This is a genomic window from Streptomyces sp. NPDC048637 (genome assembly GCF_040650675.1).
Taxonomy (GTDB): Bacteria; Actinomycetota; Actinomycetes; order Streptomycetales; family Streptomycetaceae; genus Streptomyces.
In genome coordinates this window covers 1-55094 of sequence record NZ_JBEZHQ010000042.1, presented here as the reverse complement: position 1 = coordinate 55094, position 55094 = coordinate 1, and the positions used below count along the sequence as shown (strand labels likewise).

Genomic DNA, 55094 nt, shown 5'->3' with positions numbered 1-55094 from the left:
CACCCACGGGCCCGGGGATGTCCGCACGTACGGGCCCCTCGATGCCGTCCGGCACGTCGGCCGTCCGCGGTGCGGCTGCCGCACCCGGCCCGGTCACCGGTGCCGCCGCCACGGCCGGCAGCTCGATCCCCGCGGCGGCGAGCCCGGCCGGCGCGGTCTTCGCCAGCGGTACGCCGTAGCGCGCCAGCCGCAGCGGCATCATCGCGTCGACGGGCGCCCGGCGGCGCCAGGCCCGCCCGTAGCGGGCCCGCAGCCGGGCCTGGTAGACGAGGCGGTCCTGTTCCAGCTGGATGACCTGGTCGTACGAGCGCAGTTCCCACAGCTTCATCCTTATCTCTATGTTCCCGGTATTACTCCTGTTCAGTACGATGTGCCGTTCCTGGTAGGTGAGTTAAGGCGGTTGGCGAGCTGATTGCAGCTGCTCGCCGGTGGCATGTATTCGGGGGAGTGGCGTGACGACAGGGATGGACGGCGGGACCTCGGGGGTGCCGGAGAGCGAGGAGCGCGAGCTTCAGCGCCAGTACCGGGAGAAGGCCGAAACCCACGATGGAGCCGCCTCCGACCTCAGGGCGGTGAAGACGTGGCAGAGGCTTTACATACTGGGAGAACTGGGTGCCCTGGCCCTCGCCGGGCTCTTCGGGTACACGGTGGTCGTGGGGCTGTGGCGGGACCAGCCGGTCATCACGCGGTACGTCGGGCTTGTGATCCTTCTGGGTCTGGCCACCTTGATGGGGCGCTTGTGGCTGAAGGGCCGAAAGGACCTCGTCACGAAGAACGCTGCTCTACGGACTGCTTTGTCTGCGCGGCAGACGGCAGCGGCGAAGTTGCCTCTCGATTCCCCGTCCGGGTTGAGGATCTACCGGGAGGCATCGCTCGATCTGATTGAGCAGTACCGGCAGGGAGCCGCCAGGAACCGGCGGGTGCACAACTTCTTCCAGGTCATCATCATCACGGGGTCGATCGTCACGTCGACTCTGACGGCGATGAACGAGGGCTCTAATTTTGCTCTGAGGATCACCACGTCCGCGCTCAGCGCCTTGGTGGGTATGGCGGCCGGTATCACGGGCTACTTCAAATTCCGGGAGCGCGGCTACAACCTGCAGTCGACGGCTGATGACATCGAAAAGCACTACAACGCTTCGCAGTTCATGCTCGACGACTATGCCGGGCCGGATGCGGCCCACCCGCTGTCTGAGGCGGAGAGGCTGAGGAAGTTCGCACGGTTCGTCGAGCGGCTCAAGGAGGAGCAGCGCAAGCGTGAGCTGCAGCTGGAGCAGCAGAGTTCCTCACGGGAGGAGCGATCGGCCTGACGAAGGCCTTGCGTGAAGCGTGGCGGAAGGCTTTAGCGAGCTTTCGGTCCGCCTCATCAGACGGCGATGACGCCGCCACCGTTGTCGTGTACGACCGCCTGCCACTCCAGGACCGGGCACTCGGCAATCAATAGTGTGTCGAGTCCGTCCGCCCCACCGGCTGCCGCGACCCGGGCGAACGCCTCCTCCTGGACGGGAAAGTTGCCTTGGAGTGCGTCGCAGTACTGGCACCCGTTGGTCAGCTGCTGCTCGCGCATGGTCCTGCTGTACCGGGACTTCACCGGCGCCGCCAGGTCCGCCCGGCCATTTTGCTCCAGGAGCTGCACGCCGAGCGCCATCGCCCGGGCGTTCTCCGTGGTGAACAGCCCGCAGTAGCCGCGTGCTGGACGGGCCGGATACAAGCCGGCGACGCAGGTGGTGTCGCTCCCGCATTTCCAGCAGGCCCGATGCAGTCCGAGAACGCGAAGGGGCAGGGTGGGAGCAGCACCGGGCGCTGGCAGGGCGGGCAGGACGATCGCGTCGGGGCCGAAGGCGTCTGCCTCGGCGAGCTCATCGATGTGGCGGCACGTCGCACAGCGCACTTCCCAGGTACCGCTCTCATTCCTCTGCACGAACCCGCCGTGCGCCGCTACCCATACAGAACACAATGCGCACCCTCCTGCGAACCGGTTCTCCACGGCCTCCCCTTCTGAGATTCGGCAGGCCGAGACGCAACGTGACTCCGACCTGCGGTTCCTAACTGTTCGCCAGGTCCGCCTAACCCTGCTTTGTTCCGCTGCCACTCACGGATCTCTGGGCGGCCCACATCTCAGTGAGGAGGCCCGGGCTTCCTGGTAGGTGAGGCCGGGGTTGTCCAGCGTCCACAGGTACAGGCGCCGTGCCATGCGCGGGGCCAGGAGGAAGTGGATCAAGGGGACTGGGCTCTTCCTCGGGGGCATGTTTTCCACTGTCAGGGGGCGGAAGTGTTCAGCACCGGCATGGTACGGGCTGGCTGTCGATCTGGGCCTTGATGTTGGTCAGTACGAAGTCGGCGGCCCCGATGGCGTCTGTGGTCTCGCGGTCGGACTTCAGGCCGCGTACGTGATCCTCGATGGCGGGTAGGTACGACGGACCGGGGCGGTAGAAGGAGCAGCCCGAGCACTGGAAACGGATGGGACAGGACCCGCCTCCGGCCTTGACATTGGAGGGCTCGGTGCAGTTGCCGAACGGGACAGCGACCGAGGCGACCTCGTACGTGCTTTGGGGGGAGAGGAGCCGAGCGGCCGGTGCGGTCCACGGCCAGGGGTGCAGTGCGCCGATGGCCTCTCGCTTCCGCTTCAGCGTCACCTGTAATGGTGGAGTCGGGTATTGGAACTGCCCGAATGCCCGCGGTGCGGGGCTCATATGTCGCTCCGGAACTGGCATCAGCCGCGTGGGAACCTCCGAGGGATCAGTCAGACCTGTTCGAAGTGGAACGCCTTGATGAAGCAGTCACGAGGCTGAGCGACAGCGAACAGGATGCACTCCACAAGCGACTGGGCAGTGAGGGCGTCGTTGGCCCCTCGCGGTGTGTTCTCCCACTCCTCAGAGAGCGGGTCGGTGTTGTCGAAGTCGGGCGGGTAGAGCGAGATCACCCGAACTCCTTGGGGCCGCAGACGCTTGGAGAGGATCTCGGCGAACCCTGCCTGGGCACTCTTGGCCGCATAGAAGGCGTCGTGCGCGTCCGAGCGCTGATGGCCGGCCGTCCCGCAGGCTGAGACCATGGTCACCACATCCGGCTTGTTCGAGTTAAGTAGAAGAGGGAGGAAGTTCTTCACTGTCAGGACGGTGCCGGTGGCGCCGGACGCGATGGTGTCGATGACATCGGAGTCGGAGGCTGACAGGAGGTCTGCCCCTTCGAGGTAGCGCGAGCCGTTGTTGACCAGCAAGTCGATGTGATCGGTATGCAAAGCGACCCTGGTGGCGAAGTCGCGGATCGAGGCGGAGTCCGTCAAGTCGCAGGCGAAGGCGTGGACCTGCTGATGCCCTCGGTCCCGAATCTCGTCGCGGACACACTCTGCGGCAGCGATGCTGCGTGCGGAGAGAAAGATCTCCGCGCCGAGGTCTGCGAGCTGGAGTGCCAGGGTTCGCCCGAAGTCGCGGCCGGCGGCGGTGATGACGACACGGTGGTTGTCGAATCTCATGTCGATGCTCCTGGTTCGTGGATGTGGACTGGATGCGGTAAAGCGCAACCACGCCTGGCGTACGACACGGAAGTCGATGCCGCCCTTCACCGCGTCATAGCGACGATGGGTCGCAGCCCACAGCCCCACGGCGGCCGCGTCCCGTGTGTCACCCTGCATCGGATCGGCACCCTCATACTGCCGCCGAGCGCGCTCGACCATGCGCGCCACTTTCCGTGGTGTGACGTGCACAGCCGGAGTTGCTGCTGCTCGCGGTTGCATCCGCCCACGAGGCATTCTCCTTGGTGGGGCAAGGGGTGGGGTGTGGCTGAGCGCTGCCAGGCCGAAACCTGCAGTCGGGGAGTCTGTTTCCTGCGCTCGTTGAAGGCGGAGGAGTGGGTCGGGCAGAGCCCGTGACTCACTGCCTCCCGTGCGCATCGCCCCGTGGGCCTGGTGGACGGTGATGTCCGCCTCGGGGTAACAGCGGCCAGGAGGCGGCGCAGCGCGGCACCTCGCCGCGCGGCGAGGTGGTCTTCGCGCTGTGGGAGCCGCCGCTGACCGAACTCCACGGCGAGCAGGGCGCCCCGGTCCGCCGCACCGCCACCGCCGAGACCGCCGATCTGCTCACCGACCTGGCGCCGCAGGATCGCCAGGGACTCGTCGGACAGGGCGGGGGTCGTCTTGCAGATCTGGCGGCCGTGGGCGTGGGCGGTGGCTGGCTCGGCGGCGGCCCCGGCGAGGAGCGGGTAAGTCGTCTCGCCAGCCGGCACCAGCACTTCGAGTGCCTCGACCACGCCCTGGCAAGTCACCCGGTTGACTGGGCGACCTGGACCCGCGAGCGCTAGCGCGAGCTGTACGCGGAATACTCACGCACCCCGTAGCTGCCAGTGCTGCACTTCGTCGGCGACGACCAGCGGCGGGGCGTCAACCGGCGCCGCGAAGGCTCGACAACCGCGTGAGCGCGCTGGGACCGGTGTACGGCCCGGGGCCCCTTCACCCCTCGACGCGGTTGCCCCACAGCGCCTTGTCGTTGACGTTCTGCTTGGTCACGATCGGAGCGGGGAGCCGGTCCTCCAGGAGCCCGCTGGGCAGCCTGACGACGGTGCTGCCGTGGTCTGTCGGACCAGGTTTGAAGCTCTGGCCCGCCATTGCCTTCTTGATGTAGAAGATGGCGTATTTCGCGTAGAGGTCGACAGGCTGGGAGACGGTGGCGTCGATCTCTCCTTTCCGGATCGCGTCCAGCTCCTGCGGGACGCCGTCGTTGGAGACAATGGTGATGTGCTTGGAGCTGCCGAGCGGGAACAGCGCGTCGCGGCGTCTGAGCATCGACAGCGTCGGCGTCAGATAGACACCGCCTGCCTGCAGGTAGATGCCCTTGATATCCGGATTGGTGCTGAGCAGGGCCTCCAGGTCGGCCGCGGCCTTGCCGGACTGCCACAACGCGGGGAGGTCGAGAACTTCGACGCCGGGGTAGTTCTTAGCCATGCAGCTGCTGAAGCCTTCCGACCGGTCCCGGGCGCTGGCCGAAGCCAGGGCACCCTGAATCTGCACCACTTTGCCGGTCTTCACCGAATCGCCGAGGTACCGGCACGCCTTCTGGCCGTATGCACGGTTGTCCGCGCGGACCACCATCTTGACCTCGCCGCTGTCCGGTACGTCGTTCACCGCGACCACCGGCACCCGCTCGCGCCTGGCCGCATGCAGCCCGGGCCTGATCGCCGCCGAGTCAACCGGTGCGATGACCAGACCTTTGGCGCCCTGGACGATCAGGCTGTGGATGTCGGAGATCTGCTTCTCGGTGTCGGAGAGGGAATTCATCGTGGGGAGGACTTCGACCCTCTGCGCCTTGGCCTGCTGATGGATGGCGGCGTTGTACGCCCGCCAGAACGGGGAATTCAGAAGGGGGACGACCACCCCGACCGGCCCCACGGCGGCAGGACCGCTGCCAGCCGTCCTGCCGCCATCGCAGCCCGTGACCGCAAGGCCGCAGACGAGAGCGAGAGCGGTCGCAGCCGTGGCCATGTGCCTCAACGGCAGCCGGAGCGCGCCCCCGCCTCCGAGTTCGGTCACCGGTTCGATCGTCATACCCGTCCCGCCCTCCCGGTGCTGCCGCAGTAAATGCGTACACCTCGCCTGCGGCGGCCGGAGAACCCGCCGCAGGTTGCGGTGATCAGGGTAAGGGCTCTGCCGCAGTAAATCCGGCATTTACTGCGCGGCAACCCTGACGAGCCGACAGGCGACCAAGCGCCGTGACTACTGAAGCAGTATGAAGACCACTTAGCGGCTGTCGTCGGACTGCCTGCCTGTGCGCTTCTCTCATTCCTCCTTGTGGTCTTACTCGAAGCCCGTTACGACAGGGTGGAGATGGAGTTTTTCGGCATTGTGCGCTTCCAAGGTGCCGCGGGGTCAATCATTCTCTGGGCATTCTGTTTCTTCATAATGGTGTGCGGGGTAAGGATGCTTTGGTGACTGCCGGTTAAGGGATGGCGAGTGGTTCTGCGACTGCCCGGTGCTGTTCGACTTCGACAGCAAACAGGTCGAGATCAGCCATCAAAAATTCGGTGATCTCTCCCTCAGGTGGAACACGGTCGACCCACCCGTCCGGTCCGCTGGCCCGGTTTTGACCTGCAGTGGCGTTCCGAGCCTCTTCCTGGACTCTGGACTCTGCGGGGGCTGTCGCTCAGGCGTCATCTCATTTGGCCCGACGCGGCATTGAGTCCTCCACCCGTCTGGGCCGTCACCGCTGGGTCGTAGAGCAGTCCGTGGCGTGGCTCGCCGGCTGCCGCCGACTCCACCGCCGCTATGAACGCATAGCCGACCACTTCCTTGCCTTCACCGCCATCGCCTGCACCCTCATCTGCTACCGCCGACTCGCCAAATGAGATGGCTTCTTACGGGATGATCTGATCCCAGAATCAGGCACGAGACCTCTCTGCATGCCAACTGCCGATTGACCGGGAGGTGCCCCCGGCCGGGGGCACGGGGGCGTCGGCCGGGGCGGGGGGCAGGGGGCGTCGATACCGTCAGTTGGCCTTGGTGGCGGCGGTGACCGCTTCCTTGGCGGCCGCCTGGACCTTCTTGAGCAGGTCGGCGCCCTTGGGGGCGTCCGCGCCCGCCAGGCCGGCGCCGTTGTAGTTGATCGTGACGACGATGTTGGAGGTGCGGGCGATGACCGTCGTGTTCTTGAAGTCGTTGCCCTCCTTCTTCACGTCGTAGGTGATCGCGGTCGCCTCGTCGCCGGTGCCGGAGGTCTGCACGGCCGACAGCTTCTTGGCGCCCTTGGTGTCCTTCGCCTCGATGACCTGCTTGGTGTAGAAGTCCGTGGCGCGCTTCTCGCCGGAGCCGACGCCCGGGTCGGAGTCGTAGCGCTGGTAGCCGATGTCGAGCCAGCGGAACTGGGTGCCGTCGACGCCGTTCTCGTCGGAGCTGCTCCAGGAGCAGGTGCCGTGCACGGAGTTGTCCGTGGAGGTGCCCCGCTCCCCGGAGGCGTCCTTCGCCTTGGGCAGCATCTTCTTCACGGTGTCCTTGGAGAACGCCGTGCACGGGTTCGGCAGCTTCTTGAACTTCGCCGGCGCGACGGTCGGCGAGGGCTTGGCGGAGCTGCCGGAGGCGGTGGAGGCGGAGGCGTCACCGGAGCTGTCGCTGTCCGAGCCGGAGCAGCCGGCGACGAGCAGCACCGGAACTGCTGCGCAGGTGAGAAGGCTGGCGAGGCGCTTGGCTGAACGGTGCATGGTTCCTTCGCTGTTCGTCGTCGTCGGGTCGGCGTGGTGCACGACCGTGGCGGTGGTCCGCCTTTTCTCCCGTACGGGCAGGGCTAGGGGCACGGTACGCGGCGCAGCGAGGTGGGTGACCGATTCCTGTCGATCAGCACAACGGCCAAACCGGGCGCATTCCCTCACACTTACCGATTCGGTCAATGTGCCCGATCCGGACTATTCGCTGAGGCTCTCGGACAGCTCGCCGGCCAGCGAACGTGCCTTGTCCTGCAGTTCCTGGCTGTCCGGCAACATCGTCTTGTCCGTGGACCACTGGTCGTAGGTGAGCGTCACGATGACGTTCGACGTGCGAAAGACCACAGTGACATCGCGGTGCACCCCCGAGTCCGCTGTGACCAATTTGTCATTGAGGAAGGCCGCGTCCCCGAGGTCGTCCAGGACGCGCGGGGCGGTGGAGTCGCTCAGGTCGGCGCTGGGGTCCGTAGTGGGGGCCGCGCTGGGGTCCGCACTGGGGTCCGCACTGGGGTCCGTACCGGGGGCGGACGTCCCCGAGGGGCTCCCGGAGGCCGCCTGCCCCTTCTTGCCCGTCGAGCTGTTCGTGGTGGCCCCTTCGCCCTTGCCCTCCCCCTTGGTGGCGGACGGGCTCGGGGTGGCGGGCGAGGGGGAGCCGGTGCCGCCGGGCGGGATCTGGGCGGCCAGCTCCTTGCTGTCGTAGATCCCCTGCGCCTTGTCGTCATCGCTGACGGCGGCGTCGTAGGACACCACACGCTGGATGTCGAGGCTCAGATGGCGGGTGCCTGCGGTGGTCTCGCGGGTCCAGCGGCAGCCGACGCGGCGGTCGGTGTCGTACGTGATGTCGGCCTGGCCGGCGTAGATCTTCTTGGCCTCGGCGCGCGAGAGCTGCTGGCCGCCGCCGGGCAGCATGCCGCGCAGGGTGCCGCGCGCGGGCAGCCCGCAGGCCTCGGGGAGGGTCTGGTAGCGGCCCGGTTCGGCGGCCGGGCTCGATGAGGCGGTGCCGCCGCTCTTGGCGTCTCCGGTCTCGTCGTCGGCGCTGGAGCCGCCGGTGCAGGCGGTGAGGCCGGCGGCCAGTGCCGCGGCCACCACGAGTGCGGCGCCGGGTACGAACGGCTTGCGTGGCATCGCTCGCGGCTCCTTCCCCTACGAAAATGCGGTTGCCGCCGGTCAGCGGCCGATGGACACAATGTCTACCGCACGTCTTGCCGCGCATGCCGGTCCGCCGTCCAAGATCGGATAACTTGTCCGGCTTTTGCGTTTTTCATAAATTCGGGGGAATGAGGGAGTTATGTCGTACGTCGAGGTGCCGGGTGCCCAGGTACCGATCCGGATGTGGACGGACCCGGCCACGGTCGAGGACGTCGCGATGCAGCAGCTGCGCAATGTCGCCACCCTGCCGTGGATCAAGGGCCTGGCCGTGATGCCGGATGTCCACTACGGCAAGGGCGCCACGGTCGGCTCGGTGATCGCCATGCGCGGCGCGGTCTGCCCGGCGGCGGTCGGCGTCGACATCGGCTGCGGGATGAGCGCAGTGCGGACCTCGCTCACCGCCAATGACCTCCCCGGTGATCTTTCCCGGCTGCGCTCGAAGATCGAGCAGGCGATTCCGGTGGGCCGGGGGATGCACGACGATCCGGTGGACCCGGGGCGGATCCACGGGTTCCCGACGGCCCGGTGGGACGACTTCTGGGCGCGGTTCGACGGGGTTGCCGAAGCGGTCAAGTTCCGTCAGGAGCGGGCCACGAAGCAGATGGGGTCGCTCGGTTCGGGCAATCACTTCATTGAGTTCTGCCTCGATGACGACGGTGTGGTGTGGCTGATGCTGCACTCCGGCTCCCGGAACATCGGCAAGGAGCTGGCCGAGTTCCACATGGGGCAGGCGCAGAAGCTGCCGCACAACCAGGGCCTGGTCGACCGTGACCTCGCCGTCTTCATCGCCGACACCCCGCAGATGGCGGCGTACCGCAACGACCTGTTCTGGGCGCAGGAGTACGCCAAGCACAACCGGGCCGTGATGATGGGGCTCTTCCAGGACGTCGTCCGCAAGGAGTTCAAGAAGGCGAAGGTCACCTTCGAGGACGTGATCTCCTGCCACCACAACTATGTGGCGGAGGAGCGGTACGACGGCATGGACCTGCTGGTGACCCGTAAGGGCGCGATCCGGGCGGGCAGCGGCGAGTACGGGATCATCCCGGGCTCGATGGGCACCGGCTCGTACATCGTCAAGGGCCTGGGCAACGCCGCGTCCTTCAACTCCGCCTCCCACGGCGCCGGCCGCAAGATGAGCCGGAACGCCGCGAAGAAGCGGTTCTCCACCCGGGATCTGGAGGAGCAGACGCGGGGTGTGGAGTGCCGTAAGGACTCCGGTGTCGTGGACGAGATCCCGGGCGCCTACAAGCCGATCGAGAAGGTCATCGATCAGCAGCGGGACCTGGTCGAGGTCGTGGCGAAGCTCAAGCAGGTCATCTGCGTCAAGGGCTGAGCGCGGCACTCCACATGAGCGACTGAGCGCGGCACTCCACGTGAGCGGCAGGCCCCGGACCGGACGCGGACACTGTTGGCGGACGGGCGCGGGCCTTCCGGACGACGGCCTGTACGACTCCGTTGGGATGGTGCAGGCCGTCGTCCCGGGTCAGCGGCCCGGCGACAGCGGAGTCAGTGGACGGGTGAGCGGGACGGGCAGCCCTTCGGGGGCCTTCGGCGCGGCCGGGTGCGCGAACCGCCGCGGCTCGGCGGGCACATCGATGTCGCACATCGCCTTCGCCTGGAAGGCCCCGGTAGCGGCGTCGATCGGGCCCGGCTTGATGTGACCCGTCGCGTCGAGCTGCTGGTACTTGGACCGGTTGAACCCGAGCGACATCTGGCGCTTGCCGTCGGGCGTCGAGTACGTCACCGTCTCGGCGCCCCACACCGCGCCGGTGTGTCCCCAGAAGCGCCCGCACGCCGTGTCGATCGCGCCGATGCCGAGGCCGTAGTGCATCAGCAGATTGCCCTCTTCGTCCTTGGCCTCGACGGTGGTCTGCATCTGGCGGAGTTCGGCGGGGGCGAGCAGTTCGCCGGTCAGCAGCGCCCGGTAGAAGGTGTTCACATCCTCCATCGTCGCGACCAGCGCCCCGGCGGTACCGCCCCAGGACATGTCGTAGGTGCTGTAGTCACGGGCCGGGCTGATCAGTCCGTAGAAGGATTCGTACATCTTGGAATGCGGCCCGGATATCCGTGCGGAGGCCGGGAAGTAGGTGTGCTTCAGCCCGGCCTTGCGGATGACCTTGCGGGTGATGTACTCCTGCGGATCCTCGCTGGTGACCTTCTGCAGCAGCATTCCCGCGATGACGTAATTGGTGTTGGCGTAGGACCACTTCTCGCCGGGCTTGCCCGTCGGTTCCGCCTGCAGGCCCAAGCGTGCGAGCTCCTCAGGGGCGAAGTGGCGGTGACGGTTGGTGTCGAGGCTCTCGGTACTTCCCTTGAGGAGGGAGGGGAAGGCGCCGAGGATGTAGTCGGCGATGCCGCTGGTGTGGTTGAGGAGCATACGGACGGTGATCTTCCGGCCGCGTTCACCGGGGACGAGGTCGGGGAGGTAACGGGCGATGGGGGCGTCCAGATCGATCCGTCCCGCGTCGACCTGCTGCAGCACGGCGACGGCGGTGAACGCCTTGGTGAGGCTGCCTAAGCGATGCTGCATCTGCGGCTCGACCGGGCGGTTGGTGGCGAGGTCGGCGACACCGGCCGCGCCCCGCCATTCGTCCCGGCCCTCCCGGACGGCCGCGTAGGTGCCGTACATGCCCGCTCTGCGCAGTGCCGCCAGCTTCTCGTCCAGTGCCTTGTGGTCGAGATGGCCCGGGCGGGCCGTCGTTCCTGTGGTGGCGTGAGCGCCGGGCGCGGGGGCCGTTGCGGCCTGGGCCGGTACCACGGCTGCCACCAGTGAGAGCATCACGGCCGTGGTGGTGCCGGCGATCCGTGCGCGATGGCGGCGGGCCGGGCGGGCCGGGCGGGGCAGAGTCATGTCTTCTCCCGTTACAACTTCCTGCTACTGCGGTCGATCACGCATGTGATCTTGGTCATCTCGATTCTCTCGGCCGACCGCCGTCCCCACGTCCTCCCGTAGAACGACCTGTCTCACCAACACTGATGACATTCGTCAGGCGTCTACGAGCCCGAAGTGTGCATGCCTGAAGCGCAATTGCCGGAACTGTGACCGCCGGAACTGTGACTGTCCGAGCTGCGACTGCCGGACGGTGGGTTCAGAAACTGCGTGTCCGGAGTGTGCGTGGTGCCGGGCCGTGCTCGGTCCGCGTGAGGTGGCGGCACCGCAACCATGTGGCGGAGGAGCGGTACGACGGCATGGACCTGCTGATGAGCCGGAACGCCGCAAAGAAGCGGTACGACCGTATGGACCTGCTGCTGAGCCGGAGCGCCGCGAAAAGCGGTTCTCCACCCGGGATCTGGAGGAGCAGGCGTGGGGTGGAGTGCCGTAAGGAAGGCGTGGGGTGTGGAGTGCCGTAAGGACTCCGGTGTCGTGGACGGGATCCCGGGCGCCTGCGAGCCGATCGAGAAGGTCATCGATCAGCAGCGGGACCTGGCGGGACCCGGCGGGACCCGGCAGGACCTGGCGGGACCTGGTCGAGGTCGTGGCGAAGCTCGTGGCGAAGCTCAAGCAGGTCATCTGCGTCAAGGGCTGACCCGGCTGCGGGGCGGCCGCCGGCTCAGGAGACGCGGCCGGCCATCGCTCCGCCGCCGGTGGCGACGCCGCCGCTCGGCCTGGGCGCGGTGAAGGGGGGCGTGTCCTGCCGGCACGCCGCTCCGGCCGGCGGGAGGGTGCCGTCGATGAAGTAGCGGCTCTCGTACGCGTTGACGCAGCTGCTGGGGTTGAGCAGCGCGGTGTGCCCGTACCCGTGGTGGGTGAGCAGGCGGGCGTGGGCCAGTTCTTCGGCCATGGCCTGTGCGCCCGAGTAGGGAGTGGCGGGGTCGTAGCGGGTGCCGATCACCAGGACGGGGTGCGCCGTCGGCCTGTTCCACGGGCCGCGGTAACCGGTGGCGGCGACGCCCGGCCAGGTGGCACACGGCTCCCCGGCCCAGGTCCAGAAGCGTCCGGGGTCGCCTGCGCGCAGGGCGCTGGCCTCCTCCAGGGCGTGATAGGCCCCGGGGGCACGTGGATTGGGGCTGTCGCTGCAGAAGACCGCAGCGGCCTGTTCGTCGCCCAGGTACGGATCCGGATGCGGGACCGGTGGCGCGGGCGGGGCCGGGGACGGGGCCGGTGCGCGCCCCTGCCACAGGGTCTGCAGCCGGCCGGCGAGAGTCGTCCATCCGGGGTGGACGATGTAGAGGCCGTTCACCACGTCACCCACCGTGCGGCTGTAGGTCCACGCGCCCACGGGGTGCTCCCGGAGCCGCCGCATCAGCCGGTCGAACTTGTCCCGGGTCGCCTTCGGGCTGCCGGCGGAGAAGGCGCAGCGGGCGGTGGTGGCGGCGCCGCACCGGGCGAGGAACTGGTCCAGGATGGCGGCCGCGCCGCGGTCCGCGCCCATGCGCAGGAAGGTCGGGAGCCGGGGGTCTTCCGTCGAGGCGTGGTTCGTCCAGGCCTGCGGGTCGATGGTGCTGTCGAGGGCCATGGCGCGGACCTTGCTGGGGAAGAGGTTGGCGTAGGTGGCGCCCAGGAACGTGCCGTAGGAGATCCCGAGGTAGGTGAGCTGCGGGTCGCCCGCCGCCTGCCGGAGCCGGTCGAGGTCGCGAGCCGTGTCGGCGGTCGACACATGACGCAGGAGCTCGGGGTCACGCTGCTGACAGCGCCGGCCCAGCTCCTTGTACGCGGCGATCCAGGCCGCCCGCTGTCGTGCGCCCACCGGGAAGCCGGCCGGTTTGCCCGACAGCCACGCGTGGGCCTCCTCGGGACCCGCGAAGCAGTTCACCGCGGTGCTGCTGCCGACCCCGCGGGGATCCCAGCTGACGATGTCGAACCGCTCCCGCACCTCGCGCGGGAAGAAGCGGTAATTCTGTGGCATCTGGACCGTTCCCGGCCCGCCGGGTCCGCCGGGGTTGAAGAACAGGGTGCCGATGCGCCGCCCGGGGCCGGTCGCCTTCCGCTTGATGACGGCCAGTTCGATGGTGCGGCGGCCGGGGTTGCGGTAGTCCAGCGGCACCTTCGCGGTCGCGCAGTCGAACGCACTGCCCTGGACGCAGGGGCTCCACTCCAGCTGTGGGGCGGACGCCGAAGGTGACGGCGGACCGCCGGCCGAAGGTGACGGCGGACCGGCGGCCGTGGCGAGGTCCGGCCCGGCGAGCACCGTCGAGCAGGTCACCACCGCGGTGACGACCGCGGCACCACGCCTACGGCCCGCTATGGGCCCGGATATGAGCATGCCTCGTCCTTCCACGGCTGAGCGCCCGATGCCTCCCATGCGCTGGACGTCGGCACGCATCCGTGTCCACCACACCGCGGCGCGGCACTGCACGCGAGCCGGCCACCGCCGAATGGCCGAGCGCCTGGCGCCGGCGATGTCGTGCGCGGCGGACAGCGCGTCGCCGGTGTAGGAGACGGGGTCGGTGAGCTGGGCGGCCACGAGGTGCTCGATCAGTGGCTGGATCAGGCGTGAGGTGAGGGCGACGAGGGTGAGGGCGTAATTGCGGATCATCCACACCCTGTGGTCGGCGTAGCGGCGGTGCCGGGCGGCGCGGTAGCCGGCGAAGCCGGTGAGCAGCCAGAGGGTGTCGAGGACCGCCAGGGACGCCTGGTTGCTGAGGCCCAGGGGTGAAGTAGATGACGGGGATGCCGACCAGGGCCGAGGGGAAGACCCCGGCGAAGAAGTAGGCGCGGCCCGTCCAGCGGTGTGCGGCCGGATGGCGGTGGCGCAGCCAGGGCCAGGACTGGGCGAGGCCGGTGAGCACGGCGACGGCGGCGGTGAAGAGGTGCGCCACCAGCAGGGCGAAGTGGAGTGCACTGCGTGGTGGGACACGGCTGGTGTGCAGGTCGGGCGGGACTCAGGCGGACAGGGCCTGGGCGGTGACGAGGACGGTCACCACGGTGAGCGGCAGCAGCCAGGCGACGGTGCGCAGGCGGCTGCGGCGCCGTACGGCGACGGGGGTGGTCGTGGTGCCTGTGGTGTCCGTGGTGGCTGGGGGTGTGCCGGTGCCTGTGATGGCCGGGCGTGTGCCGGTGCCCGTGGTGGTTGGGTGTGTGCCGGTGCCGGTGCCGGTGCCGGTGCCGGTGCCCGTGATGGTGGGCCGCTCCCCGTTGGCGGCGGCCCCGTCGGTGGTGGCCACGTCCGCGGCGGCCCCGTCAGTGGTGGCCCCGTCCGCGGTGGCCCCGGCGGGGGGTGCTCCGTGACTGGTGGAGGTCATGGGGCCACTGTCGCGAGCGGAGCGCGCCGGGACACGGGGCCCGGACACCCGGCGGGGGGTGTACCCAGGCCCCGTATATGAGGGGTGGCGTCCGGCGGGGGCGGTCCCGCCGGGTGGCTCAACCGGTGCGGTGGACCTTGGAGTTGGAGGCCTGGGCGCGCGGGCGGACCACCAGGAGGTCGACATTGACATGGGAGGGACGGGTGATCGCCCAGGCGACGGTGTCGGCGACATCCTCCGCGCTGAGCGGCTGCTCGACGCCCTGGTAGACCTTGGCGGCCTTGGCGGTGTCGCCGCGGAAGCGGGTGGTGGCGAACTCGTCCGTCTTGACCATGCCCGGGGCGACCTCGATGACGCGCACCGGCTCGCCGCACAGCTCCAGGCGGAGGGTCTCGGCGATGACATGCGCACCGTGCTTGGCGGCGACATAGCCGCCGCCGCCCTCGTAGGTGCCATGCCCCGCGGTGGAGGAGAGCACGACGACGGTGCCGTCGCCGGAGGCGGTGAGCGCGGGCAGCAGCGCCTGGGTCATATGGAGCACGCCCAGCACATTGACCTCGTACATGGTCCGCCAGTCGGCGGGATCACCGGTGGCGACCGGCTCCGCGCCGAGCGCACCGCCGGCGTTGTTGACCAGGACGTCGACGGAGGGGTAGCGGTCGAGGGCGGCTGCGAAGGCGTCGACGGCGGCGCGGTCGGTGACGTCGAGGGCGTAGGCCTCGGCGTGCGGCAGCTCGGCGGCGAGCGCTTCGATGCGGTCCTTGCGGCGGGCGGTGAGCACCACGTGGTAGCCGGCCGCGGCCAGCGCCCGCGCGGTGGCGGCGCCGATGCCGCTGCTCGCTCCGGTGACGACGGCGGTACGGGCTTCGGCGGTCATGCATTCTCCTTGGGCGATGGGTCCCCCTGCTCTGCACGAGCCGGGGCAAAATGGTCCGCGGCCAGCATATGCAGGAGGTTCAGCGGCCCCTGGGGGCGTACATGATCACTGCCATACCGGCCAGGCAGACCAGCGCGCCGATCACGTCCCAGCGGTCGGGACGGTAGCCGTCGGCGACCATGCCCCAGGCCAGCGATCCGGCGACGAAGACACCACCGTACGCGGCGAGGATCCGGCCGAATGCGGCGTCCGGCTGGAGGGTGGCGACAAAGCCGTACACACCGAGCGCGAGCACTCCGGCGCCGATCCAGGCCCAGCCCTTGTGTTCGCGGACGCCCTGCCAGACCAGCCAGGCCCCGCCGATCTCGAAGAGGGCGGCGACGACAAAGAGGGCAGCGGAGCGGGCGATCAGCATGGGGGAAGCGTACGGAGCAGGAGCCCGGCTCCCGTGCGGGCGGGGTGGCTGTCAGCGGGCGGCTGTCAGTGGGGGCGGCTGCCAGCGGGGGTGGCTGTCAGTGGGGGTGGCTGTCAGTGGGGTGTGAGAACTTCGGGGGCATGCTGATCGAACGGGCTTACGTGGACGTTCCGGAGGGGGCAGGGGCGGCCGAGGACGGCTGGCCCTGGACGGTGCCGTGTGTGCGCCAGCTGGCCACGGAGGGGCTGGCCTTCCGCGCCCCGGTCACCTTCCTGGTGGGGGAGAACGGTTCGGGGAAATCGACCCTGGCCGAGGCGCTGGCGGAGGGTTTCGGGCTGGACTCGTACGGCGGCTCGGCCGGATACAAGTACGCCGGCCCGCGGGAGGCGTCGCTGCTCGGCGGACTGATGCGGTTCGATCCCACGTACGAGGGCCGCCGGATGGTGCGCGGGCCGCGGGTCCGCCGGCGGGGGTTCTTCCTTCGGGCCGAGACGGCGATGGAGGCGCTGAACCGGGAGCGGAGCGCGCTGAAGCTGTCGCGGTCCCCGGACGACATGAGCCATGGGGAGGGCTTTCTGATGGCCTTCCGGGAGCGGTTCTCGCAGCGTGGCCTGTATGTGATGGACGAGCCGGAGGCGGCACTGTCCTTCACCTCCTGTCTTGAACTGGTGGGGCTGATGGACGAGTTGGGGAGCAGCGGCGCACAGATCATCTGCGCCACCCACTCCCCGCTGCTGACGGCGCTGCCCGGCGCCGAGATCGTCGAGGTCGGCGAGCACGGGATGCGGCGGGTGGAGTGGGCGGAGCTGGGGCTGGTCGACCACTGGCGGCGCTATCTCAGCGACCCGCAGGCGTATTTGCGGCATGTGCTGGAGGGGTGAGGGCGGCGGCTATGGAGGCCCCGTCCTCGCTCCCGGTCCAGTGGGCGAGGGCGCCGCGTAGCGCCGCGGTGCGCTCGGCGGGGGCGGTGGCGTCGGTGGCCCAGGCGATATAGCCGTCGGGGCGGACGAGAAGGGCCGTGCGGCGGGCGCTGCGCCAGGAGGCGGTCACCACGCGGTCGTCGGCGGGGCGAGGGGCGTCCCCGCCGCCTGTCGGAGTCCGGGGGACGCCGGGCTCGTCGGCGGGGGTGATGAGGACGAACCGGCCCTGACGGAGCAGCTCATAGAGGCGGCCGCCGCCGGCCAGCCGGATGTCGGGGGCGCGGCGGCCCGCGAGGGGGTGGGCGCCGGGCCCGGCCGGATAGGCGATGCCGATGCCGGTGAGGGTGCGGATCGCCCGGCGGGACAGCGGCCGCAGACGGTTGACGAGCTGAGCGCCGAGGGCGCGGACGGCCTGTCCGGGGGCGGTGGGCAGCAGGGCGAGCCGGACGAGTGCGCCGCTGCTGCGCAACGCCTGCTTGCCCACCGGGTGGCGCTCCGTCTGGTAGCTGTCCAGCAGGCTGTCGGGGGCACGGCCCCGGAGCACCGCGGCCAGTTTCCAGCTGAGGTTGGCGGCGTCCTGCAGACCGGTGTTCATGCCGAGGCCGCCGGCGGGGGAGTGCACATGCGCGGCGTCCCCGGCGAGGAAGACGCGGCCGACGCGGTAGGAGGGGACCTGGCGTTCGTCGCTGTGGAAGCGGGAGACCCAGCGGGCGTCATGCATGCCGTAGTCACTGCCGAGGGCGAGCCGGGTCAGCTCGCGGATCTCGTCGAGGTCGGCGGGTGCGTCCTCGTCGGCCCGGCGGCGGCGGTTCCAGCCGATGACGCGGTACCAGCCGTCGCCGAACGAGGCGATCAGCGCGAACGCCTCGCCGCTGGCATTGACCATGAGGGGCGAATCGGGCTCCTGGGCCAGCCGGACATCGGCGAGCACCAGGGAGCGGATCACGGACCTGCCGGGGAAGGGCAGCCCGATCGCCTCGCGGATGGTGCTGCGGAAGCCGTCGGTGCCGACGGCGTAGGCGGCGCGGACGGTGCCGAGGCCCTCGGCGGTGCGGAAGCGCACCGTGACACCGCCGGCGTCCTGATCGAGGCCGAGCACCTCGGAGCCGTGGCAGAAGGTGACACCGGCCCGGCGGGCCCGGCGCTCCAGCAGCCGCTCGACCTCGAACTGGGGCGTGACCAGCACGAAGGGGAAGCGGGTGCGGAGCTGGGTCGGGTCGATGGTGGCGCCGCCGAAGAGGCGGAGGCCGGTGAGCGGATGACCGCCGGCGATCAGCTCATCGGCGAGGCCGCGGGCGTCCAGCTGCTCCAGGGTGCGGGCATGCACGACCAGGGCGCGGGTGAGGTTGCTGATCTCGGCGGGGCGGCGCTCCAGGAGTCTGACGCCCAGTCCCGCCTCGGCGAGGTCTCCGGCGAGCAGCAGGCCGGTCGGGCCGGCGCCCACGACGATGACGTCCGTATCGCGGGCCTGGGCGGCCCCGCTGTCGCTCCGGCCGGTCCTGCGGTTCATGGCGTCCATGGCTTCCGCCTCCTGTGCCTGCTGTGACTGTGGCCGCGGCTGTGGGCCGTGGCTGTGCCAACGCACGTTGGTCAACGCTTGTTGGCAAGCGTAGGGCGGCCGGGGCTGGCATGTCAACAGCTGTTGGCCTACAGTTGTTGACATGGCTGAACATGCCCCCTCCACCACTGATGCCGTGCCGGATGCCGCCCCCACCGCGGCATCCGACGTAACGCCCGGCGCCACCGCGGGCCCCGCCGCTGCCCCCGGCGCCGCGGACCCCGCGCCCGACGAAGCGCCCGACCCCGCCCGCCCCCGCCGCTCCGCCACGACCCGGGCCGCGATCCTCGCCGCCGCCAAGGACCGCTTCGCCGCGGACGGCTACGAGCGCGCCACCATCCGCGCCATCGCCAGGGACGCGGACATCGACCCGTCGATGGTGATGCGCTACTACGGCAACAAGGCCGGTCTCTTCGCGGCCGCCTCCGAGATCGAAGTGCACGCCCCGGACCTCACCCACTTCCCGCGCGACGAGGCCGGCGCCCGGCTCGTCCGCCACTTCGTGGAGCGCTGGGAGTGCGACGAGACGCTGACGGCGATGATGCGGGTCGGCGTCACCAACGAGGCGGGCGCGGAGCGGATGCGCGGCGTGTTCGCGGAGCAGATCGAGCCGGTCCTCGCCGCGGTCTGCCCGGTCCCCGAGGAGGCGCCGACCCGCGCCGCGCTGATCGCCTCCCAGATACTCGGCATGGCGCTGTGCCGCTATGTGCTGCACATCCCGCCGGCCGTCGGCCTCAGCCGCGACGAGGTCATCGCCTGGCTGGCCCCCACCGTCCAGCGCTATCTGACGGCCGAGCACCCCTGACGGCCGCCGGGGCCGGGCGGTCTCCCCGGTGGCCGCTCATCGCGCGTATGCGGTCGGCGGGACCCCGACGGTGGCGGTGACATCGCGGACCAGATGCGCCTGGTCGCTGTAGCCCAGCTCGGCCGCGAGCGCGGCCCAGTCGACCTCCGCATCGGAGGCGGCGCGCTCCAGGGCCTCGTGCACCCGGTAGCGCAGCAGCACCCACTTGGGGCTGACCCCGACATATCCGGCGAACAGCCGCTGCAGGGCCCGTACGGACAGGCCCTCGGCCCGCGCGAAGTCCGCGACCCGGCGGATCGTCCGGTCCGTGCGGATCCGGTCGGCCAGCCCCATGGCGAGCTCGGCCTGGGCGAGAACCCGCGGCCCGGCCCGCAGGAGCGGCGTCAGAAAGGCGTCGAGCGCGGCGACCCGGGCGTCCTCGTCGGCCGGTTCCAGCACGGCGGCCGCGGCGTTGGCGGGCCCGAAGGCCGCGGCCAGCGGTAGCCGGCGGTCCGTCCAGTCCGTGGCCGGCCGCTCCGGGGTGAACGGCCGGAACCCACCGGGCCGGAACTGCACCCCGCACACCCGCCCGCGCCCCGCCAGCTTCTGTGCGAACAGCTCCAGCCCGACGCCCGCGACCTCGCCGAACCCGGGGCGGTCGGCGTACCGCTGGAAGACGAGATTCACGCACGGGTGCGGGACCACATGTGTGGCGTACGGCTCGGACAGGTCCCAGTCGATCAGCCAGTAATGCTCGACATAGGGGCGCAGCGGTTCGGCGGGGGTGCGGCGGCGGAAGCGCACCCGCGTGAAGAGACCGGGGGCGTCCACGATGCCCCGGGTGTCGCGCCGAGGAGCGGCCATGCCTGGATCCTAAGGCGGCCCGCGGCGGTGGCGAGGTGGCCCTGTCGCGTTTTTTCAAGCCGCCGTAGGCGACGGCCCGTAGCGTCCTCGATATGACCGACGCACACGACATTCCGGAAGAAACGCGCAGTGATCCATCGGCTCACCCGGCACCATCGGCTCACCCGGCACAAGCGGCCCACGCTGCCCACGCGGCCCGCCCGGCCGGCACGCCCCCACCGATCAGCGCGCTGCTCGACGCGGCGGCCGAGGCGGCACTCCCCGTACTGCGCGCGGTGCGCGACGACCAGCTGGCGTGGCCGACGCCCTGCTCCGAGTACGACGTACGGGCGCTGCTCAACCACCTCTTCCAGGTGGTCGTCGCCTTCCAGACGCTGGCCGCCAAGAAGGACGTGGACTTCAGCCGTACTCCCGACCGGCTCGGCGAGTACGGGGCGCAGTGGCCCGACCGGTTCGCGGACGAGACGGCGCGGCTGGTCGAGGCGTGGGCGGCACCGGGCGCGGAGGACGGGCTGACCGGCGGGATGCAGCTGCCGGCCCGGACCGTCGGCGCGATGGTGCTGCTGGATCTGACCGTGCACGCGTGGGACGCGGCGCGGGCGACCGGCCGGCCGTACGCGCCGGCCGCCGGCTGTGTGGCCGAGCTGCGGGCGCTGGCCGCCCAGATGGCCCCGACGGCCCGCACGATGAACGTCTTCGCCGCACCGGTCCCCGTACCGCCCGGCGCCTCCGACCTGGAGGTGCTGCTGGCGGAGACGGGCCGCGACCCGCACTGGACGGCCGGCTGACGCGAACGGCTGACGCGAACGGCTGACGGGGCGTCGGCCGGGACATCGGACATGGCCCGATTACGACCGCGCCAAACCAACTTCGTGCCTAGGCTGAACCAACCGGCAGTCGCGAACGAGGCGGAGGCAGCCCGCAGATGGATGAGCACCGCACCTCCCGCGACCGTCTGCCCGAGGCGCTGATCGACTTCTACGGGCTGGTGCCGCTGCCCCGTGAGGGCGGGCGGTACCGGCGTACCTGGGCGGGCCCCGAGCGCCCCGACGGGCGGCCCGAGGGAACGGCGATCGTAATGCTGCTGACCGCCGAGCCGGGCGATTTCTCCGCCCTGCACCGGCTGCCGTCCGACGAGATCTGGCACTTCTACCGGGGCGATCCGCTCACCCTCTACCTCCTCCGGGAGGACAGTGGCGGCGGCACGGCCCGTACGGTCACCCTCGGGCCGGACGTCCTGGGCGGGCAGCACGTCCAGTTCACGGTGCCGGCCGGTACGTGGATGGCCGCCCAGGTAGCCGACGGCGGTTCCTGGACGCTCTTCGGCTGCACGATGGCGCCCGGTTTCACCTTCGAGGACTACGAGCACGGGGACGCCGCCGCACTGGCCGCGCGCTTCCCCGGGGAGGCAGCGCGGATCACCGCCCTGAGCCGGCCATGACCGACACTCCGTCCGACGTCGCCCGCCCCGGTCTCCCCGACCTCCGGGGCCAGGTCGCCCTCGTCACCGGCGCCGCCGGCGTCCTCGGCCGCGGTATCGCGCTGCGGTTCGCCGCCGCAGGCGCCGCCGTCGTGGCGCACTACCGTACGGGCGCCGCCGCGGCGCGGGAGCTGGTCGCGGAGATCGAGGCGGCCGGCGGGAGCGCGCTGGCGCTGCGCGCCGATCTGGCCGTCGAGTCGGAGTGCCACCGACTGGTGGCGGAGGCGGCCGGCTGGCGCGGGCGGCTCACCGCGCTGGTGAACAACGCCGGAGTGCAGCCGACCCAGGAGCTGGCGGAGATGTCGCTCGCCGACTGGCGGGCGGTGACGGATCCCAATGTGCACAGCGTTTTCGCCTGCACCCAGGCCGCGGTGGCCGTGATGCGGGCGGCCGGCGGCGGCTCGGTGACCCATATCGCCTCGATCGAGGCGGACCGTCCGGCGCCGCGGCATGCCCACTACTGCGCGTCGAAGGCGGCGGTGGCGATGCACGCCCGCGCGGCGGCGCTGGAGTACGGGCCGGACGGCATCCGCGTCAACAGCGTCTCCCCGGGCCTGATCGACCGGCCCGGCCTGGCGGAGGACTGGCCGGAGGGGGTGCGCCGCTGGCAAGCGGCGGCGCCCGCCGGGCGGTTGGGCACACCGGAGGACGTGGGCGACGCCTGTGTCTTTCTCGCCTCGCCGATGGCGTCCTGGATCACCGGGCACGATCTGGTCGTGGACGGCGGTGTCTCGGCCCGCCCCACGTGGTGACCGGCGGGGCCCGGTGACCAGTCAGGCCCGGCGCCGCGCCCTGCGCACGCCGCCGCACCTGCGCTGAACCGTTACGGCCAGACCAGGCAGTACGCCTGGTGCCCCGCCTCGTGCAGCCGGTGGCTGAAGTCCTGCCACTCGTGCAGGAGCTGGTAGACGGTGAAGGCGTCCCGCGGGCCCCCGCGGTCGGGGACGGTGGACCAGATGAAGGCGGCCGCGCCGACCGACTCCTCGCCGACCCCGCGCAGCGGGTCGACCACGGTCATGGGGAGCTTGACCACGGCGTAGTCGGGATGGAGGACGACGAGTTCGAGCGGCGGAACCTTATGGAGCGGTATGCCCTCTATACCGGTGAGGACCATGGCGGCCATGGTCTCCGGCTTGATCTTGCTGAACATGCCGCCCATGCCGAGCTCGTCACCGCCGAGCTCCTCGGGGCGCATGGAGACCGGGACCCGGGCCGCGGTCGCACCGTTGGGCGCACCGAAGTACCTGTACGTCACCCCCATGCGGCCGCCTCTGATTTCCCCGCCCGTGGTCCTGTCGCCCGTGGTGTCCTCACGCCGGTGACGGCCGCGCTGGGCGCGGTCGGGACCCCGGTCATTGGTTCCCTCGCCCAGTTCGCCACCGCGATGCATATCTCCACCCGACCACTCGCAGCCCCAGCCGCGCAACCCGATCATCGTCTCAGAGACCTCCCCCGTCACCGGCGCGTGAAACGCCCGGCCGCACGCCCCCGTGCGCCTCTGAGACCATTGCTTGCGTGACTTACTCGTACGTCTCCACAGTTTCGCAGACGAGTGGGGGCTGACGCCCGGTCGAAAGCGAGAGGAATCAAAAAAGGATCGAGACTGAACCGAGCGGCGTCTGAAGGCGTACCGCGAGGGGATTCCCGCACCGATGTCAGCCGGGCCGTGTCCACGCGCCGCTGCCCTCCCTCCGTTTATGCAGGTCAGGATCACCGTGTCTTTTCCCTATGAAGCCCCTGTTTCGCAGTCGCTGTTCGACCGTGCGTCCGCCGTGACGCCGGGCGGCGTTAACTCTCCGGTGCGGGCGTTCCGCGCCGTGGGTGGTACGCCCCGTTTCATGGTGTCCGGTACCGGTCCGTACCTCACCGACGCCGACGGCCGTGAGTATGTCGACCTCGTGTGCTCGTGGGGACCGATGATTCTCGGTCACTCGCACCCCGAGGTGATCGCCGCGGTCCAGGGGGCCGTCGCCCGCGGTACGTCCTTCGGTACGCCGGGCGCGGGCGAGGTCGAGCTGGCCGAGGAGATCGTGGCCCGGATCGAGCCGGTCGAGCAGGTGCGGCTGGTCTCCAGCGGCACCGAGGCAACGATGTCGGCGATCCGGCTGGCCCGCGGGTTCACCGGCCGGCCCAAGGTGATCAAGTTCGCGGGCTGCTACCACGGGCATGTGGACGCGCTGCTGGCCGCGGCCGGGTCGGGCGTGGCGACCTTCGGGCTGCCCGACACGCCGGGGGTCACGGGCGCGCAGGCCGGTGACACGATCGTGCTGCCGTACAACGACCTGGAGGCGGTGCGGGCCGCGTTCGCCGCGCACCCGGGCGAGATCGCCTGTGTGATCACGGAGGCGGCGCCGGGCAACATGGGCGTGGTGCCGCCGCTGCCGGGCTTCAACCAGGGCCTGAAGGATCTGTGCTCCGCCGATGGCGCGCTCTACATCTCCGACGAGGTGATGACCGGCTTCCGCGTCAGCAAGGCCGGCTGGTACGGGATCGATGGGGTACGTCCGGATCTGATGACCTTCGGGAAGGTCATGGGCGGCGGCTTCCCGGCGGCGGCCTTCGGCGGCCGGGCGGACGTCATGGCGCATCTCGCCCCGGCCGGCCCGGTCTACCAGGCGGGCACTCTGTCCGGGAATCCGATCGCCACCGCCGCGGGCGTCGCGCAGCTGCGGCTGCTGGACGATGTCGCGTACGAGAAGGTCGACGCGGTCTCGGCGGAGGTGCGTGGCCTGGTCACCGCCGCGCTGGCGAAGGAGGGCGTGGCGCACCGGGTCCAGGCCGCGGGGAACATGTTCACGGTCTTCTTCACGGATGCCGAGGTGACCGACTACGACGCCGCCAAGGCGCAGGAGTCGTTCCGCTTCACTGCCTTCTTCCACTCGATGCTCTCGCAGGGCGTCTACCTCCCGCCGTCCGCCTTCGAGTCGTGGTTCGTCTCGACCGCGCACGACACGGCGGCCGTCGAGCGGATCGCCGCCGCACTGCCGGCCGCCGCGCGCGCCGCGGCCGGGGCGACGGCCTGAGACGGCGGCGGCGCACGGGCCGGCGACCGTTTGAGACGACTGATTGAGACGGCTGAATGAATGGGTGACATGAGCAGCGAAGACATCACCGTCGTGCATCTGATGCGGCATGGCGAGGTGCACAACCCCGACGGTGTGCTCTACGGGCGCCGTCCCGGCTATCACCTCTCCGACCTGGGGCGGAAGATGGCCGACCGGGTGGCGGAGCATCTCGCGGAGCGGGACATCACACATGTCGTCGCCTCGCCGCTGGAGCGTGCACAGGAGACCGCGGTGCCGGTCGCCGGTGCGCACGGTGTGGAGCTGGCCACCGACGAGCGGCTGATCGAGGCGGCCAATGTCTTCGAGGGGAAGACCTTCGGGGTCGGTGACGGTGCGCTGAAGAAGCCGGGGAACTGGAAGTACCTGACGAACCCGTTCCGGCCGTCCTGGGGCGAGCCGTACATCGAGCAGGTCGTACGGATGATGGCGGCGCTGGGCGCGGCGCGCGATGCCGCACGGGGCCACGAGGCGGTGGCGGTCAGCCATCAGCTGCCGATCTGGATCGTGCGCAGCTTCGCGGAGCGGCGGCGGCTGTGGCACGACCCGCGGAAGCGGCAGTGCACGCTGGCCTCGCTGACGTCGTTCACTTTCCACGGCGACAAGATCATTTCGGTGGGGTACAGCGAACCGGCGCGCGACCTGGTTCCCTCCCATCTTCTGGCGGGCGCCAAACCCGTCAAGGGAAAGGCCAAGGCTTTCGGGGCCTGACGGTGCATCACTTGGCGCAACGTCAAAAGCAAGCAAAATGAAATACCTGAGCGATTGACCCGGATTCCCCGCCGCTCAACATGCCCTCCTCTCCATTGTCCGTTTATATGGATATTGAGTTCGGCGAGCACGGATGGGGACGAGGGTATGCGCGCGATCAGCCGGCGAAACCTGCTGGGTATGGGAGTTGGGGCAGCCGCGGCGCTGGGCGTCGCCGGCTGCTCCACGCCGGACTCGGACGCGGGAGCCAACAAGCAGCGCGCGAAGAACTCCGTCCAGGCCCGCCCCAAGCTCATCGGTGACGGCTCGACAGCGCATTCCGGTGCCCAGCCCCATCAGCCGAAATCCCCCGAACGGCTGGAGCCCGGTCAGACGCCGCCGCAGTTCGTGGTCTTCTCCTGGGACGGTGCGGGAGAGGTCGGCAACGGCCTCTTCCCCCGCTTTCTCCAGCTCGCCAGGGACCATGGCGCGGCCATGACCTTCTTCCTCTCCGGGCTGTACCTCCTCCCCGAATCCCAAAAGCACCTCTACGAGCCGCCGAACAACCCGCGGGGCGCCTCCGACATCGGCTACCTCAGCGATGACCACATCAAGGAGACGCTCAAGTACCTGCGGGAGGCCTGGCTGGACGGCCATGAGATCGGCACCCACTTCAACGGGCACTTCTGCTCGGGCTCGGGCGCCGTCAGGCACTGGAGCCCGCAGGAGTGGCAGTCCGAGATCGACCAGGCGATGGATTTCGTCACCAGGTGGCGCACCAACACCGGCTTCGCCGATCTGGAGCCGCTGCCCTTCGACTACCGAAGGGAATTGGTCGGCAGCCGTACGCCCTGTCTCCTCGGGCAGAAAAACCTGCTGCCCGCCGCCAGGGAACTCGGCTGGCGCTATGACGCCAGTTCGCCCGGTGGTGTGCAGATGTGGCCGAAGAAAAAAATGGGCCTCTGGGATTTCCCGCTCCAGCAGGTCCCGTTCCCGGGTCACTCTTTCGAGGTCCTCTCGATGGACTACAACATCCTCGCCAATCAGTCGAAGCACTCGACGAAGGCCCCGCCGGTCAACTACCCGGGCTGGCGGCAGCAGGCCACCGACGCATATATCTCCGGATTCCGCCGGGCCTACGAGACCAACCGCGCGCCCTTCTTCGTCGGAAATCACTTCGAGCAGTGGAACGGCGGCATCTATATGGACGCCGTCGAGGACGCGATCAAGCACATTGCCAATGAGCAGAACCGGGATGTCCATCTGGTGTCGTTCCGGCAGTTCACGGACTGGATCGACGCACAGGACCCGGAGGTGCTGCGCAAGCTCCAGCGGATCCCGGTCGGACAGCGGCCGTCCGGTGGCTGGAAGTCCTATCTGACCGCGGCCTGACATGCCCCTGCGCGCGGGGGCGCGGCCGGTGAGGGGGGCGCGGAAGATCCGGAATGGGCCCATGCGAAACTTTTCACATGAGTGCTTGCCGCGCCCCACGCCGCCTCACGAGCCGCCGCCGCGCCACCCTGCTCGCCGCAGGGGCCGCGGCCGCCGCGCTGACGCTGAGCGCCTGCGGCGACGGCGCCTCCGGCGGCTCCGCCCAGACCCGGTTCGTCCAGGGGAAGAACGGTGTCGACACCGTCAAGAAGGCGGAGCGGCAGCCGGCGCCCGAGCTCTCCGGTGAGTCCACCACCGGCAAGAAGCTGGACGTCGCCGACTACAAGGGCAAGGTCGTCATCCTCAACGTCTGGGGATCATGGTGCGGCCCCTGTATCGCCGAGGCACCCAACTTCTCCAAGGTCGCGAACGAGACCAAGGACAAGGGCGTCCAGTTCCTCGGGATCAACACCCGCGACTCCGAGAAGTCGCAGGCCACCAGCTTCGAGGAGGAGCACAAGGTGCCCTACCCGAGCCTGTTCGACCCGACCGGCCGGCTGATGCTGCGCTTCCCCAAGGGCAGCCTCAACCCGCAGTCGATCCCCTCCACGATCGCCATCGACCGGCACGGCAAGATCGCCGCGCGCTCGATCGGCCCGCTCGCGGAGGACGATCTGCGCAAGATGGTCGAACCGCTGATCGCCGAGAAGTGATCACGTGACCCTGCTCGCCGCCGCCGCGGAGAACCAGACCGTCCTCAACGGCACCCTGCTCGCCGCCGCCCCCATCGCGCTGCTCGCCGGACTCGTCTCGTTCTTCTCGCCCTGCGTCCTGCCACTGGTGCCGGGCTATATGTCGTACGTCACCGGCGTCACCGGCACCGACCTCGGTGAGGCCAAGCGCGGCCGGATGCTGGCCGGCGCCGGCCTCTTCGTCCTCGGCTTCACCGCCGTCTTCGTCTCCGGCGGCGCGCTCTTCGGCTTCGTCGGCCGGGACCTCCAGGGGTACAAGGACGTCATCTCGCGCGTCCTCGGCGTGCTGATGATCCTGCTCGGGCTGGCCTTCGCCGGTGTCCTCAAGAACTTCGGGCAGCGCGAATTCCGCTTCCACAAGAAGCCCGCCATGGGCCTGGCCGGCGCGCCGGTGCTCGGCGTGCTCTTCGGCGTCGGCTGGACACCCTGCCTGAGCCCCACCTTCGCCGCCGTCAGCACCCTCACGTTCTACGATGCCAGCGCCGTCCGCGGCGCCCTGCTCACCGTGGCGTACTGCCTGGGCCTGGGCCTGCCGTTCATCGCGGTCGCGCTGGCCTTCCGCCGGGTGCTCGGCGCCTTCGGCTGGGTCAAGCGGCACTACCTGCTGGTCATGCGGCTCGGCGGCGGCATGATGATCGCGCTCGGCATCCTCCTCGTCACCGGCGTCTGGGACAGTCTGATGTCCGAGGTGCAGGCCTGGACGCAAAGCTCCACCGTTGGGATCTGATTGATGTCCACCAAGACCGGCACCCCCCGCGACGAGGGCCCCGCGGCCGACCCGGGCCCCGCGGCCGACGGGGGCAGCGATCTCGGCGCGGCCGGGTCCCAGCTCTCGACCGCGCCCACCGAGGACGTCACCCTCCCCTCGCTCGGCCCCCTGGGCTGGGCGCGCTGGTTCTGGCGGCAGCTGACCTCGATGCGGGTCGCGCTGCTGCTGCTCTTCCTGCTGTCGATCGGCGCCATCCCCGGCTCACTGATCCCGCAGACCAGCATCGACCCGGTCAAGGTCGACCAGTTCAAGGCCGAGCACGGCACCCTCGCCGACATCTACGACAAGCTCGGGATGTTCCACGTCTACAGCTCGGTGTGGTTCTCGGCGATCTATCTGCTGCTGTTCATCTCGCTGATCGGCTGCATCGTGCCGCGCAGCTGGCAGTTCGTCGGACAGCTCCGCGGCCGCCCGCCGGGCGCCCCGCGCCGGCTGACCCGGCTGCCCGCCTACACCACCTGGCGCACCGACGCGGCACCCGAGGAGGTCCTCGGGGCGGCGCAGCGGCTGCTGAAGAAGCGGCGGTTCCGCGCCCACCGGAACGGCACCGCCGTCGCCGCCGAGAAGGGCTATCTGCGGGAGGTCGGCAACCTCGTCTTCCACCTCGCGCTGATCGTGATGCTGGTGGCGTTCGCCGTCGGCAGCCTGTGGAAGTCCGAGGGCGGCAAGCTGATCACCGAGGGCGACGGCTTCGCCAACAGCCTCACCCAGTACGACGACTTCAAGTCCGGTGCCTTCTTCGACACCGACACCCTGGAGCCGTTCGGCTTCACGCTCAACAAGTTCGAGGCGACCTACGAGCGGTCCGGCCCGCAGAAGGGCACTCCCCGGGTCTTCCGCGCGCACATCACGTACTACTCCGGCGCGGACGGCAAGGAGCACAAGACCGCGATCGAGGTGAACACCCCGCTCGACATCGCCGGCTCCAAGGTCTACCTGCTCTCGCACGGTTACTCGCCGGAGGTCACCGTCAAGGACGGCCGCGGCAAGGTCGTCTACAAGGGCGCGGTGCCCTTCCTCCCGCAGGACCCCAAGAACTTCACCTCGACCGGTGTGGTCAAGGTGCCCGGCGCGCAGACCGCCGACGGCAAGCGCAATCAGCTCGGCTTCCAGGGCTTCTTCGTGCCGACGTTCGGCGGCAAGGGCTCCGGCTCGATGTTCTCCCAGTTCCCGGCGCTGGACTATCCGGTGCTGACGCTGACCGCCTACCACGGTGACCTGGGCGTCGGCTCCGGGCTGCCGCAGAACGTCTACCAGCTCGACAAGAAGCGCCTCAAGCAATACAAGGACAAGGGCGCCCCGGTCGCCAAGATGATGCTCCCCGGCGAGACGATGAAGCTGCCCAACGGTGACGGCAGCATCAAGTTCACCGGTATCAAGAGCTGGGCCAGCTTCAAGATCAGCCACCAGCCCGGCAACGGCCTCGCACTCACCGGTGCGGCCGCCGCCCTGATCGGTCTGGCAGGCTCGCTGTTCATCCAGCGGCGCCGGGTGTGGGTCCGCGCCGAACCGGACGCGGACGGCCGCACCGTCGTCGAGGTGGCCGGGCTCGGCCGCAGCGAGTCCGCGCGGCTGCCGGAGGAACTCGGTGAGCTGGCGCTGGCGCTGGCGCCCGACGCCCCCCTCGCCCCGGCCGACGACACCGACCGGGAATCCGACCCGAAGCCCGACCCGAAGCCCGAACCGGCCCCGGACACCGGCCCCGGGCCCGACTCCGATGACCCCGCGGAGCCCACTGACTCTGACGGACCTGCTGACCCCTCTGAAGGAGCGCGCGCGTGAACCTCGCTGCCGCAGCCAACGAGACAATGGCGCACAACAGCAACATCTTGGTCTACTCGGCGATGGCGGTCTACACGCTCGCCTTCCTCGCGCACATGGCCGAGTGGGTGTTCGGCAGCCGCAGCAAGGTCGGCCGCACCGCCGCCGCCCTGACCGTCCAGGCCAAGGCACCCGCGACGGCGTCCGCCCGGGCCGGTGCGAGCGGCTCCACCGGGACCGCCGTACTGGAGCGGCCCAAGGTCGTCACCAGGTCCGTCACCGGCAGCCGCGACGTCCCCGACGGGCCGGGCGCCGCCGGCGGCTCCGAGAAGGGCGACCTCTACGGGCGGATCGCCATCTCGCTGACCGTGCTGGCCTGGGCGCTGCACGTGTGCGGCGTCGTCACCCGTGCCCTGTCCGTGCAGCGTGCCCCCTGGGGCAACATGTACGAGTTCTCCACGACCTTCGCCGCGGTCGCGGTCGGCGCGTACCTGCTGCTGCTCGTGCTCAAGAAGAACGTCCGCTGGATCGGGCTCCCCCTGATCACCAGCGTCCTGCTGGACCTCGGTCTGGCCGTCTCGGTGCTCTACACCGCCAGCGACCAGCTGGTGCCCGCGCTGCACTCCTACTGGCTGTGGATCCACGTCAGCTGCGCGATCATCTCCGGCGCGGTGCTTTACCTCGGCGCCGTCGCCACGCTGCTGTTCCTCTTCCGTGACCGCCACGAGGCCAAGCTCGCCGACCCGACGGCCAAGCAGCCCGGCACCTTCGCCACCTCCGTGCTGGAGCGGCTGCCCTCGGCCGCCTCGCTCGACAAGTTCGCCTACCGCATCAACGCCACCGTCTTCCCGCTGTGGACGTTCACCATCATCGCGGGCGCCATCTGGGCCGAGGCCGCCTGGGGCCGCTACTGGGGATGGGACCCCAAGGAGGTCTGGACCTTCATCACCTGGGTCGCCTACGCCGGTTATCTGCACGCCCGCGCCACGGCCGGCTGGAAGGGCCGCAAGGCCGCCTGGCTCGGCCTGATCGCCTTCGCCTGCTACCTGTTCAACTACTACGGCGTGAACATCTTCGTGACGGGCCTGCACTCGTACGCGGGGGTCTGACCGCAGGAGTCCCCGGGCACCACACGTGCCCCACGGCGGTGCGCGCGCCGCCACCCCGGTGCCGTACGGGAAGCCTCGCCAGGAGGCCGCCCGTACGGCACCGTCGTTTCACGGGGGACCGGCGCGCCCGGCCCGCGCCGCGTCAGCGCCGCCGACGCCGCCCACGCCGCCCGTGCCCCCTCAGCGCCGCCGACGCCGCCCACGCTCCTGGCGCGGCGGCCGCTGCCCGCCGCCCGGCAGCGTCGGCTTCGGCAGATGCGCCACCTCCCACTGCGCCTCGGCCAGCTGCTCGGCGGTGTCGTCCGGCAGCCGCGGCGGGCGGTGTGCCCGGTGGCGGAAGCCGAACGCGGAGGTCAGATCGCCGAAGGCGGCCCGCCGCCAGTCACTGATATTGGGCTCCTCGACGCCCGTCCAGCGCTCCAGGAACTGCAGCACCGAGGTGTGGTCGAAGGGGTCGCCGGCAGCCCAGCCACCCACCGTCCACGGCGACACGATCAGGCACGGCACCCGGAAGCCGCCGCCGATCGGCAGGCCCTGGACGAACTCGTCCTTCGTCCCCGGGGGCGGCACCGGCGGCGGCACATGGTCGAAGAGCCCGTCGTTCTCGTCGTAGTTGAGGATGAAGACCGTCTTGGCCCACACCTTCCGGTTGGACGCGATCGCCTCGATCTTCTTGGCGACATAGTCGGCGCCGGCCGCCGGCAGATAGTCCGGATGCTCGGACTGATGGCTGGTGGGGATCAGCCAGGAGACCGCCGGCAGCCGGTCGGCGCGGGCGTCGTCCTCGAAGGTGCCGGCCGGCTGCGCCCGCATCCCGCGCTCGTAGAGCGGCTCGCCGGGCTTGGCGTCCCGGAACGTCTGGAACTGCTCCAGCAGATTGCAGCCGTAGTCGTCCTCCTCCTGGTAGACCTTCCAGCTGATGCCCGCCGCCTCCAGCCGCTCGGCGTAGGTCGTCCAGCGGTACGGCCGCGGCGCGGTGTTGTTCAGCACCGGCCCGCCCTGGGTGCCGCCCGGGTCGAGGGTGCCGGTCATCCAGTAGAGCCGGTTGGGCCAGGTCGGGCCGAAGACCGAGCAGAAGTAGTTGTCGCAGAGGGTGAACGTCTCGGCCAGCGCGAACTGGAAGGGGATGTCCGCGCGGGTGTGATACCCCATCACGTACGGCGCGTTGACGCCGTCCGCCTTGCGGTGCGCGGGCAGCCAGCGGTCCATCTTCCCGCCGTTCCACGCCTCGTGCTGTACGGACCAGGCATGGCTGGTGGAGGGGATGGCCTGCGCGCTGGTGGTGTGCGTGTTGAGGCGGAAGGGCAGCAGATAGCCGTCCGGGTTCTGGGCGTCCGGCTGATGGAAGACGGACCGGCCGTCCGGCAGCGTCAGCGCGTCCGGGTCGGCGAAGCCCCGGACGCCGCGCAGGGTGCCGAAGTAGTGGTCGAACGAGCGGTTCTCCTGCATCAGCATCACGACGTGCTCGACGTCGTGCAGTGAGCCGTGACGTGCTGGTCCGGCGGCGACGGCCTGCTGGACGCTGGGCGGCAGCAGCGACAGCGCGGCGGCGCCGCCGACCGCGCCGGCCGCGGAGCCGAGGAGTCTTCGTCGGGTCATGTCAGGCATATGTGCCACTCTCCCTGAGTCGCGGGAGCCCTCCGTGGGCCGACTTGACTGTGGCGGCGCCTGAGTCTCCCGGGCAGGGGGAGGTAGCTGAACGGTGCATCAATTGGCTGTGAACGGCGCTCAGTTGGCCGGACCTCGCTACGTCCCGTACGTCACACGAAGCAGCGCACGGCGGACCGCGCGGTGGCCGGATTTACGCGTTTGCGAAGGTGCGTCAGGACACGCGGCCAAGGCCCGGAGTTCCCTCGGGTGCCGGGTAGGCACGCTCCTCAGGAAGCAGCGCGGCGGCCGCCGCGGTCTCCCCGGAGCGCACCAGCGCATGGATCTCCTGGGCCAGCGGGGTGACATCCGTGATCGCCACCGTCCACTCGTCCGCGTACCGCCGCGACGCCTCCCCCGCCAGCCCCAGCTGCAGCGAACGGTACGGCAGCGCCCGCAACCACAGATCGCGCTCCGGATCCCACTGCACCCGCGCCGGCGCCCCCTTCAACTCCCGCTGCCAGACCCCGCGGTCGGCGTGCTCACCGGCGTCATAATGCGACAGACAGGCATTCCGCAGCGCCCAGTCGAACCCGCCCCGCGCGATCTCCACGGCGAGCACCGTCTCCTGGTCCGCCTTGGCACCCCACCCGCAGCGGTACATCATCCACAGGAACGACGGCTTGATCCACGTCATCCGCTCCCGCTTCCAGGCCACGGGAAACCGCCCGTCCCGCGCGGCCGGAAGCCCCAGCGCGGGGGAGTACGCCTGATAGACGGTGACGGTCGTGTCGGTGTGCAGGGCGCGGATACGGCGGCGGGGTTCGGTGGCGTCCGAGGGGGCCGAGGGGTCCGCGGGGTCCACGGGGTCTGCGGGGTCCACGGGGGTGTGCGCGGCCTGTACGGGGGCGTTGGGGCTGGTGGTCATGGCCGGTCATCCTGGCGGAGAGCGGGGGTGGGGGCCAGCGAATTGTGGGGCGGGGGAGTGGCGTCCCCTGCGGCAACGGCCGATCGACATGCCCTGGCCCCGCCTGCCTCCACCGCCGTGGGTACCGTCGCCTTGATGTCCGTTGCCGACCGCCGGCCGCCCCGACGGTCTGCGTCACTGGGGTGGCGGTACCGAGGGAGTGGTGACAGCCGTGCCGTCTGAGGCTGAACGGAACAAAGGACTGGGCTTCACGTCGGCCGGGGCCGCACGGGTGTTGGCCGCGGCGTGCCGCCGGGCCGGGCTCGACGATGACGGGGCACGCCTGATCCGCTTCGGGGAGAACGCCCTGTTCCGGCTGACGGCCCATCCCGTGGTGGTGCGGATCGCACGTTCGACGGAATACCTGGACTCGGCCCGCGGCGAGGTTGAGGTGTCGCGCTGGCTGTTGCATGAGGGCTTCCCCGTGACACGCGCGGTCGATGACCTGGAGCAGCCCTTGACCGTTGACGGCCATCCAGTGACGTTCTGGCACCTGATCGAGGAGAGCAGGCGGAAGCCGAGCTACGGGGAGCTGGGCGCGGTTCTCCGGGACCTGCACTCGCTCAGCCTGCCGGACACGCTGTCGTTGCCTCCGTATCCGGTGCTGGACCGGACCGACCGACGGATCGATACGGCAGTCGGCATACCCGAGGACGACCGCGCGTTCCTGCGGAAGCGCGCGCATGAGCTCCGGGACCGGGTGGCGGATCTGCGGTTCGAGTCGGAGAAGGGCCCCGTGCACGGGGACGCTCACGTACAGAACCTCATGGTGGACCGGCACGATCGGGTGATCCTGATCGACCTGGAGCGGTTCAGCTTCGACTTTCCCGAGTGGGACCTGATGGTCACCGCCACCGAGCACCACAGCCTGGGCTGGCAGTCCAGGGAGGAGTACGGCGCGTACGTCCGCGCATACGGGCGGGACCTCCGGACCTGGCCGGGCTTCCCCACTCTGCGGGCCGTCCAGGAATTCAACATGACGACGTGGCTCATGCAGAACGTCTCTGAGAGCGCCGAGACGGCAGCGGAGTACGCCCGTCGTATCTCCTCGCTCCGGAATGAGGACGCGCCACGCGACTGGAACCCGGGGTGACCTCGGCTACTCGTCGCCCAGCCGGTTCATCGCCTCCCGCACCTGTCCGCTGAACTGCTGGACGACCGGATGTGTCGCGTGGGCGGCGGACACCTCGCGCTGAAAGTCGCCCACATACCGTTGGAACCGAGCGGACTGGAGAGCATCTCCCGCTTCGACGGCGAGAGCTGCGGTCGCCACGGCGGCTTCAAGGTCTCCGCTCATCAGCTGGCTCTGCGCGAGCACCAGGCGGCAGAGCCCGAGAGTACGGGCGTACTTGGGGTCGGTGAGCTCGACAGCGCGACGGGCGAACCGAAGGGCTTCCGAACGCTGCCCGAGATCGCGGAAGCAGTGGCAGAACTCGCCCATCAGCTCGGCTTCATCCATGTAGCAGAGCCAGGCGGGATCGTCCTCACTGTCGGCCCGCTCGAAGAACCTCTCCGCCTCGTTCATGGCCCGTACTGCACCCCTGCGGTCCTGCGCGGTGGAAAGGGCACGCGCCTCGTGGGCGGAGAACAGCGCCTGCGCGCGAGGCGTGGCACCGGCCCCACAGCCTTCGACCGACGCGCGGGCCAGCCTCAGGGCCTGGTCCGCCTGGCCCAGGTAATTGGCCTGATGACTCATATTGGCCAGGATGCGCGCGCCCATCATGCGGTCGCCCACCACCTGGGTCAGCCGCAGCGTCGACAGCATGTAGCGGTCGGCAAGGGCGTGGTTGCCGCAGTCGTACGCGGTCCAGGCCAGCAACTGTGACATCTCCGAGGCTGCTTGAAACAGCGCCTCACCCACCCTGGCGCCGTAGCTGCCTCCCAGCAGGGGCAGTACGTCTTCCCGGAAGTAGTGCCGGAACGCTTTGTGCGCATGCCCGCCGCCGAACTGGAAGTCCAACTGCATGAAGAACCCGACGGCGGTCCGGATCGCCGCGACCTCGCGCATTCCGACGCGGCGAGTGCCGGAGCCGTCGACGGGCACACCGTCCGGGCGGGAAACGAGCCAGGTGAAGGCGGCGGAATGCAGTTCGGTGTCCGCTGGCCGGGGTTCGTCCCACGGGCCGTCTTCCGGACGCTGGTGCGTGAGGCCCTCCAGCGTGTGCAGCGTCTCGGACAGCGAGCCGGCGTAGCCCCTGCCGACGGCGGGGACCGGGGCTGCCGAGCCACCCGGGAAACCGAGATCCCTCGGCGTCACTCTGCGCCGCAACCTGTGACTCAAGGCCTCGGCGACATACACCGCCGTCTGCCGCTGGATGCCGCGCCCGTCCAGCCATCGCTGTACGGCAACGTGCGTCGTCCCGAGGTGCTCGCCATGCCGCTCCGCGACCTCACGGACCCGTTTGGCCAGCCCCTTGTTCGAAGCACCGGCCTCCGCCATGGCCGCGGCCAGCCGGTGATTCGGCTCTCTGATCACGTTCCTCTGACACCCCCGCCCGGCGTGACGCTGAGTATTCATCGTGTCACACAGTGGGGGAGTCGGGGGAGTTCACCGTGAACCCCCTCAGTGAAATCGCGAACCCCCGTGTGCACGTGAACCCCCGTATGAACACTGCCTCGTCGCCCAAGACGGCCATTGACTGTCGAGACAAGAAACCCCGGCGATGCGTGACGGCACCCCGGGGCATGGCCAACCTGATGGAAGCAGGTCGACATGCGGAACCATATCGGCAGGGTTTTCGAGCGGCTGCTGAATCTCTTACTGCCCGCGCCGGGGCAGCATCGTGCGGCGGGCACAAGCCGGGTAGCCGTGCGGGTGGACGCGCAGACGGTGCACCTGCGCCTGCCGCGAGCCCGCGCCCCGTACGCCGGGAGCCTGATCCGTGGGGAGGATGCCCGGCTCGTCCGCCCCTACCTCGTCGCCCACGAACAGCGGATGAAACGCCGCGAGGAGTCCGCTTGCTGGGAAGACTCGGCGTACGTCTCGCAATGGATGGCGGTGACACTGTGACCGCCAAGCCACGCCTCCTCCCCTGGCCGGGCCCGGCCGGACAACCCTCCTACCTGCTGACCGACGACAGCGAAAGCCATCTCTCCCAGCTCGCCGACGAATTGGAAGAGGTACAGCTCGAAACAGGCGCTGAACTCCTGGACCACGCGGCCGAAATGGTCAAAGACCAGAAGCTCAGCGCCCGCGAACTCCGCTTTCTTAGCGCTCGATTGTCTGAGGCGTTGCGGGACGCGCTGAGGGTTGCTGAGAGCAGGGGTGGGCGGTTGTCTGAACCCGAGGACGGCGAGGGCCGGGCAACGGGCTGACACCGGCCGGCGGGAAACGGGCGCGGCGGACCACGCGAGGCACTGGATTTCGCACCGGTACCGATCAATTCCATGAGCCGAAAACGAGACGATGCTTCTGACCTCTGCCCAGCCTGCGACCGATCAGAGGCGTCACGCATGGCAACTTCAGAAACGGCACTGAACCGCCCCTCAAACCCTGGGAGGTCCAGGGTTCTGGCAGGAGGTCGCTTCCAAGCCATCACGACCCCGGCGTCGGTGGGCACCGGGGTCGTGATCGTGCCCTTCTACGGCGCGGCGCCGCAAGTCGGTGTCAGCCCGCCTGCGGGGAAGGGGACTTGACCATGTACGGCATTGGGGAGGCGGGGGTCGAAACTCATGAGCTGGGCCCTCACACGGCACTCTGGATGCACAGCGTGTGCACCTGGCCGACTTGCAAGATGCGATGCAGAAAGCGGCAGAACTCGTCCACGCACTGACAGTGGTGGGGTGTGGACCTGCGGGAGCGGAACTAGCGGCGGATGCCTTGAAGAACGGCGAGCGTGACCCTCGGCTCTGCCGCTAGAACCGTGATCCCCTGTCACCCCCTACACTTTTTAGATCACTTAGTAAATCGCTTAGAAGTCGCAAGTGCCTCATTAGTCTTCATTCTGCGAAGATCTTCCCCGTCTCGAATGTAATAGTCCTCTCCGTAGCTCGACAGATCAGACTGGGCAGGGATTCTAATGATGACGTATGACCTTCCCGAGTAAGAGACGGTGTCGATGTTGGCCAGCGTCGCACTTTTGAGAGGTTCGCTCACAGGGGAGTTCTGGATTTCCCTCAGAATCCTCCGTGTGTAATCGCCAAGCTGAATGTTCAGGACTCGGCACTCCCGATCGACGCCAACCAGGAGTTGCCTTCCCATGCGAAGCGGGGATACGGAATCAAGCCGCTCGATCCTGTCGGCATCCTTTTCGGTGTCCGCCACGCCGAATACGATGTACCCGTCGGCTTCTGGCCCCACGTTGGCGATCGCAGAGATAATCTTCGGCAATTTCTGGAGAAATGATTCATCGACGGACCTTTTGTGGTCGAGAGATGCTATGCCTTGCTTGAATTCGTACCGTGCACTCTCTATGGGAGCTCGCCTGATGATATTTGGAAATTCAATTTCCATCGCAGGGCCATGAGTTAGAGCCGGGCGGGGCGCACTGGCGAAGTGCTTCTCCAGGAGGCCGCGCACGATGTCGATGTTCTCTTGACGCTGCTGCTCTGTGGTCGTGTTTCTACTAGGAGTCAGCTTTGCTGAAACTTTTCGAATTGCAGCGAAAGCCGCCTTGGGGTCTGCGAGTTGCTTCTGCTGCCTAACCATCAGATCATAGAACGCCATAAATATTGCATAGAAGGGAGTTTTTGCCGACGTGAAGCTGCTGGTGCTGACATGCGAGCGGAATGCGCCGCTAACGCCGGGTCGCTCCGACTCCACCATTGTTTTCATGGCGCCCAGTACGTCCTTCACGTCATTGGCGAGAGTGTCGGTTCCGTATGCGCTCAAATCGATAGCGAGCGAGTGGCTCTCAGTCGTGGTGGGGTCAAAGTACTTATCGAGCACATCAGAGCTGACGCTGAAGGTGTTCCCCCTGACGACTGAAATGCAGATGTCCGCCAGTAGCTGTTCGTCTTCGCTTTGTTGCAGTTGTCGAGGGTTTAGTACTCCCAGGCTGCACCAGAAAGTTTCTTCGGCTGCAATTCCGTAGCCGAGTCTTTCGCGGGCTGAATCGATTGAAACTACCGGCATCTTCGTGAGTGGAAGCACGTCAGGCGATCCGTCGTATCTAAAGTCTGACGCGAGCCTTCTTACCATGCGGACGAAGTCGCTGACCACGCCTGCTTGGCGCTTCTCTTGCGCGCTTAGCTGACGACCTCCTGAATTAATTCTCCGAAATACCTCAGTTACTTGCGTTTCTTCCTTCGAGTCGAAAATCGTCACCGCTAGCTGGTAGTCCAGCAAGTCGGCGCACTTGGCTGCCGGCAGTAGTTGGGGATTGCCTGGCTCAATTTCAAAGGCGCCTGATTCCGCGTATTGGCGCGCGCGGGAGAATTCGCGCAGGTCGAAAAACTCTCTCAAGTCGCCAGTAGGGATGGCGTACTTGTGCTCGATATACCCGAAGATGGCATCAAGGCGCTGCATGCCGTCGATAATCTCAAAATCCCCTTCCACTGTCTCCGCTAACAGAAACAGTGGAATAGGGAATCCCTTTAGGATGCTGTCGATCAAGTGAATCTTTTCATCTACTCCCCACACTAGCTTCCGCTGGTAGTTTCTATTTACTATTAGCTTCTTGCTTCGATAGAGGCTGTAGGCCTCTTGGATGGACATGCCACGGGGGGTGATCGACATTGCAGTTCCGCCTTCCAGCCGGTCCTAAGGTCGCGGACGCCTGAAGTGCAATATCTACAGCGTGCTGCTCTACCGCGGGGGCAGTGTGTGGTTTTGTCGAAACTTGTCGCAGGGGCCCAAGTAAGGACGAAGGATGGCGGACCGGGGGGAGGTGGCTAAAGCTGGAGCCGAACGCCCCCGCTACGGTGAATTTCTGCCCAGATCGCTCTATGGATCGCCGCCGGCTCGTCAGCCGGGGCAGAAGCAACGGCTAGGCCTGCGCTGTGCGCGGGTCTGCGCAAATGAAGGCAGCGTTGACAGCTGGCGCTCAGACGGCGTGCAGCAGATGGGGCCTGTGACCAGTGACGCGGGGGTATGGATGCCACGGTGGGGTGACGGGTTCCACGGGCAGTGCGTGGCCTGTACGAAGTGTCGAAACCGGCGCTCGTGGCTGGTCGTCCCGGCGGGCGGCGGGCTGGGGCATCCTGACCCGGGATGCCTGCCCACCCCCTCACCCACCCCCAATATCCTCCCGCCAAAGCTCAGGCCGTGCCCCGATGAAGTCGCGCATCATCGACGCGCACTCGGGGTCGTCCAGGAGCACGATCCGTACGCCGTGCCGGGCCAGCCAGTCGTGGCCGCCGTGGAAGGTGCGGGCCTCGCCGATGACCACCCGGGAGATGCCGAACTGGCGGACCAGGCCGCTGCAGTACCAGCAGGGGGAGAGGGTGGTGACCATCGTCGTGCCGCGGTAGCTGCGTTGGCGGCCGGCCGCGCGGAAGGCCGCGGTTTCGGCGTGCAGGGTGGGGTCGTCGTCCTGGACGCGGCGGTTGTGGCCGCGGCCCAGCAGGGTGCCGTCCGGTCCGTAGAGCGCCGCGCCGACCGGGATGCCGCCCTCGGCCAGTCCGTCGCGCGCCTCGGCGACCGCCGTCGCCAGCATGGCGCGGGCCTGCTCCTGCAGATGGTCGGGGTGCCCGGTCGGGTCGCTGTGGCCGTCGACGCTGCCGTGCAGCCGGAACTCGTCGCGGTCCTGCCCCCAGTCCTGCGTGCGGTCCATGGATTCACCGTACGCCGCGGGGAGTGCTTCAGCTCGTGGCCGGCGGGGTGTCTTCCGGGCCGTTCGACTCGCCCGGCTTGCTCTCCTTGCGGCGCAGCTCCTCCTCGCGGCGGCGCAGATCGGCCTCCCAGTCCTTGAGCAGCGCCTCGTCCTTCGTGTTCTCGTTCTTGAGGGACTTGAGGAACTCGGGGTTGTCGTCCGGCGCGACGAACTTCGTACGGCGCTTGCGGTGCCACTCCGACGGCGTGCTGCCGCCGCCCGCCACCGGCTGCCGCTGCTTGCCCGCCACCAGCCAGGCGACCGGGCCGACCAGTACCTCACCGAAGAGCAGGACGATCAGGACCCAGACCACCTTGGGCAGTCCGCGCACCTGCGATTCGGGGGTGTTGAGGCAGTCGATGAACGCATAGATCCACAGCGCCAGCACCAGTAGGAACGGCAGATACCTGAGCATTGCGGAACGGGCCCCCTGCGCGCGACGGCGGGCCCTCGGCGGGGCCCGGTGACCCGTCCAGGGTAGTGCGTACCCGATACTGGAACGCATGGCTTACGACGACCTTCGTTCGTTCCTGCGCGCGCTCGAGCGGGAAGGCGACCTCAAGCGCATCAAGGCCGAGGTCGACCCGTATCTGGAAGTCGGCGAGATCGTGGACCGGGTGCAGAAGTCCGGCGGCCCGGCGCTGCTCTTCGAGAACGTCAAGGGCTCGGCGATGCCGCTCGCCATGAATGTCTACGGCACCGACCGCCGGCTCCTGAAGGCGCTCGACCTGAAGTCCTATGAGGACATCAGCGGCAAGATCGGCGGGCTGCTCAAGCCGGAGCTGCCGCACGGGTTCGTCGGCGTGCGCGAGGCGTTCGGGAAGCTCGCCGGGATGACGCATGTCCCGCCGAAGAAGGTCAAGGAAGCGCCCGTCCAGGAGGTCGTGCTCCGGGGCGACGACGTCGACCTGGACCGGCTCCCGGCGCTGTTCACCTGGCCCGAGGACGGCGGCTCCTTCTTCAACCTGGGGCTGACGCACACCAAGCACCCGGAGACCGGGGTGCGCAACCTGGGCCTGTACCGCCTGCAGCGCCACGACAAGCGCACCATCGGCATGCACTGGCAGATCCACAAGGACAGCCGCAACCACTACCAGGTCGCCGCCAAGCGCGGGGAGCGGCTGCCGGTCGCCATCGCCTTCGGCTGCCCGCCGGCCGTGACGTACGCCTCGACCGCGCCGCTGCCCGGGGACATCGACGAGTACCTCTTCGCCGGCTTCCTCCAGGGCAAGCGGATCGAGATGGTCGACTGCAAGACCGTCCCGCTGCAGGTCCCGGCGAACGCCGAGGTCGTCATCGAGGGCTGGCTGGAGCCCGGCGAGATGCTGCCCGAGGGCCCGTTCGGCGACCACACCGGCTTTTACACGCCGCAGGAGCCGTTCCCGGCGCTGACCATCGACTGCGTGACGATGCGTAAGCGGCCGCTGCTCCAGTCGATCGTGGTCGGCCGGCCGCCGACGGAGGACGGGCCGCTGGGCCGGGCGACGGAGCGGTTCTTCCTCCCGCTGCTCAAGATCATCGTCCCGGACATCGTGGACTACCACCTTCCCGAGTCCGGCGGCTTCCACAACTGCGCGATCGTCTCGATCGACAAGAAGTACCCCAAGCACGCCCAGAAGGTCATGCACGCCATCTGGGGCGCACACATGATGTCGCTGACCAAGCTGATCGTGGTCGTGGACGCGGACTGCGATGTGCACAACCTCCACGAGGTCTCCTGGCGGGCGCTCGGCAACACCGACTACGCCCGCGACCTCACCGTCGTCGAAGGTCCCGTCGACCATCTCGACCACGCCTCCTACCAGCAGTTCTGGGGCGGCAAGGCGGGTATCGACGCGACGAAGAAGTGGCCCGAGGAGGGCTATACGAGGGACGGGGGCTGGCCGGAGATGGTCGAGTCCGACCCGCGGACGGCGGCGCTGGTCGACCGCCGCTGGAAGGAGTACGGCCTCTCGTGAGCAGCGCATCCGCAGCAGTTCCGCAGCCGGGCCGCACCAAGGCCTTCCTGCGCCTGGTGATGATCGAGCACTCGGTCTTCGCGCTGCCCTTCGCCTACATCGCCTCGCTGACCGCGATGTACGAGGCGGACCGGTACATCCAATGGGGCCCGCTGCTCCTCGTCACCGTCGCCATGGTCGGCCTGCGGACGTTCGCGATGGCCGCGAACCGCATCATCGACCGCGAGATCGACGCCCGTAACCCGCGCACCGCGCACCGGGAACTGGTCACCGGCGCGGTGTCGGTGAAGTCCGCGTGGACGGGCGCGCTGATCGCGCTCGTCGTCTTCCTGGGCGCCGCGGCCCTGCTGAACCCCCTGTGCCTGGCACTCGCGCCCCTCGCGGTGGTGCCGATGGTGGTCTATCCGTACGGCAAGCGGTTCACCAACTTCCCGCAGGCGATCCTCGGCCTCGCCCAGGCGATGGGCCCGATCGGCGCCTGGCTCGCGATCAGCGCGACCTGGTCGTGGGAGGCGGTGATCCTCGGTCTCGCGGTCGGCATCTGGATCGGCGGCTTCGACCTGATCTACGCCTGCCAGGACGTGGAGACGGACCGTGAGACCGGCGTGCTGTCGGTCCCGGCCCGCTTCGGCATCCCGGCCGCGATCTGGGGGGCGCGCGGCTGTCACCTCGTCACGACGGGGCTCTTCGCCTGGTACGCCGTGGCGACCGGTGCGGGGGTGTTCCTCTGGCTGGGCCTGGTGATCGTGGCAGCGGCGTTCCTGTACGAGCACACGATCGTCAAGCCGCATGACCTGAGCCGGCTGAACCGGGCGTTTTTCCAGGTCAACGGCTTCATCGGGATTGCGCTCTTCGTCTGCGCGCTGCTGGATCTGCTGGTGCGTGGGTTGACGGTGTGACGTCCTGACGGTTGCCGGGCGGCCGGGCGGCGCCCGGCCGCCCGGCCTGACGGGCGGCGGGGCGGGCCCGCCCATGTCTGCTGTACGGCGGTGCGGGCCGTGCGCGCGCCTCCTTTTATCCGGCAACGATTACAGAGAGTAATCGGTTCCTTGCGGTGCGCTCGGGCCCTGCCGGCCGCTCAGCCCTTGCTGAGGGGCCAGGCGATCAGGCGCGGGTAGGTCCACAGCTCGCCGCGGGTCGCCTTGACCGTGCCGATGACCGCGCAGACCACGCCGGAGAGCGCGTAGGTGCCGAAGATGACGATCACGGTCACCAGGGGGACCGCGAGGCCGGAGCCGTTGCGCTGTTCCTCCGTGGCGGCCGCCGCGAAGACGAGGGCGCTGGCGACGTACAGCACCAGCCCGAGGGCCGCCATGATGGCCTGGGTGATGCCGTAGTTCACCGCCTGGGTGGCGTGGTGGCGGAGGTACGGGTCGTGCTTGTGGCGCTCGTTGCCGCGCAGGGACAGGGGGTAGACCCAGCCGAGGAAGGCGCCCAGGCCGCAGCACATCATCGTGCCCGCGGTGAGGGTGAGCAGCGCGCCGAGGTGGGACCACATCGCGGGGCCCGACGAGGGCGCGGGAGGCTGGGGGCCGTAGCCGGGCTGCGGCGTGCCGGGGTAGCCGTAGCCGCCGGGCGCGCCACCGGGCCAGCCCTGCTGCGGTGTCCCGTACGGCTGCTGTGGTCCGCCGGCCGGTGGACCATAACCGGGCGGGTAGTGGTCGGACATGCTCTGCTCACCCCGTAAGTACTGCGTCTCGCGTGCGTCGCCGCGCGCGGTGCGGGGCCGTGTGCACGGCCCCGCGCCTCCCGTTCCGCCTGAGGCTACGTGATGGGTCGGACATCGGCGGTGGTCAGCCGGCCGGGAGCGCGCACCCGGAAGACGAAGGCCGCCAGCACCCCGCCCATCAGCCCGAACAGATGCCCCTGCCAGCTGATGCCGCTGTCGGTCGGCAGCGCGCCCCACAGGATCGAGCCGTAGAGCACGCCGACCACCAGGCCGATGCCGATGTCGAGCGGTTTGCGTTCGATGAAGCCCCGTATCAGCAGGTAGCCGAAGAGGCCGAAGACGACGCCGGAGGCGCCCGCGGTGTTGCTGTCCGGCGCGGCCGTGAACCAGACGCCCAGCCCGCTGGCGAGGATGATCAGCAGGGCGACGGCGAGAAAGCGGCGCACCCCGCTGCGCAGCGCGGCGACCAGGCCGAGGAGCAGCAACGGCAGGGTGTTCGCCGCGAGATGGCCGAAGCCGAAGTGCAGGAAGGCGGCGGGCACCACATCGGCCAGCTCAGCGGGTTCGCGCGGTGCGATCCCGAAGGTGTCCAGCGCGCCGCCGGTGGCGAAGTCGACGCACTCCAGCAGCCAGAGCAGGCCCACCCAGCCCAGCATCAGGCAGATCGCGGGCTTCGCGCGTGAGGTCATCTCCGGCCGTCCCTTCTCGTCCCCCGGTGGGGCGGCCCTCGGCGGGGTTGCGCGAGGGGCGCACAGGTAGGAACGGCCGTGAGGGGGTCCGTGGTTCCGCCGGATAGGCTCGATGCGTGGAGCCGCCGCACAACGACACCAGTAAGCAGGGCCCCGGCCGACGCCGTCCGTGGGTCGTGGGAATCTCCGGCGCGTCCGGGACGCCGTATGCCGCGTCCGTTCTGCGCGGGCTGCTCGCCGCCGGGGAGGCGGTGGATCTGATCGTCAGCCGGGCGTCGCGGCTGACCCTCCTGGACGAGACGGGCATTGCCTTCCGGGACGCTCATTGGCGCGCCGGCCTGCAGGAATGGCTGGCGCGCGGAGCCGATGGCAAACCGGCGACGTTTCCGGTGACGGAGGCGGACCTGGCGGATGTGCGCCACTGGCCGGCCGGGGATCTGGCGGCCGGGCCCTCGTCGGGCTCGTATCCGGTGAAGGGGATGCTGATCGTCCCGGCGAGCACGGCGTGTGTGGCCGGGGTGGCGCTCGGGCTGTCGAAGGATCTGCTGCAGCGGGTGGCGAGCGTGACGCTCAAGGAGCGGCGGCGGCTGGTGGTCGCGGTGCGCGAGACCCCGTTGAACGGTCCGACGCTGAAGCATCTGGTGACGCTGGACGAGGCGGGCGCCGTGGTGCTGCCCGCCTCACCGGCGTTCTATGCGGGGGCGACGCACATCCAGGATCTGGTGGACTTCGTCGCGGGCCGGGTGCTCGATGCGGCCGAGGTGCCGCACGGGCTGTACCGGCGGTGGGAGGGGGAGCTGCGGGGCGGCTCCAAGGACGTGGAGGAGGCCCCGGAGGCTCCTTAGCGCGTCTTCGCTGCGGCGCGGCCGAAGAGGCGCCGGGTCCGCGGTGCCGCGGACCGGTGGGCACGTGAACGATTGGCCTGGTCCTGCAGCTCGCGCATGCGGGCGTAGGCCATCTCGATCGAGTACACGGTGACAACTCCTGTGAGATCGTCTGTGATCGTCTGAAAGATTCGCAGGGTTAAGGCCCTGTATGCCTTAGATTCTACATGCAGAACCCGAATATGCGTAAAGATTGGAAGGCTTGAGGGCATGGACGCGGTGGATAGGCAGCTCATCCAGGCACTTCGCGAGAACGGCCGGGCCTCGTATGCGGAGCTCGGCCGGCTCGTCGGCCTCTCCGGGCCCAGCGTCACGGACCGGATCAACCGCCTCGAAGCGGCCGGTGTGATCACCGGCTACCGCGCGACGGTCGACGCCGCATCGCTCGGCCTCGGTGTCACCGCGCTGGTCGGCATCTCGCTGTCGGACGCCACCGACCACGAGGACGTCGCGCAGCGCCTGCGCGCCCTCGAAGAGATCGAGGACTGCTGGTTCATCGCCGGCGAGGACTCCTACATGCTCAAGGTGCGGGTGGGGGACGTGGACGGTCTGGAGCGCACCATCCGGCGGCTGTCCGGCACCAAGGGCGTCTCCCGTACGCGTACCACGATCGTGCTCTCCACCAAGTGGGAGAACCGCGTCGGCGAACTGCCCGAAGAGGCCGAATAGGTCACCGGGCGCGGCGGGACGCACCGGAGCGGGCGGGTGGCCAGGGGGCCCCGTCCGCCCCCATTACGGGGGAGTACGCTCGACGAAGCCCGTTTCCGGCTCCGGCGAAGGCGCCGGGGAAACGGCACCGATACGGCAGAGACTGGGAGGCGACCGGATGGCTGCGTCGATGGATGTGGGCCTCAAGCGCGAGCTGGAGGCGAAGGTCCACGCCGGGGAGCGGCTGACCCGCGAGGACGGTATCGCCCTCTACGAGTCCGACGACCTGGCATGGCTGGGCGGCCTCGCCCACGAGGTGCGCACGCGCAAGAACGGCGACGTCGTCCACTTCAACGTCAACCGTCACCTCAACATGACGAATGTGTGCACCGCGTCGTGCGCCTACTGCTCCTTCCAGCGCAAGCCGGGCGAGAAGGACGCGTACACGATGCGCATCGAGGAGGCCGTCCGCCTCGCCAAGGCGATGGAGGGCGAGAACCTCACCGAGCTGCACATCGTCAACGGTCTGCACCCGACCCTGCCGTGGCGCTACTACCCGCGCTCCCTCAAGGCCCTCAAGGAAGCCCTCCCGGAGGTCTCCCTCAAGGCCTTCACCGCCACCGAGATCCACCACTTCGAGACCATCTCCGGGCTCTCCGCCTCCGAGATCCTCGACGAGCTGATCGACGCGGGCCTGGAGTCGCTGACCGGCGGCGGCGCCGAGATCTTCGACTGGGAGGTCCGGCAGCACATCGTCGACCACCGCACCCACTGGGAAGACTGGTCGCGCATCCACCGCCTCGCCCACGAAAAGGGCCTCAAGACCCCCTCGACGATGCTCTACGGGCACATCGAGGAGCGCCGCCACCGCGTCGACCACGTGCTGCGGCTGCGTGAGCTCCAGGACGAGACCGGCGGCTTCCAGGTCTTCATCCCGCTGCGCTACCAGCACGACTTCGTCGACATGCAGGACGGCAAGGTCCGCAACAAGCTCCAGGCCCGGACGACGATGGCGACCGGCGCCGAGGCCCTGAAGACCTTCGCGGTCTCCCGCCTCCTCTTCGACAACGTCCCGCACGTGAAGTGCTTCTGGGTGATGCACGGTCTGCAGACCACCCAGCTCGCGCTGCAGCACGGCGCGGACGACATGGACGGCTCGGTCGTCGAGTACAAGATCACGCACGACGCGGACAACTACGGCACGCCCAACAAGCTGACCCGTGAGGACCTGCTGGAGCTGATCCGCGACGCCGGCTTCCGCCCCGTCGAGCGCAACACCCGCTACGAGGCCATCCGCGAGTACCCGGGCCCGGACCCGGACCGCCGCGAATCCCCGCAGCCGATGCGCGTCTGACCTGCTCGGGAGCGCCGTCGGCGAGGAGAGCTAGGGTCCGGGTCATGAACGTGCGTTTCGACCTGGACCCTTCCCTCACCCCCGGACTCCACGACGGAATATGCGCGTTGTGGGCCGATGTCTCCAACGCCGGGGGCGCGGTCGGTTTTGTCCCGCCGGTGACCCGCGAGGACGTCCGCCCGGATCTGCTCAAGCATCTGACGGCCATGGCCGAGGGCCGCCAGCACCTGGTGGCCGGCCGCGACGCGGACGGCCGGGTCCTGGCCACCGCGTTCCTCACTGCCAACAGCCACCGCCTGATGAAGCACTGGCTGTGGGTCTACACCGTCATGGTCCACCCCTCCCTCCAGGGCCAGGGTGCCGGCCGCCGGCTGATGGCGGCGGTCGCCGACGCCGCCCGCTCCGTCGAGGGCGTCACCGCCCTCCGCCTCACCTGCCGCGGCGGCTCCGGCGCCCGCCCCTTCTACGAGGCGTGCGGCTACCAGGAGGTCGGCCGGGTGCCCGGCGCGATCCGGGTGGCCGACGACGATTACCGCGACGACATCACCATGTGGCTGGATCTGGGCTGACGGGCGGGCCGCCGGGCCGGGCCGGGCGGCAGTGGGGCCCGAGCCGGCCGCCGTGGGGCCGGGGCTGCGGCAGGACCGGGCTGCGGCGGGACCGGGCTGCGCCAGGACCGGGCCGCGGCGGGGGCCGCGAAGATCGCCCGAAGCGCTGTGCTTGACTGGATGCAGACCCTTTAGGTTGCCGTTGAGGAGAAGGTCCCATCCGTGAGTAGCCACAACTTCGCCACGCTCCGCTACACCGCCCTTCGCATCGGCCTCTTCGTCGCCTCGTTCGCCGTGGTGTGGGTGCTGGCGTACTTCCGGATCATTCCGCTCGCCGTCGGCGCCGCCAACACCGTGTGGATGCTGCTGCTCGCCATCGTGATCTCCGCGCCGCTCAGCTTTGTGCTGCTGCGCAAGCAGCGGGACGCGATGTCCGAGCAGATCGTCGCCAAGGTCGACCGCCAGCGTGAGCGCCTCGCGGCCAACGCCGGCCAGGAGGACGGCCTGCTCTAAAGGCCTGGACCTTTAGGTAAGACGCCTCACAGCCGCTCAACCGCGACAGGCGCCCGTCGCCGTGGACCTTGCTCCACGGCCGGGCGCCTGTCGCGTTTCTGACGGAGGGTCCGGCTCGTCGGTCTCCCGGGAACCCAAAGATTTTCTTTGGGTTCCTCAAAGTTCAAGTGTTAACGTACTCATCATGAAGACAGCAGCCGCGCCTCCGTCCCCCATGAGCACTGCGCTCGTGGCGCGCCTGCATGTCGATCTCTGCCGCTGTATGTCCGCGGCCTGTTGCCGCCGCTGACCTCTCTCCTCCAGCGGCCGGAGATCCTTCTCCCCACCCCTCCGGGCGGGAGAGGCCCGCAATGCAGCTGCTCCGCAGCCGCTCAAGTTCCTGGCGCTTCTTTTCGCCGTCCCCTGACGCCTTACCTGTCCCCGGAGTGTGTCCGTTGTCCACGTCTGCCGAGACCACCGAGTCCTCACCGGCCCCGCAGAGTCCCAAGTCCTCCCGCATACCCACGGTCCCGTTCTGGGTGCAGATCCTGGCCGGCCTCGCCCTGGGCGTGCTGCTCGGCTGGATCGCCAAGAGCGGTGACGTCGGCTGGCTCACCGCCACGCTGCACCACATCGGCGACCTCTTCGTCCAGCTGCTGAAGCTGGCCGTGGCGCCGCTGGTCTTCTTCGCGATCCTGGTGTCGATCACCAATCTGCGGCAGGTCAACAACGCCGCCCGGCTCGCCTCCCGCACCCTGCTGTGGTTCATGGTCACCTCGCTGATCGCCGTCGCGATCGGCCTGGCGATCGGCCTGCTCAGCAACCCCGGCGCGGGCACCGGCCTGACGCCCGAGGACGGCAAGGCCCCCGACGAGGCCGGCTCCTGGATCGACTTCCTGACCGGCATCGTCCCCACCGACATCATCACGCCGTTCACCGAGCTGAACGTCCTGCAGATCGTCTTCATGGCCGCCGTCGCCGGTATCGCCGCGCTGCAGCTCGGTGAGAAGGCCGAACCGGTCCTCAAGATCAGCCGCTCGGTCCTCGAACTGCTCCAGAAGGCCCTGTGGTGGGTCATCCGCCTCGCCCCGATCGGCACCGTCGGCCTCATCGGCAACGCCATCGCGACATACGGCTGGAACCTGATCGGCAAGTACGCGACCTTCACCGTCGACATCTACGTCGGCTGCGCCCTGGTGCTGTTCGGCGTCTACCCGCTGCTGCTGTCGACCGTCGCCAAGGTCAACCCGCTGCAGTTCTTCCGCGGCGCCTGGCCCGCCATCCAGCTGGCCTTCGTCTCCCGCTCGTCGGTCGGCACCATGCCGGTCACCCAGCAGGTCACCGAGCGCCTCGGCGTACCGCGTGAGTACGCCTCCTTCGCGGTGCCGTTCGGCTCGACGACCAAGATGGACGGCTGCGCCTCGATCTACCCGGCGATCGCCGCGATCTTCATCGCGCAGATCTTCGACGTCCACCTGGGCATCGGCGACTACCTCCTGATCGCCTTCGTCTCCGTCATCGGCTCCGCCGCCACCGCCGGTCTGACCGGCGCGACGGTCATGCTGACGCTGACCCTCTCCACGCTGGGCCTGCCCCTGGAGGGCGTCGGTCTGCTGATGGCCATCGACCCGATCCTGGACATGATGCGTACGGCCACCAACGTGGCCGGCCAGTCGGTCATCCCGATCCTGGTGTCCGCCAGGGAGAAGATCCTCGACCGCGACGCCTACAACGGCGTCCAGCGCATCAGCTCGGAGACGGCCGGTGCCGAGGGCGCGGAAGAGAAGATTTCCGTGCCGGTGCCGACGGCTGCGTAGTTCCCGGCCTGTCGCCCGGATGCGCCCCGACCTTGAGTCTGCGGATTCCAAGGATCGGGGCGCATCTGTGTGGACAGCCTCGCCGGGAGGCCGGTGGCGGCCGGCGCGCTAAGGCCGTCCCGCCTCCGCCCGGGGAAAGCACTCCGTCAAGTACACGGCGTGCTGGCTCGGCAGCTCCACCCGGACCCAGGAGCCGTCCGTGAAGCCGAATTCGAAGGTGTCGGCGTCGACGTCGGTACGGTGCCGGACCCAGGCCACCTGCTCCGCCGCCGTACTCCAGCCCGGCTCGACCGCGCCCAGTTCGCCGCGGCGGCGGCCCCGCTGGACATAGCTGATGTGCAGCCGGCGGTCGGTGAGCTGGAGCACCGGCAGCGCGTCCGTGGTCGGGACGCGCGGCCACAGGGCAGTGGCCAGCCCGCCCGCCAGGCTTCCCCAGCCGCCCTTGAGCGGCTTGCCCCGCCGCCGCCCCCCGAAGAGATCAGGGATCGGTCCGAGGATCGCTTCGATGCCCCAGTAGACCGACCAGACAGCCCGCTTGGTGCCTTCCCAGCGGTCGCCCGGGAGACGCCGGCCGACCAGGACGCGGGGGCGGTTCCACCGCCACGGCTTGGACAACTTCCATCCGGGCAGGGCGACTTCGTTCTGCACGAGCCGCTCCCCGGCCGGCAGCGCCTGCGCCGCGCGCTCCCTCGCCTCCTTGTACGGCACTTTCCCCCATGCGACCCGCAGACTCATCCGAAGACCTCCCGAACGGGCTTGGACCGCGCGGCGCTGTCGGCCAGGCGGTCGGTGAAGCGCTCGGAGTCGGGCCGGTCGGCGTACTGCTTCTGCTGCTCGGTCGGCTGCTCGGCCTTCGGGGCGCTTGGGCCGACGGGGGTCTGATGCTCGACGTCCCAGCGCTTGTCGCCGATGCGGACCTCTTTGAGGCCGGTGGCGTCGTGGAGCTCGCGCTCCGCCCAGTTGCCCGCTTCGGCGGCCTTCTCGCGGGCGCCGGCGGTCTTCTCGGAGACCCATTCGCCGACATCGACGCCGGTGTGGTGCTCGATGACGCTGTTCGCCAGCGGCGCCGCACCGAGGGCGGCACCGGCGGCCTTGGCGCCCACCACCTTGTTACCGACCCGCTTGATGTTCTTGTTGAGCTTCTTGCGGGCGTTCTTGTTCCGCCACAGCGCCTTGGCCTTGATACGAGCCCGCCGCAGCTTTTGCACTGCCCGCATCCGGTCGGCGAGATCCTTGAGCTTGTCCGCCAGCTTCGCGGTGATCCGTACGGCCTTCATCGCGCGGTGCGCGGCCCCCGCGGCGCCGATGAGCGGACCGATCGCGGCGCCGACGCCGGCGGTCAGGATCGCGACGATCGCCGCCGTCGCCGCCGCGACCAGCAGGGCCTCGACGATCTCGGTGATCAGCTCGATCATCGTGTTCTCGGCCTCGGTGCACGCCTCGGCGGCCATCTCCAGGAGTTCGGCGACCGTGATCATGTCCTCGGCCTCGGCCTTGAGGGCCTTTTCGAACTCCGTCATGGTGCTGCCGAAGGCCTCTGACGCCTCACCGGTCCATGACCGCTGCAACGTCTTGCGCTCGGCCAGCAGATCCTCGACGACGCCGTTCATGTCACGGGCCGCGGCCCGCCACTCCTTGGCGGTTTCGCTCAGCTTCTCGTTGTCGCCGCTGACCTTTTCCAGATACTCGTCGAGGCCGAGGTCCTTGATGGCTCCCCGGATGACGGAGTCGAGCGCACCCGCCAGCGGGTTGCTCCAGTCGACGTCGAATCCGATGCGCTCCAGTGCCTGGCTCATGCGCTGCCCCCGCCGAGGGCGTAGACCTGGTCATCCTCGTTGTTGTCGTACGCCTCGGCCGCCAGACGGACCCCGTCGGCGATGGCGCCCAGCGATTCCTTGACGTCGTGGAGGTCGTTCACCGCCTCCTCGGACTGTGTGTCGTAGTCCGACTTGAGGCTGTCGGATTCGGCCAGCTGGCCGAACACACCGCTGGACAGCTTCAGTCGGCCGACCCGGTGCCGGATCTTCTCCACCCGGTCCGCCGCCTGGTCCGCCGCGTTCGCATAACGACGCAGAGCCGCGCTCTCTACGTCGTACCCCGTCCCGCCCATTCGCCCCGTCCTCCCGTTGACCTGCTGCGTCCCCCTGTCTCCGCGCTATCCCAAGTCTTTGCGGAAACAGGGGGATTACTTGGCCTGAACTGTACCCAAGGGGCCAGTGGGGCAGCCCAGCCGAGTGGGGGTCAGCCGGGGGCGGAGCCGGTCTCGGGCCGGGGGTGTGGTGGTGCCCATATCGGCGGAGCGGCGTCTGCTGCCGGCCGGCCGGGCCGACCGACGGACCGACGGACCGACGGACCGGGACCGGGGACCGCTCCTCAGGCCGTCACCGCCCCCGTATGGGCCAGGATCGCCGTGGCCAGCGGCGCGTGTACGGCGGGCGGCAGTGCATGCCCCATGCCCGGGATTTCGACGACCTTCGCGCCCCGGACGCACTGGGCCACGTGCTGGGGGTGCGGCTGCGGGAAGACCGGTTCGGCGGGCGCGCTGACCACCAGGGTCGGTACCTCGTTCTTGGCGAGCCGGTCCGTACGGAGCATGCCGTCGTCCCCCGCACGGCTATGTGCGGTGCTCACCCGGTGGTGCCCGGTGTGCTCGTTGACGCGGTGCTCGAAGGCGCGGAAGTAGACCTCGTCGAAGGGGAGCCGGTCACCGGCGAGTACGCGCCAGTGTTCGATCCGGCGCTCCATTTCGGCCGTCGGACCGTGTTCCTCGACCGGACGGGCCCACAGCTCCAGGACCTCGGGCGCGATGCCCGGCAGTGCGTCGGCCGGGACCGTGCTGCCGTCGGGGCGGGTGTAGGGGGTGGTGCTGAGGGCCATGGTGCCGATGAGAGTGGCGCTGAGCAGCCGGTCGGGGTGGTCGGCGAGCACCATCTGGGCGAGCATGCCGCCCAATGACATGCCGACGAGATGTGCCCGGTCGATGCCCAGCCCGTCCAGGACCGCGATCACGTCATCGGCGAGATCGGCGATCCGGTACGGCTGCTCCTCGAAGGGCCAGGTGGAGCGGCCGGTGTCGCGGTGGTCGTAGCGGATCACCCGGTGGTGCGCGGCCAGCGCGTCGACCAGCGGCTCCGGCCAGCCGACGCCACTCGCCTGGGCCCCCATGATCAGCAGCAGCGGGGCCGCGTCGGCGGCACCGCGCTGCTCGGTCCACAGGCGGATACCGGGGGCGGTGTCGATGAACTGCTGCATGGGGCGGTCCTCCCAGTGATGCGGACGAGGGCGTCGCATGTGACATGTCGCGACGAGACGTATCGTCTCGCTATGGCGCGAACGTGTCAAGGAGTGAGGGGCGGGAAGCGAAGATCGTAAACTTACTTTGCAGTAAAGGGGCGGGATGGAGGGACTTTCAGCGTGGGAGCTGTGAAGAGCAAGCGGGTGCCGCGCGCCGTCCGGGAGCGGCAGATGCTGGATGCCGCGGTGCTGACGTTCGCACGGCATGGATACCGGGCGGCCTCGATGGACGAGATCGCCGAGCTGGCCGGAGTCTCCAAGCCGCTGGTCTATCTCTACCTGAATTCGAAGGAAGACCTGTTCAGCACGGTGATCCGACGGGAGTCGGAGGCGCTGGTGGCGGCCGTGACGGCGGCCGTCGAGCCGGGGGTGGCGGCCGACCGGCAGCTGTGGAGCGGCCTGAAGGGCTTCTTCGCGCACACCGCCGAGCATCCGTACGGCTGGGCCGTACTCCATCAGCAGGCGCGGGCGCACGGTGAGCCGTTCGCGCGCGAAGTGGCCGCGATGCGGGCGGAGATCGTCGAGTTCGTCACGGAGTTGCTCGGTGCAGCCGCAAAGGAGGCGGGCTGCGTCGGTGAGCTGGCCGAACGGGAGGTCGCCGGGCTCGCGCACGCCCTGGTCGGCGCGGCCGAGTCACTCGCCGAGTGGGCCAATGTCCGTACGGACGAAGGTGCTTCGGGTGCACCGGAGCATCCGTCGGCCAAGGACACGGCGGCCACGATGATGAACTTCGCCTGGACGGGCCTCGGCCGGCTGATGGGCGGGGACCGGTGGGCGCCGAACGGCCTCGCCGACCACGAGAGCCCATCCTGCGCCAGGCGTTGACACGGCCCGCCCGCCGACTGCCGCCCCGGTCCCCGTCCGTCGGGGCCGGGGCGGCGCCTTGAGGGGGCTCGCCCTTCCCCTGCGACGGAGCTGCGCCGGCACCGAAGCGGAGTGTTTTGCGTGCCCACGCACGCGCCAAGTCCCAGGGCCGGCACGCGGATCGGCGTGCAACCGGGACGCCGGGGAGGCGTGGCCGGTGCGTAGAGCACGGTCGAGGTGGAACGCCGGCCATGCCCCTCGCTGGATTTCCGGAACGAAGGTGGTGCGCAGGCATTGGCCAGCATCAGGTCCTCGCGTAAATTTACTTCGAAGTAAGGTTACTGTCAGGTCAGGAGCTGGGTCGAGGATGCGTTCCACGGATTCCCCCGCCGCGAGCGAGCCGTCCGCCGCCGGCCGCCATCGCCGTCGCCGTGCCGACACAACTCACCCCGCACGGGCCGGTGTTCGGATCTGACGAGCCCGACGTGTCGATGACGTGCGGTAGTTCCGCGCCGGTGATGGGCAGGGTCCGGGTGCCTTCTGCCGCCGGGTGGGGGCTGGCTCGCTGCGGGTTTCGTGCGTTCCGCTCAGGTCGGTGGGGGTTGGGGTTTTGCGGGTTGGGTGGTTGCCGCGGGGGTTGGAGGGGACGCACCGGTACCCTCCCCCAGCCTTCGGCCGGGAGGTGCCCCCACGGCGCGGGCGACG

The 55094-nt window shown here is 69.3% G+C and carries 54 protein-coding genes and 3 pseudogenes (1 of these 57 running past the window's edge); 29 read left to right on the top strand and 28 right to left on the bottom strand.

Features of this window, described 5'->3' with window-relative positions; genetic code table 11:
• Positions 1–328 carry the 5' portion of a hypothetical protein gene (locus AB0C46_RS34385; RefSeq protein WP_362832727.1) on the bottom strand. It extends 536 nt beyond the left edge of the window, so 328 of the gene's 864 nt are visible here — the first part of the coding sequence; the start codon lies at positions 326–328; its stop codon lies off the left edge, out of view.
• A 124-nt stretch (positions 329–452) separates the two neighbouring features.
• Here AB0C46_RS34385 and AB0C46_RS34380 point away from each other — a divergent pair, with 124 nt between their 5' ends.
• The gene (locus tag AB0C46_RS34380) at positions 453–1310 is read left to right on the top strand and encodes a DUF4231 domain-containing protein (RefSeq protein WP_362832726.1); all 858 of its coding nucleotides are present in this window, start codon (positions 453–455) and stop codon (positions 1308–1310) included.
• Positions 1311–1366: 56 nt separating this feature from the next.
• Here AB0C46_RS34380 and AB0C46_RS34375 read toward each other — a convergent pair whose 3' ends face one another.
• The 3 genes and pseudogenes from AB0C46_RS34375 to AB0C46_RS34365 all read right to left on the bottom strand — a co-directional run bounded on the left by AB0C46_RS34375 (position 1367) and on the right by AB0C46_RS34365 (position 3472).
• Positions 1367–1921, bottom strand: a complete 555-nt coding sequence (locus AB0C46_RS34375; protein WP_362832725.1) for a hypothetical protein — start codon at positions 1919–1921, stop codon at positions 1367–1369.
• Positions 1922–2276: 355 nt separating this feature from the next.
• Positions 2277–2549, bottom strand: a pseudogene (locus tag AB0C46_RS34370) (site-specific integrase); the annotation flags it as partial.
• Between the two features lie 194 nt (positions 2550–2743).
• The gene (locus tag AB0C46_RS34365) at positions 2744–3472 is read right to left on the bottom strand and encodes an SDR family oxidoreductase (RefSeq protein WP_362832755.1); all 729 of its coding nucleotides are present in this window, start codon (positions 3470–3472) and stop codon (positions 2744–2746) included.
• A gap of 506 nt (positions 3473–3978) precedes the next feature.
• On the opposite strand from AB0C46_RS34365, the gene AB0C46_RS34360 reads away from it, so the two are divergent.
• Entirely contained in the window at positions 3979–4296 is a 318-nt protein-coding gene (locus AB0C46_RS34360) for a hypothetical protein (protein ID WP_362832723.1), read from the top strand.
• Between the two features lie 148 nt (positions 4297–4444).
• Here AB0C46_RS34360 and AB0C46_RS34355 read toward each other — a convergent pair whose 3' ends face one another.
• Positions 4445–5536: a sugar ABC transporter substrate-binding protein gene (locus tag AB0C46_RS34355; protein WP_362832722.1), complete on the bottom strand. Its 1092-nt coding sequence runs from the start codon at positions 5534–5536 to the stop codon at positions 4445–4447.
• Between the two features lie 611 nt (positions 5537–6147).
• On the opposite strand from AB0C46_RS34355, the pseudogene AB0C46_RS34350 reads away from it, so the two are divergent.
• Positions 6148–6333, top strand: a pseudogene (locus AB0C46_RS34350) (transposase); the annotation flags it as partial.
• 141 nt (positions 6334–6474) lie between these two features.
• Here the strand turns inward: AB0C46_RS34350 and AB0C46_RS34345 are convergent.
• Both AB0C46_RS34345 and AB0C46_RS34340 read right to left on the bottom strand, forming a co-directional pair.
• A complete protein-coding gene (locus AB0C46_RS34345; RefSeq protein ID WP_362832721.1) occupies positions 6475–7182 on the bottom strand; it encodes a DUF3558 domain-containing protein in 708 nt (235 codons plus the stop codon).
• A gap of 201 nt (positions 7183–7383) precedes the next feature.
• Complete coding sequence (locus tag AB0C46_RS34340; protein ID WP_362832720.1) at positions 7384–8307, bottom strand: hypothetical protein; 924 nt, start codon at positions 8305–8307, stop codon at positions 7384–7386.
• 163 nt (positions 8308–8470) lie between these two features.
• Between AB0C46_RS34340 and AB0C46_RS34335 the strand changes: the two genes are divergently transcribed.
• Positions 8471–9664: an RtcB family protein gene (locus AB0C46_RS34335; protein WP_362832719.1), complete on the top strand. Its 1194-nt coding sequence runs from the start codon at positions 8471–8473 to the stop codon at positions 9662–9664.
• A gap of 150 nt (positions 9665–9814) precedes the next feature.
• Here AB0C46_RS34335 and AB0C46_RS34330 read toward each other — a convergent pair whose 3' ends face one another.
• Entirely contained in the window at positions 9815–11182 is a 1368-nt protein-coding gene (locus AB0C46_RS34330) for a serine hydrolase domain-containing protein (protein WP_362832717.1), read from the bottom strand.
• A gap of 302 nt (positions 11183–11484) precedes the next feature.
• Here AB0C46_RS34330 and AB0C46_RS34325 point away from each other — a divergent pair.
• Positions 11485–11858 (top strand): annotated as a pseudogene (locus AB0C46_RS34325) (hypothetical protein); the annotation flags it as partial.
• A gap of 24 nt (positions 11859–11882) precedes the next feature.
• Here AB0C46_RS34325 and AB0C46_RS34320 read toward each other — a convergent pair.
• The 4 genes from AB0C46_RS34320 to AB0C46_RS34305 all read right to left on the bottom strand — a co-directional run bounded on the left by AB0C46_RS34320 (position 11883) and on the right by AB0C46_RS34305 (position 15806).
• The gene (locus AB0C46_RS34320; protein ID WP_362832754.1) at positions 11883–14114 is read right to left on the bottom strand and encodes an alpha/beta fold hydrolase; all 2232 of its coding nucleotides are present in this window, start codon (positions 14112–14114) and stop codon (positions 11883–11885) included.
• A gap of 40 nt (positions 14115–14154) precedes the next feature.
• The gene (locus tag AB0C46_RS34315) at positions 14155–14514 is read right to left on the bottom strand and encodes a hypothetical protein (RefSeq protein ID WP_362832716.1); all 360 of its coding nucleotides are present in this window, start codon (positions 14512–14514) and stop codon (positions 14155–14157) included.
• A 118-nt stretch (positions 14515–14632) separates the two neighbouring features.
• Positions 14633–15391: an SDR family oxidoreductase gene (locus AB0C46_RS34310; RefSeq protein ID WP_362832714.1), complete on the bottom strand. Its 759-nt coding sequence runs from the start codon at positions 15389–15391 to the stop codon at positions 14633–14635.
• A gap of 79 nt (positions 15392–15470) precedes the next feature.
• Positions 15471–15806 carry a YnfA family protein gene (locus AB0C46_RS34305; RefSeq protein ID WP_127151765.1) on the bottom strand — a complete coding sequence of 112 codons (336 nt, stop codon included), beginning with the start codon at positions 15804–15806 and terminating at the stop codon, positions 15471–15473.
• Between the two features lie 140 nt (positions 15807–15946).
• On the opposite strand from AB0C46_RS34305, the gene AB0C46_RS34300 reads away from it, so the two are divergent.
• Positions 15947–16687, top strand: coding sequence for an AAA family ATPase (locus AB0C46_RS34300; protein WP_362832713.1), 741 nt, complete (start codon positions 15947–15949; stop codon positions 16685–16687).
• Here AB0C46_RS34300 and AB0C46_RS34295 read toward each other — a convergent pair.
• Positions 16644–18245 (bottom strand): FAD-dependent monooxygenase, encoded by a 1602-nt coding sequence (locus tag AB0C46_RS34295; protein ID WP_362832712.1) that lies wholly within the window; start codon positions 18243–18245, stop codon positions 16644–16646. The genes AB0C46_RS34300 and AB0C46_RS34295 overlap by 44 nt on opposite strands.
• A 142-nt stretch (positions 18246–18387) precedes the next feature.
• Between AB0C46_RS34295 and AB0C46_RS34290 the strand changes: the two genes are divergently transcribed.
• The gene (locus tag AB0C46_RS34290; RefSeq protein WP_362832710.1) at positions 18388–19089 is read left to right on the top strand and encodes a TetR family transcriptional regulator; all 702 of its coding nucleotides are present in this window, start codon (positions 18388–18390) and stop codon (positions 19087–19089) included.
• 36 nt (positions 19090–19125) lie between these two features.
• Here the strand turns inward: AB0C46_RS34290 and AB0C46_RS34285 are convergent, their stop codons facing one another.
• Positions 19126–19932, bottom strand: coding sequence for a helix-turn-helix domain-containing protein (locus tag AB0C46_RS34285; RefSeq protein ID WP_362832709.1), 807 nt, complete (start codon positions 19930–19932; stop codon positions 19126–19128).
• A gap of 92 nt (positions 19933–20024) precedes the next feature.
• Here AB0C46_RS34285 and AB0C46_RS34280 point away from each other — a divergent pair, with 92 nt between their 5' ends.
• From AB0C46_RS34280 to AB0C46_RS34270, 3 genes are all read left to right on the top strand, one after another.
• Positions 20025–20720, top strand: coding sequence for a TIGR03086 family metal-binding protein (locus tag AB0C46_RS34280; RefSeq protein WP_362832708.1), 696 nt, complete (start codon positions 20025–20027; stop codon positions 20718–20720).
• A 137-nt stretch (positions 20721–20857) separates the two neighbouring features.
• The gene (locus AB0C46_RS34275) at positions 20858–21373 is read left to right on the top strand and encodes a cupin domain-containing protein (RefSeq protein ID WP_362832706.1); all 516 of its coding nucleotides are present in this window, start codon (positions 20858–20860) and stop codon (positions 21371–21373) included.
• Positions 21370–22164: an SDR family NAD(P)-dependent oxidoreductase gene (locus AB0C46_RS34270; RefSeq protein ID WP_362832704.1), complete on the top strand. Its 795-nt coding sequence runs from the start codon at positions 21370–21372 to the stop codon at positions 22162–22164. Before AB0C46_RS34275 ends, AB0C46_RS34270 begins: the two co-directional genes overlap by 4 nt.
• 71 nt (positions 22165–22235) lie before the next feature.
• Here AB0C46_RS34270 and AB0C46_RS34265 read toward each other — a convergent pair whose 3' ends face one another.
• Positions 22236–22802: a hypothetical protein gene (locus tag AB0C46_RS34265; protein WP_362832703.1), complete on the bottom strand. Its 567-nt coding sequence runs from the start codon at positions 22800–22802 to the stop codon at positions 22236–22238.
• 325 nt (positions 22803–23127) lie between these two features.
• Between AB0C46_RS34265 and hemL the strand changes: the two genes are divergently transcribed.
• From hemL to ccsB, 7 genes are all read left to right on the top strand, one after another.
• Positions 23128–24435 carry a glutamate-1-semialdehyde 2,1-aminomutase gene (gene hemL, locus AB0C46_RS34260; RefSeq protein WP_362832702.1) on the top strand — a complete coding sequence of 436 codons (1308 nt, stop codon included), beginning with the start codon at positions 23128–23130 and terminating at the stop codon, positions 24433–24435.
• Positions 24436–24504: 69 nt separating this feature from the next.
• Positions 24505–25185, top strand: a complete 681-nt coding sequence (locus AB0C46_RS34255; RefSeq protein ID WP_362832700.1) for a histidine phosphatase family protein — start codon at positions 24505–24507, stop codon at positions 25183–25185.
• A 147-nt stretch (positions 25186–25332) separates the two neighbouring features.
• Complete coding sequence (locus AB0C46_RS34250; protein ID WP_362832699.1) at positions 25333–26556, top strand: hypothetical protein; 1224 nt, start codon at positions 25333–25335, stop codon at positions 26554–26556.
• A 77-nt stretch (positions 26557–26633) separates the two neighbouring features.
• Positions 26634–27248: a TlpA disulfide reductase family protein gene (locus AB0C46_RS34245; protein ID WP_362832698.1), complete on the top strand. Its 615-nt coding sequence runs from the start codon at positions 26634–26636 to the stop codon at positions 27246–27248.
• 4 nt (positions 27249–27252) lie between these two features.
• Entirely contained in the window at positions 27253–28014 is a 762-nt protein-coding gene (locus tag AB0C46_RS34240) for a cytochrome c biogenesis protein CcdA (RefSeq protein ID WP_362832697.1), read from the top strand.
• A gap of 3 nt (positions 28015–28017) precedes the next feature.
• A complete protein-coding gene (locus tag AB0C46_RS34235; protein WP_362832696.1) occupies positions 28018–29838 on the top strand; it encodes a cytochrome c biogenesis protein ResB in 1821 nt (606 codons plus the stop codon).
• Complete coding sequence (gene ccsB, locus AB0C46_RS34230; protein WP_362832695.1) at positions 29835–30926, top strand: c-type cytochrome biogenesis protein CcsB; 1092 nt, start codon at positions 29835–29837, stop codon at positions 30924–30926. Before AB0C46_RS34235 ends, ccsB begins: the two co-directional genes overlap by 4 nt.
• Positions 30927–31106: 180 nt before the next feature.
• Here the strand turns inward: ccsB and AB0C46_RS34225 are convergent, their stop codons facing one another.
• Complete coding sequence (locus AB0C46_RS34225; protein WP_362832694.1) at positions 31107–32534, bottom strand: alkaline phosphatase family protein; 1428 nt, start codon at positions 32532–32534, stop codon at positions 31107–31109.
• Positions 32535–32748: 214 nt separating this feature from the next.
• Positions 32749–33441, bottom strand: a complete 693-nt coding sequence (locus AB0C46_RS34220) for a DUF4291 domain-containing protein (RefSeq protein ID WP_362832693.1) — start codon at positions 33439–33441, stop codon at positions 32749–32751.
• Positions 33442–33652: 211 nt separating this feature from the next.
• Between AB0C46_RS34220 and AB0C46_RS34215 the strand changes: the two genes are divergently transcribed.
• Entirely contained in the window at positions 33653–34573 is a 921-nt protein-coding gene (locus tag AB0C46_RS34215; protein WP_362832692.1) for an aminoglycoside phosphotransferase family protein, read from the top strand.
• A 6-nt stretch (positions 34574–34579) separates the two neighbouring features.
• Here AB0C46_RS34215 and AB0C46_RS34210 read toward each other — a convergent pair whose 3' ends face one another.
• Positions 34580–35956, bottom strand: a complete 1377-nt coding sequence (locus tag AB0C46_RS34210) for a sporulation protein (RefSeq protein ID WP_362832691.1) — start codon at positions 35954–35956, stop codon at positions 34580–34582.
• Between the two features lie 237 nt (positions 35957–36193).
• Here AB0C46_RS34210 and AB0C46_RS34205 point away from each other — a divergent pair, with 237 nt between their 5' ends.
• Both AB0C46_RS34205 and AB0C46_RS34200 read left to right on the top strand, forming a co-directional pair.
• Positions 36194–36490 (top strand): hypothetical protein, encoded by a 297-nt coding sequence (locus tag AB0C46_RS34205; protein ID WP_362832689.1) that lies wholly within the window; start codon positions 36194–36196, stop codon positions 36488–36490.
• Positions 36487–36795 carry a hypothetical protein gene (locus tag AB0C46_RS34200; RefSeq protein WP_362832688.1) on the top strand — a complete coding sequence of 103 codons (309 nt, stop codon included), beginning with the start codon at positions 36487–36489 and terminating at the stop codon, positions 36793–36795. Before AB0C46_RS34205 ends, AB0C46_RS34200 begins: the two co-directional genes overlap by 4 nt.
• A gap of 580 nt (positions 36796–37375) precedes the next feature.
• On the opposite strand, the gene AB0C46_RS34195 is transcribed toward AB0C46_RS34200, so the two are convergent.
• The 3 genes from AB0C46_RS34195 to AB0C46_RS34185 all read right to left on the bottom strand — a co-directional run bounded on the left by AB0C46_RS34195 (position 37376) and on the right by AB0C46_RS34185 (position 40647).
• On the bottom strand, positions 37376–39157 hold the full coding sequence (locus AB0C46_RS34195) for a DUF262 domain-containing protein (RefSeq protein WP_362832686.1): 1782 nt from the start codon (positions 39155–39157) through the stop codon (positions 37376–37378).
• A 490-nt stretch (positions 39158–39647) separates the two neighbouring features.
• Complete coding sequence (locus AB0C46_RS34190; protein ID WP_362832685.1) at positions 39648–40193, bottom strand: nucleoside deaminase; 546 nt, start codon at positions 40191–40193, stop codon at positions 39648–39650.
• Between the two features lie 28 nt (positions 40194–40221).
• Entirely contained in the window at positions 40222–40647 is a 426-nt protein-coding gene (locus AB0C46_RS34185; RefSeq protein WP_362832683.1) for a PLD nuclease N-terminal domain-containing protein, read from the bottom strand.
• 88 nt (positions 40648–40735) lie between these two features.
• Here AB0C46_RS34185 and AB0C46_RS34180 point away from each other — a divergent pair, with 88 nt between their 5' ends.
• Positions 40736–42190 (top strand): menaquinone biosynthesis decarboxylase, encoded by a 1455-nt coding sequence (locus AB0C46_RS34180; RefSeq protein WP_362832681.1) that lies wholly within the window; start codon positions 40736–40738, stop codon positions 42188–42190.
• Entirely contained in the window at positions 42187–43089 is a 903-nt protein-coding gene (gene mqnP, locus AB0C46_RS34175; protein WP_362832679.1) for a menaquinone biosynthesis prenyltransferase MqnP, read from the top strand. The genes AB0C46_RS34180 and mqnP overlap by 4 nt, the downstream gene beginning before the upstream one ends.
• 179 nt (positions 43090–43268) lie before the next feature.
• On the opposite strand, the gene AB0C46_RS34170 is transcribed toward mqnP, so the two are convergent.
• Together AB0C46_RS34170 and AB0C46_RS34165 are read right to left on the bottom strand one after the other, a co-directional pair.
• Positions 43269–43859, bottom strand: coding sequence for a DUF4870 domain-containing protein (locus tag AB0C46_RS34170; protein ID WP_362832677.1), 591 nt, complete (start codon positions 43857–43859; stop codon positions 43269–43271).
• A 95-nt stretch (positions 43860–43954) separates the two neighbouring features.
• On the bottom strand, positions 43955–44548 hold the full coding sequence (locus AB0C46_RS34165; protein ID WP_362832675.1) for a rhomboid family intramembrane serine protease: 594 nt from the start codon (positions 44546–44548) through the stop codon (positions 43955–43957).
• Positions 44549–44664: 116 nt separating this feature from the next.
• Between AB0C46_RS34165 and AB0C46_RS34160 the strand changes: the two genes are divergently transcribed.
• Positions 44665–45393, top strand: a complete 729-nt coding sequence (locus tag AB0C46_RS34160) for a UbiX family flavin prenyltransferase (protein WP_362832673.1) — start codon at positions 44665–44667, stop codon at positions 45391–45393.
• Here AB0C46_RS34160 and AB0C46_RS34155 read toward each other — a convergent pair.
• Positions 45390–45521, bottom strand: a complete 132-nt coding sequence (locus AB0C46_RS34155) for a hypothetical protein (protein WP_362832759.1) — start codon at positions 45519–45521, stop codon at positions 45390–45392. The two genes, AB0C46_RS34160 and AB0C46_RS34155, sit on opposite strands and share 4 nt — an antisense overlap.
• Positions 45522–45642: 121 nt before the next feature.
• Between AB0C46_RS34155 and AB0C46_RS34150 the strand changes: the two genes are divergently transcribed.
• The 5 genes from AB0C46_RS34150 to AB0C46_RS34130 all read left to right on the top strand — a co-directional run bounded on the left by AB0C46_RS34150 (position 45643) and on the right by AB0C46_RS34130 (position 50291).
• Positions 45643–46101, top strand: coding sequence for an Lrp/AsnC family transcriptional regulator (locus AB0C46_RS34150; protein ID WP_362832671.1), 459 nt, complete (start codon positions 45643–45645; stop codon positions 46099–46101).
• Between the two features lie 169 nt (positions 46102–46270).
• Entirely contained in the window at positions 46271–47434 is a 1164-nt protein-coding gene (mqnE, locus tag AB0C46_RS34145) for an aminofutalosine synthase MqnE (protein WP_362832752.1), read from the top strand.
• A 44-nt stretch (positions 47435–47478) separates the two neighbouring features.
• Entirely contained in the window at positions 47479–48003 is a 525-nt protein-coding gene (locus AB0C46_RS34140) for a GNAT family N-acetyltransferase (RefSeq protein ID WP_362832669.1), read from the top strand.
• Between the two features lie 201 nt (positions 48004–48204).
• On the top strand, positions 48205–48495 hold the full coding sequence (locus AB0C46_RS34135) for a DUF4229 domain-containing protein (protein ID WP_362832667.1): 291 nt from the start codon (positions 48205–48207) through the stop codon (positions 48493–48495).
• Between the two features lie 434 nt (positions 48496–48929).
• Positions 48930–50291, top strand: coding sequence for a dicarboxylate/amino acid:cation symporter (locus AB0C46_RS34130; protein WP_362832665.1), 1362 nt, complete (start codon positions 48930–48932; stop codon positions 50289–50291).
• Positions 50292–50399: 108 nt separating this feature from the next.
• Here the strand turns inward: AB0C46_RS34130 and AB0C46_RS34125 are convergent, their stop codons facing one another.
• From AB0C46_RS34125 to AB0C46_RS34110, 4 genes are all read right to left on the bottom strand, one after another.
• A complete protein-coding gene (locus AB0C46_RS34125) occupies positions 50400–51026 on the bottom strand; it encodes a hypothetical protein (protein WP_362832663.1) in 627 nt (208 codons plus the stop codon).
• Positions 51023–52087: a WXG100 family type VII secretion target gene (locus tag AB0C46_RS34120; protein ID WP_362832661.1), complete on the bottom strand. Its 1065-nt coding sequence runs from the start codon at positions 52085–52087 to the stop codon at positions 51023–51025. The genes AB0C46_RS34125 and AB0C46_RS34120 overlap by 4 nt, the downstream gene beginning before the upstream one ends.
• Positions 52084–52401 carry a DUF2563 family protein gene (locus AB0C46_RS34115; protein ID WP_362832659.1) on the bottom strand — a complete coding sequence of 106 codons (318 nt, stop codon included), beginning with the start codon at positions 52399–52401 and terminating at the stop codon, positions 52084–52086. The genes AB0C46_RS34120 and AB0C46_RS34115 overlap by 4 nt, the downstream gene beginning before the upstream one ends.
• Before the next feature lie 263 nt (positions 52402–52664).
• Positions 52665–53543 carry an alpha/beta hydrolase gene (locus AB0C46_RS34110; protein ID WP_362832657.1) on the bottom strand — a complete coding sequence of 293 codons (879 nt, stop codon included), beginning with the start codon at positions 53541–53543 and terminating at the stop codon, positions 52665–52667.
• A 162-nt stretch (positions 53544–53705) separates the two neighbouring features.
• Between AB0C46_RS34110 and AB0C46_RS34105 the strand changes: the two genes are divergently transcribed.
• Positions 53706–54410 carry a TetR/AcrR family transcriptional regulator gene (locus AB0C46_RS34105; protein WP_362832656.1) on the top strand — a complete coding sequence of 235 codons (705 nt, stop codon included), beginning with the start codon at positions 53706–53708 and terminating at the stop codon, positions 54408–54410.
• The last annotated feature ends 684 nt before the right edge of the window (positions 54411–55094 follow it).

Coding starts and splice junctions, on each gene's coding strand:
- AB0C46_RS34285 (WP_362832709.1), bottom strand. CDS start 19,932: ATGGCCGCTCCTCGGCGCGACACCCGGGGCATCGTGGACGCCCCCGGT.
- AB0C46_RS34245 (WP_362832698.1), top strand. CDS start 26,634: ATGAGTGCTTGCCGCGCCCCACGCCGCCTCACGAGCCGCCGCCGCGCC.
- AB0C46_RS34255 (WP_362832700.1), top strand. CDS start 24,505: ATGAGCAGCGAAGACATCACCGTCGTGCATCTGATGCGGCATGGCGAG.
- AB0C46_RS34315 (WP_362832716.1), bottom strand. CDS start 14,514: ATGACCTCCACCAGTCACGGAGCACCCCCCGCCGGGGCCACCGCGGAC.
- AB0C46_RS34140 (WP_362832669.1), top strand. CDS start 47,479: ATGAACGTGCGTTTCGACCTGGACCCTTCCCTCACCCCCGGACTCCAC.
- AB0C46_RS34355 (WP_362832722.1), bottom strand. CDS start 5,536: ATGACGATCGAACCGGTGACCGAACTCGGAGGCGGGGGCGCGCTCCGG.
- AB0C46_RS34220 (WP_362832693.1), bottom strand. CDS start 33,441: ATGACCACCAGCCCCAACGCCCCCGTACAGGCCGCGCACACCCCCGTG.
- AB0C46_RS34110 (WP_362832657.1), bottom strand. CDS start 53,543: ATGCAGCAGTTCATCGACACCGCCCCCGGTATCCGCCTGTGGACCGAG.
- AB0C46_RS34195 (WP_362832686.1), bottom strand. CDS start 39,157: ATGTCGATCACCCCCCGTGGCATGTCCATCCAAGAGGCCTACAGCCTC.
- AB0C46_RS34265 (WP_362832703.1), bottom strand. CDS start 22,802: ATGCATCGCGGTGGCGAACTGGGCGAGGGAACCAATGACCGGGGTCCC.
- AB0C46_RS34345 (WP_362832721.1), bottom strand. CDS start 7,182: ATGCACCGTTCAGCCAAGCGCCTCGCCAGCCTTCTCACCTGCGCAGCA.
- AB0C46_RS34170 (WP_362832677.1), bottom strand. CDS start 43,859: ATGTCCGACCACTACCCGCCCGGTTATGGTCCACCGGCCGGCGGACCA.
- AB0C46_RS34340 (WP_362832720.1), bottom strand. CDS start 8,307: ATGCCACGCAAGCCGTTCGTACCCGGCGCCGCACTCGTGGTGGCCGCG.
- AB0C46_RS34150 (WP_362832671.1), top strand. CDS start 45,643: ATGGACGCGGTGGATAGGCAGCTCATCCAGGCACTTCGCGAGAACGGC.
- AB0C46_RS34330 (WP_362832717.1), bottom strand. CDS start 11,182: ATGACTCTGCCCCGCCCGGCCCGCCCGGCCCGCCGCCATCGCGCACGG.
- AB0C46_RS34180 (WP_362832681.1), top strand. CDS start 40,736: ATGGCTTACGACGACCTTCGTTCGTTCCTGCGCGCGCTCGAGCGGGAA.
- AB0C46_RS34115 (WP_362832659.1), bottom strand. CDS start 52,401: ATGGGCGGGACGGGGTACGACGTAGAGAGCGCGGCTCTGCGTCGTTAT.
- AB0C46_RS34185 (WP_362832683.1), bottom strand. CDS start 40,647: ATGCTCAGGTATCTGCCGTTCCTACTGGTGCTGGCGCTGTGGATCTAT.
- AB0C46_RS34165 (WP_362832675.1), bottom strand. CDS start 44,548: ATGACCTCACGCGCGAAGCCCGCGATCTGCCTGATGCTGGGCTGGGTG.
- AB0C46_RS34205 (WP_362832689.1), top strand. CDS start 36,194: ATGCGGAACCATATCGGCAGGGTTTTCGAGCGGCTGCTGAATCTCTTA.
- AB0C46_RS34305 (WP_127151765.1), bottom strand. CDS start 15,806: ATGCTGATCGCCCGCTCCGCTGCCCTCTTTGTCGTCGCCGCCCTCTTC.
- AB0C46_RS34335 (WP_362832719.1), top strand. CDS start 8,471: ATGTCGTACGTCGAGGTGCCGGGTGCCCAGGTACCGATCCGGATGTGG.
- AB0C46_RS34125 (WP_362832663.1), bottom strand. CDS start 51,026: ATGAGTCTGCGGGTCGCATGGGGGAAAGTGCCGTACAAGGAGGCGAGG.
- AB0C46_RS34275 (WP_362832706.1), top strand. CDS start 20,858: ATGGATGAGCACCGCACCTCCCGCGACCGTCTGCCCGAGGCGCTGATC.
- AB0C46_RS34290 (WP_362832710.1), top strand. CDS start 18,388: ATGGCTGAACATGCCCCCTCCACCACTGATGCCGTGCCGGATGCCGCC.
- mqnE (WP_362832752.1), top strand. CDS start 46,271: ATGGATGTGGGCCTCAAGCGCGAGCTGGAGGCGAAGGTCCACGCCGGG.
- AB0C46_RS34300 (WP_362832713.1), top strand. CDS start 15,947: ATGCTGATCGAACGGGCTTACGTGGACGTTCCGGAGGGGGCAGGGGCG.
- AB0C46_RS34295 (WP_362832712.1), bottom strand. CDS start 18,245: ATGGACGCCATGAACCGCAGGACCGGCCGGAGCGACAGCGGGGCCGCC.
- AB0C46_RS34310 (WP_362832714.1), bottom strand. CDS start 15,391: ATGACCGCCGAAGCCCGTACCGCCGTCGTCACCGGAGCGAGCAGCGGC.
- AB0C46_RS34365 (WP_362832755.1), bottom strand. CDS start 3,472: ATGAGATTCGACAACCACCGTGTCGTCATCACCGCCGCCGGCCGCGAC.
- AB0C46_RS34270 (WP_362832704.1), top strand. CDS start 21,370: ATGACCGACACTCCGTCCGACGTCGCCCGCCCCGGTCTCCCCGACCTC.
- AB0C46_RS34225 (WP_362832694.1), bottom strand. CDS start 32,534: ATGCCTGACATGACCCGACGAAGACTCCTCGGCTCCGCGGCCGGCGCG.
- AB0C46_RS34235 (WP_362832696.1), top strand. CDS start 28,018: ATGTCCACCAAGACCGGCACCCCCCGCGACGAGGGCCCCGCGGCCGAC.
- AB0C46_RS34190 (WP_362832685.1), bottom strand. CDS start 40,193: ATGGACCGCACGCAGGACTGGGGGCAGGACCGCGACGAGTTCCGGCTG.
- AB0C46_RS34280 (WP_362832708.1), top strand. CDS start 20,025: ATGACCGACGCACACGACATTCCGGAAGAAACGCGCAGTGATCCATCG.
- AB0C46_RS34120 (WP_362832661.1), bottom strand. CDS start 52,087: ATGAGCCAGGCACTGGAGCGCATCGGATTCGACGTCGACTGGAGCAAC.
- AB0C46_RS34250 (WP_362832699.1), top strand. CDS start 25,333: ATGCGCGCGATCAGCCGGCGAAACCTGCTGGGTATGGGAGTTGGGGCA.